Origin of the sequence: Reinekea marinisedimentorum (genome assembly GCF_004341165.1) — a bacterium.
Taxonomy (GTDB): domain Bacteria; phylum Pseudomonadota; class Gammaproteobacteria; order Pseudomonadales; family Natronospirillaceae; genus Reinekea; species Reinekea marinisedimentorum.
Map to the genome: position 1 here is coordinate 1 of NZ_SLZR01000004.1, position 57671 is coordinate 57671.

49 protein-coding genes and 1 tRNA gene (1 of these 50 running past the window's edge) are annotated in these 57671 nt (G+C 43.6%); 9 read left to right on the top strand and 41 right to left on the bottom strand.

All coding sequences use genetic code 11. From position 1 onward, the window contains the following. Positions 1–467 precede the first annotated feature (467 nt). The gene (locus BCF53_RS06125; RefSeq protein ID WP_132700638.1) at positions 468–671 is read left to right on the top strand and encodes a hypothetical protein; all 204 of its coding nucleotides are present in this window, start codon (positions 468–470) and stop codon (positions 669–671) included. 426 nt (positions 672–1097) lie between these two features. On the opposite strand, the gene BCF53_RS06130 is transcribed toward BCF53_RS06125, so the two are convergent. From BCF53_RS06130 to BCF53_RS06195, 14 genes are all read right to left on the bottom strand, one after another. Continuing rightward, positions 1098–1610, bottom strand: a complete 513-nt coding sequence (locus BCF53_RS06130; RefSeq protein ID WP_132700639.1) for a hypothetical protein — start codon at positions 1608–1610, stop codon at positions 1098–1100. A gap of 15 nt (positions 1611–1625) precedes the next feature. Then, on the bottom strand, positions 1626–2105 hold the full coding sequence (locus tag BCF53_RS06135) for a hypothetical protein (protein WP_132700640.1): 480 nt from the start codon (positions 2103–2105) through the stop codon (positions 1626–1628). Next, entirely contained in the window at positions 2102–4639 is a 2538-nt protein-coding gene (locus tag BCF53_RS06140) for a hypothetical protein (RefSeq protein WP_132700641.1), read from the bottom strand. Before BCF53_RS06140 ends, BCF53_RS06135 begins: the two co-directional genes overlap by 4 nt. Then, positions 4632–7181, bottom strand: coding sequence for a contractile injection system protein, VgrG/Pvc8 family (locus tag BCF53_RS06145; protein WP_132700642.1), 2550 nt, complete (start codon positions 7179–7181; stop codon positions 4632–4634). The genes BCF53_RS06140 and BCF53_RS06145 overlap by 8 nt, the downstream gene beginning before the upstream one ends. A gap of 701 nt (positions 7182–7882) precedes the next feature. Then, positions 7883–7959 (bottom strand) — tRNA-Arg (locus BCF53_RS06150). Positions 7960–8074: 115 nt separating this feature from the next. Then, a complete protein-coding gene (locus BCF53_RS06155; RefSeq protein ID WP_132700643.1) occupies positions 8075–11521 on the bottom strand; it encodes a PAS domain-containing hybrid sensor histidine kinase/response regulator in 3447 nt (1148 codons plus the stop codon). A gap of 38 nt (positions 11522–11559) precedes the next feature. Then, positions 11560–13209, bottom strand: a complete 1650-nt coding sequence (locus tag BCF53_RS06160; protein WP_243645784.1) for an AMP-binding protein — start codon at positions 13207–13209, stop codon at positions 11560–11562. Positions 13210–13290: 81 nt separating this feature from the next. After that, positions 13291–13737 carry a thioredoxin TrxC gene (gene trxC / locus BCF53_RS06165; RefSeq protein WP_132700644.1) on the bottom strand — a complete coding sequence of 149 codons (447 nt, stop codon included), beginning with the start codon at positions 13735–13737 and terminating at the stop codon, positions 13291–13293. A gap of 41 nt (positions 13738–13778) precedes the next feature. Further along, a complete protein-coding gene (locus BCF53_RS06170; RefSeq protein WP_132700645.1) occupies positions 13779–14807 on the bottom strand; it encodes an enoyl-CoA hydratase/isomerase family protein in 1029 nt (342 codons plus the stop codon). Positions 14808–14894: 87 nt separating this feature from the next. Next, positions 14895–16118 carry a quaternary amine ABC transporter ATP-binding protein gene (locus BCF53_RS06175; protein ID WP_132700646.1) on the bottom strand — a complete coding sequence of 408 codons (1224 nt, stop codon included), beginning with the start codon at positions 16116–16118 and terminating at the stop codon, positions 14895–14897. Further along, complete coding sequence (locus BCF53_RS06180) at positions 16111–16998, bottom strand: ABC transporter permease (protein WP_132700647.1); 888 nt, start codon at positions 16996–16998, stop codon at positions 16111–16113. Before BCF53_RS06180 ends, BCF53_RS06175 begins: the two co-directional genes overlap by 8 nt. A 178-nt stretch (positions 16999–17176) precedes the next feature. After that, entirely contained in the window at positions 17177–18229 is a 1053-nt protein-coding gene (locus BCF53_RS06185; RefSeq protein ID WP_243645785.1) for an ABC transporter substrate-binding protein, read from the bottom strand. Between the two features lie 422 nt (positions 18230–18651). Then, on the bottom strand, positions 18652–19407 hold the full coding sequence (locus tag BCF53_RS06190) for a pseudouridine synthase (protein WP_132700648.1): 756 nt from the start codon (positions 19405–19407) through the stop codon (positions 18652–18654). Further along, entirely contained in the window at positions 19404–19634 is a 231-nt protein-coding gene (locus BCF53_RS06195) for a hypothetical protein (protein WP_132700649.1), read from the bottom strand. The genes BCF53_RS06190 and BCF53_RS06195 overlap by 4 nt, the downstream gene beginning before the upstream one ends. 143 nt (positions 19635–19777) lie before the next feature. Between BCF53_RS06195 and BCF53_RS06200 the strand changes: the two genes are divergently transcribed. Next, positions 19778–20290: a hypothetical protein gene (locus BCF53_RS06200; RefSeq protein ID WP_132700650.1), complete on the top strand. Its 513-nt coding sequence runs from the start codon at positions 19778–19780 to the stop codon at positions 20288–20290. Between the two features lie 66 nt (positions 20291–20356). Here the strand turns inward: BCF53_RS06200 and BCF53_RS06205 are convergent, their stop codons facing one another. Both BCF53_RS06205 and BCF53_RS06210 read right to left on the bottom strand, forming a co-directional pair. Then, positions 20357–21721, bottom strand: coding sequence for a phosphohexomutase domain-containing protein (locus tag BCF53_RS06205; RefSeq protein WP_132700651.1), 1365 nt, complete (start codon positions 21719–21721; stop codon positions 20357–20359). Positions 21722–21847: 126 nt separating this feature from the next. Then, a complete protein-coding gene (locus BCF53_RS06210) occupies positions 21848–22786 on the bottom strand; it encodes a hypothetical protein (protein ID WP_132700652.1) in 939 nt (312 codons plus the stop codon). 76 nt (positions 22787–22862) lie between these two features. Between BCF53_RS06210 and BCF53_RS06215 the strand changes: the two genes are divergently transcribed. The 3 genes from BCF53_RS06215 to BCF53_RS06225 are packed head-to-tail and all read left to right on the top strand — an operon-like array spanning position 22863 to position 25772. Next, positions 22863–23636 (top strand): hypothetical protein, encoded by a 774-nt coding sequence (locus BCF53_RS06215; protein WP_132700653.1) that lies wholly within the window; start codon positions 22863–22865, stop codon positions 23634–23636. A gap of 22 nt (positions 23637–23658) precedes the next feature. Further along, positions 23659–24714, top strand: a complete 1056-nt coding sequence (locus BCF53_RS06220; protein WP_132700654.1) for an LptF/LptG family permease — start codon at positions 23659–23661, stop codon at positions 24712–24714. Beyond that, complete coding sequence (locus BCF53_RS06225) at positions 24711–25772, top strand: LptF/LptG family permease (RefSeq protein ID WP_132700655.1); 1062 nt, start codon at positions 24711–24713, stop codon at positions 25770–25772. Before BCF53_RS06220 ends, BCF53_RS06225 begins: the two co-directional genes overlap by 4 nt. Here the strand turns inward: BCF53_RS06225 and BCF53_RS06230 are convergent. The 9 genes from BCF53_RS06230 to BCF53_RS06270 form a co-directional block, all read right to left on the bottom strand. Then, positions 25747–26355 (bottom strand): hypothetical protein, encoded by a 609-nt coding sequence (locus tag BCF53_RS06230; protein ID WP_132700656.1) that lies wholly within the window; start codon positions 26353–26355, stop codon positions 25747–25749. The two genes, BCF53_RS06225 and BCF53_RS06230, sit on opposite strands and share 26 nt — an antisense overlap. A gap of 42 nt (positions 26356–26397) precedes the next feature. Next, entirely contained in the window at positions 26398–27243 is an 846-nt protein-coding gene (locus BCF53_RS06235) for a glycosyltransferase family A protein (RefSeq protein WP_132700657.1), read from the bottom strand. A gap of 92 nt (positions 27244–27335) precedes the next feature. Next, a complete protein-coding gene (locus BCF53_RS06240; RefSeq protein ID WP_132700658.1) occupies positions 27336–28661 on the bottom strand; it encodes an O-antigen ligase family protein in 1326 nt (441 codons plus the stop codon). Positions 28662–28834: 173 nt separating this feature from the next. Beyond that, complete coding sequence (locus BCF53_RS06245; protein ID WP_132700659.1) at positions 28835–29926, bottom strand: glycosyltransferase; 1092 nt, start codon at positions 29924–29926, stop codon at positions 28835–28837. A gap of 13 nt (positions 29927–29939) precedes the next feature. After that, positions 29940–31016 (bottom strand): glycosyltransferase, encoded by a 1077-nt coding sequence (locus BCF53_RS06250; protein ID WP_132700660.1) that lies wholly within the window; start codon positions 31014–31016, stop codon positions 29940–29942. Continuing rightward, the gene (locus tag BCF53_RS06255) at positions 30991–32076 is read right to left on the bottom strand and encodes an O-antigen ligase family protein (RefSeq protein ID WP_132700661.1); all 1086 of its coding nucleotides are present in this window, start codon (positions 32074–32076) and stop codon (positions 30991–30993) included. The genes BCF53_RS06250 and BCF53_RS06255 overlap by 26 nt, the downstream gene beginning before the upstream one ends. Then, positions 32073–32987, bottom strand: a complete 915-nt coding sequence (locus BCF53_RS06260; protein ID WP_132700662.1) for a sulfotransferase — start codon at positions 32985–32987, stop codon at positions 32073–32075. The genes BCF53_RS06255 and BCF53_RS06260 overlap by 4 nt, the downstream gene beginning before the upstream one ends. A gap of 44 nt (positions 32988–33031) precedes the next feature. Then, entirely contained in the window at positions 33032–34312 is a 1281-nt protein-coding gene (locus BCF53_RS06265) for an oligosaccharide flippase family protein (protein WP_165901825.1), read from the bottom strand. A gap of 62 nt (positions 34313–34374) precedes the next feature. Continuing rightward, the gene (locus tag BCF53_RS06270; protein ID WP_132700664.1) at positions 34375–35733 is read right to left on the bottom strand and encodes an undecaprenyl-phosphate glucose phosphotransferase; all 1359 of its coding nucleotides are present in this window, start codon (positions 35731–35733) and stop codon (positions 34375–34377) included. A 245-nt stretch (positions 35734–35978) separates the two neighbouring features. Between BCF53_RS06270 and BCF53_RS06275 the strand changes: the two genes are divergently transcribed. Genes BCF53_RS06275 through BCF53_RS06285 form a run of 3 tightly spaced genes read left to right on the top strand, consistent with a single transcriptional unit; the run spans position 35979 to position 38768 of the window. Then, complete coding sequence (locus BCF53_RS06275; RefSeq protein ID WP_132700665.1) at positions 35979–37046, top strand: undecaprenyl-phosphate alpha-N-acetylglucosaminyl 1-phosphate transferase; 1068 nt, start codon at positions 35979–35981, stop codon at positions 37044–37046. After that, positions 37033–37962: a glycosyltransferase family 2 protein gene (locus BCF53_RS06280; RefSeq protein WP_165901826.1), complete on the top strand. Its 930-nt coding sequence runs from the start codon at positions 37033–37035 to the stop codon at positions 37960–37962. Before BCF53_RS06275 ends, BCF53_RS06280 begins: the two co-directional genes overlap by 14 nt. A 17-nt stretch (positions 37963–37979) precedes the next feature. After that, positions 37980–38768, top strand: coding sequence for a glycosyltransferase family protein (locus BCF53_RS06285; RefSeq protein ID WP_132700667.1), 789 nt, complete (start codon positions 37980–37982; stop codon positions 38766–38768). A gap of 115 nt (positions 38769–38883) precedes the next feature. On the opposite strand, the gene BCF53_RS06290 is transcribed toward BCF53_RS06285, so the two are convergent. The 8 genes from BCF53_RS06290 to fcl all read right to left on the bottom strand — a co-directional run bounded on the left by BCF53_RS06290 (position 38884) and on the right by fcl (position 49036). Beyond that, a complete protein-coding gene (locus tag BCF53_RS06290; RefSeq protein WP_165901827.1) occupies positions 38884–41115 on the bottom strand; it encodes a glycosyltransferase family 2 protein in 2232 nt (743 codons plus the stop codon). Beyond that, the gene (locus tag BCF53_RS06295) at positions 41105–41986 is read right to left on the bottom strand and encodes a hypothetical protein (RefSeq protein ID WP_132700671.1); all 882 of its coding nucleotides are present in this window, start codon (positions 41984–41986) and stop codon (positions 41105–41107) included. Before BCF53_RS06295 ends, BCF53_RS06290 begins: the two co-directional genes overlap by 11 nt. Before the next feature lie 2 nt (positions 41987–41988). Further along, positions 41989–44028, bottom strand: coding sequence for a rhamnan synthesis F family protein (locus tag BCF53_RS06300; RefSeq protein WP_132700672.1), 2040 nt, complete (start codon positions 44026–44028; stop codon positions 41989–41991). Next, positions 44025–44876, bottom strand: coding sequence for a hypothetical protein (locus tag BCF53_RS06305; RefSeq protein ID WP_207902665.1), 852 nt, complete (start codon positions 44874–44876; stop codon positions 44025–44027). The genes BCF53_RS06300 and BCF53_RS06305 overlap by 4 nt, the downstream gene beginning before the upstream one ends. A 251-nt stretch (positions 44877–45127) precedes the next feature. Further along, complete coding sequence (locus BCF53_RS06310) at positions 45128–46579, bottom strand: glycosyltransferase (RefSeq protein ID WP_132700674.1); 1452 nt, start codon at positions 46577–46579, stop codon at positions 45128–45130. A 24-nt stretch (positions 46580–46603) separates the two neighbouring features. Next, on the bottom strand, positions 46604–47530 hold the full coding sequence (locus BCF53_RS06315) for a hypothetical protein (protein ID WP_132700676.1): 927 nt from the start codon (positions 47528–47530) through the stop codon (positions 46604–46606). A gap of 65 nt (positions 47531–47595) precedes the next feature. Next, on the bottom strand, positions 47596–48045 hold the full coding sequence (locus BCF53_RS06320) for a GDP-mannose mannosyl hydrolase (RefSeq protein ID WP_132700677.1): 450 nt from the start codon (positions 48043–48045) through the stop codon (positions 47596–47598). A 31-nt stretch (positions 48046–48076) separates the two neighbouring features. Beyond that, entirely contained in the window at positions 48077–49036 is a 960-nt protein-coding gene (gene fcl / locus BCF53_RS06325) for a GDP-L-fucose synthase (protein WP_132700679.1), read from the bottom strand. A gap of 211 nt (positions 49037–49247) precedes the next feature. On the opposite strand from fcl, the gene BCF53_RS06330 reads away from it, so the two are divergent. Continuing rightward, a complete protein-coding gene (locus BCF53_RS06330; RefSeq protein ID WP_132700680.1) occupies positions 49248–51275 on the top strand; it encodes a hypothetical protein in 2028 nt (675 codons plus the stop codon). A 111-nt stretch (positions 51276–51386) separates the two neighbouring features. On the opposite strand, the gene BCF53_RS06335 is transcribed toward BCF53_RS06330, so the two are convergent. From BCF53_RS06335 to BCF53_RS06370, 8 genes are all read right to left on the bottom strand, one after another. Next, positions 51387–52127 carry a sulfotransferase domain-containing protein gene (locus BCF53_RS06335; RefSeq protein WP_132700681.1) on the bottom strand — a complete coding sequence of 247 codons (741 nt, stop codon included), beginning with the start codon at positions 52125–52127 and terminating at the stop codon, positions 51387–51389. A 127-nt stretch (positions 52128–52254) separates the two neighbouring features. Continuing rightward, positions 52255–52515: an acyl carrier protein gene (locus BCF53_RS06340; RefSeq protein WP_132700682.1), complete on the bottom strand. Its 261-nt coding sequence runs from the start codon at positions 52513–52515 to the stop codon at positions 52255–52257. A 13-nt stretch (positions 52516–52528) separates the two neighbouring features. Next, the gene (locus tag BCF53_RS06345; protein WP_132700684.1) at positions 52529–53539 is read right to left on the bottom strand and encodes a radical SAM protein; all 1011 of its coding nucleotides are present in this window, start codon (positions 53537–53539) and stop codon (positions 52529–52531) included. Between the two features lie 145 nt (positions 53540–53684). Further along, on the bottom strand, positions 53685–54368 hold the full coding sequence (locus tag BCF53_RS06350) for a hypothetical protein (protein WP_132700686.1): 684 nt from the start codon (positions 54366–54368) through the stop codon (positions 53685–53687). Between the two features lie 181 nt (positions 54369–54549). After that, positions 54550–55665: a GDP-mannose 4,6-dehydratase gene (gene gmd, locus BCF53_RS06355; RefSeq protein ID WP_132700688.1), complete on the bottom strand. Its 1116-nt coding sequence runs from the start codon at positions 55663–55665 to the stop codon at positions 54550–54552. A gap of 48 nt (positions 55666–55713) precedes the next feature. Continuing rightward, the gene (locus BCF53_RS06360) at positions 55714–56370 is read right to left on the bottom strand and encodes a sulfotransferase family protein (protein ID WP_132700690.1); all 657 of its coding nucleotides are present in this window, start codon (positions 56368–56370) and stop codon (positions 55714–55716) included. A gap of 68 nt (positions 56371–56438) precedes the next feature. Then, on the bottom strand, positions 56439–57404 hold the full coding sequence (locus BCF53_RS06365) for a glycosyltransferase (RefSeq protein WP_132700692.1): 966 nt from the start codon (positions 57402–57404) through the stop codon (positions 56439–56441). Between the two features lie 20 nt (positions 57405–57424). Further along, positions 57425–57671, bottom strand: partial view of a hypothetical protein gene (locus tag BCF53_RS06370; protein ID WP_132700693.1) — the 3' end only. 731 nt of this gene lie beyond the right edge of the window; only the last 247 of its 978 coding nucleotides appear in the window; the start codon falls outside the window, past its right edge; it ends in the stop codon at positions 57425–57427.

Genomic DNA, 57671 nt, shown 5'->3' on the forward strand with positions numbered 1-57671 from the left:
GGAAGGCAGCGCTCAACCGGTTCATGATTGAATTTGAAGAGCGCTTGGAAGATTATTTATAAACCTTGCAGTTACACAGAATTAATTACAGGGTCGGATCGGACGGAGATGCCTGCCTTGGCGGCTGCGGTTTCCTGGGTGGCACCCTGTTGTCGATGCTGCATGTACAGCTCCTCTTGTCGGTTGGTGATGTGATGACCTGGCACCTTGTACTCCGTAGTGGATAACAAGATGCCGATTGTCACACCAACCGGCCAAGATAGTTGTCGTCAACCGGTCACGCTAATTGTCGCCGAACACGATACACCGGATTTCAAGGTGACTATATCTTCCGAACTCCCGGCGGTACATCAATCCACTCATCAAACAGAAGCGTAAATATTGTTTGGAACCGAGCATTAAAAGCCTGCGGTACTCGAGCGCGTGACATGCGGCAAACAAGACACACAGCAGCAACACAATGGATCATGGCAGGTCTCAATATTAAATTTGTTGCTATGCAGCTTGATGACACAGTGGGTACCGTGCTGAAACACTATGCTAAGTGGATTGATGAGCAGGGCTCAAAAGCCGAGATGGATAAACTAAAGGCCAGACGAACAGGAAGCAAAATTCCAGAAACAAGGATCGTCAATAACGTAGTTGAGGTTAAAAATTATCCCTGCATGTAATTTAGATTTCTCTAATTTGCGGCCCTAGCGGGTCGAACTCTTACGTTCGTGCGGGCATAAATGCCCTGGTTTTGCTACGCAAAACAATCTCTCCGCTTCAGAGAAATAACTGTCTAACGAGTGAAATAGCACTATAAGGGCATAACAATGTGAAATGGCGCGCCCGAGAGATTAGATCAAAAATGAGGGAATTCCGAGGATTCGCTCTAATTTAACCTATTAATTTTATTGTATCTAAAATTCAATGGAGCAAAATTCTTCTGACCACCTTCGTTGTAAGCTTCATATAACCAAAAATACAATTCGACGATTAACAGGACTTCCATTGGTTGTATTACCTTCTAATGTTGATTCACCAAAAAATGCCTTTTTTTTGGGGGGGAGTAAAAGCGAACATTTTTTACCAACATTGTACCCTTGGACTTGTTAACCTAGCTTGCCATCATCATATAGCTTTTGAATATCTAAAAATGTTTCCAGCAAGCCACACTGATCAAAATAGATATCATAAATATCAATACTTTGCTCAATATCTGGTGCAATATAGGATGCTCTTTTTCGATTCTCTAAGCTAAACATCATAAGCCCTTGATTTGCGTAATTAGCACCTCTGAATACATAGACTTCATTATCTGGATCTAACTGAATAATGTCAGACATGGTTCCGGGCGGATAACCACCTTGATCCGGGCTCAATGCAAACCGAGCCTTAACGCCTAAAAACCATTTTAAATAAGGCAAGGGCATTTCCAATTGATCAACTAATAACTTACCTCTAGGATCTGGTACTATTGCGATATTGGTAATGCATAAATGGTCATTATAGGTTGAAACAACCATGTCATTGCTGGGAAAAACCACATCATTAAATCTGCTGTGAACGAGAAAGTCTGGATCAGTATCTGTATAAAGTTTTAATTGCTCTATTAGATTGACCATAAAATCATCAACCCACTATGCATAAACACCGTTATGATAATTCTTATTTATTTCAATCAGCTTATCGAATAAACCACCATCCATTGTTTCCTTAAATATCTCTTTAGATTGGTTTAACACTGGATTTATATGTGACTTCCGGTTGAAGTTAGTAATTGAATAGGTCTCTATGCCATAATGAGGGTGAACTACTCTGTCGAAAAATATCTTCTCACCATTAACAATAGTTTCATCTGAATTATCTAATCCGCCAAGCCCTCCAAGGCTTTTGGGCAGGTCATAACGTGGAATTGTTGTAAGTATGAAATCTAGTGATGCTAATGGTATTTCTAGTTGGTCACTTAAAAATAACCCACCTTTAGTTGTTTCATAACTAAAAAAAACAAGATATTCATCAATCACATACAGCGCTTCATAGTCATCAGGGAAGAATCTAACTTTAAATTCAAATATAGGAGACTGTGTTTTAAAATCGATCAGATTAATTTTTTTCATGGAGCCTCCACTGGCTGTATAACATCATAGACTTTTATTGCACCCGCAGCTTCCAACTGTTCGATAGTCATAAGCTTATTTTCTACAACAAAAATTTCTGCAATGCCTGGATCATTTGCTTTCGAATTGGGCAATAAGCTTTTTGTAAAGCCAGTTCCTAGAAAATGTTCATTTGCGCCTAACGTATTTTGAATTACAAATCGGTCATTCCACGCCATCTGGGCATCGACATCACCACCAAATACTTTATTAAGCACTAACACCCGTTGTTTTTCTTTCCAAAGATCCAAACCTAAACCTTCAGCTTTTTTAAATACAGAAGCGTAGGTATTGACGTAATCATCATTCATTACAGCCTTGATGCGTGCTAGACGTTCAGGCTCCGTACCTTCAATTTTCTTGGCAAATCTTGCTGAAAGATTAATCATATTCTCCCATGTAGGGCGGAACATTTCACTTTCAGTAAGTTCTATATACCTTTTACGATCAATAATAACCATTGTCTGATCAATGGGTTTACCATCGCTGCCGACTGATTGGTTTACCCCAGCCATTTCAGCTTGCTGTTTAGGACACTTATCCCCTCTTTCTGTCTGATCAAACCCAGATGACCACATTTTACCACGTGATGGGATGAACACTTCCTTCCCTTTTTCATCTAAAACATGCTTTCCATCGGCGTCAAAAACTTGCTTCCATTCTAATGGCGCGCCTAAATACCCACCTCTCTTTTTACCTGACTGATAGTTATCCAAATAGCTTGTATTCATTATCCGAGTAACATAGTTATCCCTAATTTCTGGGTCACTCACCAATTCAAGCATTTCATCAAGGTTATACTTATGGGTATATTCGCCTAGCTCAAGTAACTCCCTATTGGCTGTTAAAATTTCGTCCGCCTCATCAAACGTATCCGGATTCACAAATTTATTCTCAATACGTTTCGCGATCCGCATTGTAACTTTACTCGGACCTTCATCCAGCTGCCGAGTCTCGGGTTCAATTTTAGCCTTTGTTGTTACCTGCGTCTTACCTTCTGGTATCGGTACTGAATGTTCAATAGCTGCATCCAAGTCAATTTTTACACTGGGTGTTTCAACATCCACTGCACTCAATAGCGTTCTATTGTTATTCAGGTTATTAAGATCACCTGTGGAGCTCTTTATGGCGATATAGGTCATTGCACCCGATATGGCGGCGGACCGGAAAAGCTCCATCAGACGCTTTAAGCGCTCATCGGGTAAAAGATCTGGATTTTCCATTATTTGGTTGTAGCTATCCAGATGCTCATAGGCTAATAATGCGCCTTGTAATCCATCCGTGCTAATTTGGCCAATAAGCACTGCCTTGCTCATACCCGAGCCTAGCTTGCTTGCACTGGTTACAGTGGCACCAACTTTCCATGCCATTCCGGCACCTGCAAAGAGGTTGCCGACTATGCTTAAGCCATCGAACGCGTCGTCTTTTAAATTACCAAAGCCTTCCTCATGACGCTGAGCAATATTGATGGTGGCCGCGCCTGTACTGGTGAATATACTGGCCCAAATTGCAGCAGATGCCACTCGGGAGCCGGGCACCGGTGCAATAAAAGTCGCTACCCCGGCGACAACAGCGGCCCCCAAAGCGGCATAATCCAGCCATTTTGATATTTCATCCCAGGTAGACATCCCATCCGTATCGAACCCACCTTCCAGGTTCACGCCATATTGGGGCACTCTAAAACTGTAACGAATTCGACCGTCAGGATAACGATTATTGTCATCCCAACTTTCAATGAGCTCTTCAATGGCTTCTTTATGGCTAACTCCGGATTCTTCATAACTCCCGGTTGTAGAGCGATTAGCTGGATTGGTCCAATCAATTAACCGCCAGGTTGGCTCACCTGCTTCTTCGCCATCATCATTTTCTGGTGTGTTATTTATAAGCCAAAGCTTTAATACGGTGCGTGTAGAACGCTCTTCATCAAGGTGGATTGCGTCAACCTGAAACGCTTCTTTATGCTCTAGTCCCTTCAAATGATCATCGAGGTGAAAGATATAGGCATCCAGATTTTTTACCGTATTATCGTGCTTTTCCCGATCTTCCTCGGTTGCTGGTGGTTTTTCTTTAGCTATTGCTTTAAGAACTTCCAGATACTTCCTGGTGTTTATTAGCGTCTGAACTGGAGTAGGATCTTCATCATTTGCAGCAGGATCAAATTCAGACCTGAGAATATTCGTCGCATTATCAACTCGCTGATTTCGAAAATATTTTTGTCTGGAACCATCCGGAAAAGTAACCGTCAATACAATTGTATGTAGCCCGGTAAAGCTCCATCGAGCTTTATTCCAATGTCGACCTGTTGGCCCAAGCACATTACTTGGCTGGTACCACCTTGTTGTTGCAGGATCGTTATGACAGGCCCATTGAAACCGAGTACCTTCTGGAACAGTATCATCTTCATTCACCAATTCACTACGCATATTCACGAGTGCACCAGGTGCAACTGAATTAAAATTAGGGTATGTAACAATTTTAAATTGAGGCTTACTCACTATAGAACACCTCCGTGTTATCTAAGCTGTCTACCCAACCGCATTTAAGCAATAGCGTTTCAATAAAGTCTTGAGTATCAGGGTGTTTGAAATTGGCCTGAAAGTGTGAGTCGATGGATCCATATTTAGAATCAAAAATGCTTTTAAGCTCTTTGTAATCGACACAGCGCTGTAAACATCGGGCAACTTGCCGTTGCTGCTTTTTCTCGAAGGCTCGATTTAGATCAGCTGCCAGAGACTTCATAAGAAGATCTTCTTCATCAGAGTAAATCACTTTACCAGCTTCAAAATAAGGCACACCTTCGAATTCAATAAAGCCGTCATCATTCGAAATACCTTCTGCTTGAAAACCACTCTGACCTTCAAATCTGGCCTGAACATCCGGCACAGGCGCACCAGATTCGGATGTCACCTTAACTTTAACCGTTCTTACTTGATCTGGCTTATCTCGCTCATACTGTATTGCTTCACCTTCGTGCTGAATATTTTCCAGCTCAAGAATTTCAATCTGCCCAACCCCTATCGGCTCAACCGCCGCCCCACTCACCGGTGCATTCGCCCCCGGCATCACATAACTCACATTCCCGGCAAAGCTGACACCACTCGGCCCACCTAAGGTCACTTTGTTGCCAAAGGCTTTGATGTTGCCGGCGGTATCTATCTGGAAGCCACCGGTGCCATTACTGATGGTCATGGTGCCACTGCCGGTACCGGCAATGGTGATGTCGTTCGGTGCCTGTAACCTATAGTTACCACCGCTGGTTTTATTCAGCTGGCTACCCTGGCTTTTGATGGTGACAGCGCCTTCGGTACGTAGAGTAATGCCCTGGCTTTTGGTTTGCCAGTGCTGGTCGCCTTCGCTGCTGAAGGTCGTGTTGGCTTTACTGCGCGCAATCTGCTGCTTAGCGGATTGTAAGTGGCGGTTGCCATCGATAGCGACGTTGCTGTTGGTTTTTACTTTTTCCAGGAACGCGCCACCGTGTTTCTGGATCAGGTTTCCCTGAACGATCCAGCGCTGGTATTGCCCGGCGGTGAGCTTAATGAGGCCGTATTGGGCGGCCAGCATGATATATTGGCCACTGGTGGCAGCGTTGAGCTCCAGCTTGGTTTGGCCGTCGAACGTTTGCAGCAGTATGTTGGGCAGTTCGTCGTCTAAGGTCAGTTCGTTCTGGCTGGGGGTAACAATGCGGCCCTGATGTTTGTTGTGGCTGGTGACGGGGCCATCTTGCCCAAACTCACTGGCAAAGCCCATGATGCAGGGTCGGTTCGGGTCGTTATTTAATAGTGTGACGAGTACCGTACTGCTATCCAGCAGCGGGAAGTGCCAACCGGTGCTGAGCTCCTGATTAGCATTGGCAAACGGCACCATGCGTTCAACCGCCGGGCTGGCATTGGTGTGGTTCAGGTGCTCGGTATTGTTGTGGCTAAAGCCCATGCGCAGTTGGTATTGACCGCGATCATCCAGATAGGCGTAGCGGTCGGCGGATTCAATTTTCGCCGGAAAGGCCAGTGGCAGCTCGGGCATTGCCGGGAATGTGGGTGCAAAGCCGCTGGCGCGTTTTAGCAGCGAGGCACGGTTGCTGTACTTTAAACCCAGTTCGGGGTTTTGGGCGTCGTACACCTGCCCTTCGTGCTCAATGGCAACACAGGTTAGGTCATCACAGAAGCCATCGTTGCTCCAGTAAACCGGTATGGCACTGGAATGGCCTGTGGCGATAAGCGGGAAGCTGCCCTGAATAAAGAACTGTTCTGAGCTTGCCAGAGTGTGCTTTTGGTTTTGCCGCTCGGCCTGGGCTTTGGCGCCCTCATTCAACGCTAAGGGGCTTTGGTATGGGTCGTTTGAAGCCACCGCTTTTAAGGGTTGCGCTGGCCGGCCGTGGTTTTGGTACGAGGCTGCCGGCATTACCGTTTGCCAGGTGCGCGTGAGTGGGGAATCTTTACCGGCCATGGCTTCACGCTTGGTTTGCTCAATAGAAACGATGGCGGCAGTAAAAGGCGTATGGGCAAAATCGGCCGCGAAGTTAATTTGCTCTTCTTTGCCATCGCTATCGAACCAGAAGAAGCATCCCAACTCGGCGACTAAGCGCTTAAAAAATGCCAGCTGCGACTCATTAGCCTGCACAAACACCGCGGGTAAGACCGCTTCGCTAACATCGCTGTGCCAGTGGATTTGCCAGCGGCCATAGCCTAATTCGCTTAACAATTGTTCAATAATTTCGACACGGGAGCGATACATGAACACGCGGGATTGCTGTAAATCTTGACCTCGCGCCAGGCAAGGCCTTAACAACAATGAGACCTGAGCACCTTCCTGCTCGGCCTGCTGGATATCGCAGGTAAGAGAGCGCAGATTGCCGGTATTATCGTGAAAACTTAACTGGGCGCGCTCGCCAATAAGGTTTTGCGCATATATCAGCCGATTTTGATCTTTCAGTGTCACACTAAATTCATAACAATCGCTGAGTGCTTCTTTGCCTTGAATATGGATAACTGAAAAATGACCAGATGCCAACTGACAACGTACAGACGTTGCTTGGTACATAAAGTATCCTTACTTTACTCATGCAAATAGGTTTGATTTTTTAACGCGGGGATTAAACCTAACCTCTCCGCCTATGTTCAATTGGCAGCTGTTAGAAATGAGAAGCTGGTCGCGAAATATCGGTAGTCGCCTTACTAAAACAATAAGGAGTGGAATTACTCTTCCAGCCATTGAAAACGTTGAGTTTTTTAGAGTTTGGGGATTTAAAACACATTCACTTCCACACCCAAGGAGGCGCGGTTCGCGACCCTTCAGGTCGAATATCTACGTTCGTGCGGGCATGAATGCCCTGGTTTTGCTACGCAAAACAATCTCTCCGTTTCAGAGAAATAATAGTGTAACGAGTGAAATAGCATTATGCAGGTATAAAAATATGAAATGGCGCGCCCGGAGAGATGCGCTTCGCGGCCCTGGCGGGTCGAACTTTTACGTTCGTGCGGGCATGAATGCCCTGGTTTTGCTACGCAAAACAATCTCAGCTTCAGAGAAATAACTGTCTAACGAGTGAAATAGCATTATGCGGGTATGACAATGTGAAATGGCGCGCCCGGAGAGATGCGCTTCGCGGCCCTAGCGGGTCGAACTCTTACGTTCGTGCGGGCATGAATGCCCTGGTTTTGCTACGCAAAACAATCTCTCCGTTTCAGAGAAATAGCAGTGTAACGAGTGAAATAGCATTATGCGGGTATGACAATATAAAATGGCGCGCCCGGAGAGATTCGAACTCCCGACCAAGTGGTTCGAAGCCACCTACTCTATCCAGCTGAGCTACGGGCGCGTAAGGCCGTTCAGATAAGAACGCGGCCATTGTAATAGCGAGCTTCGCTTTAGTCTAGCTTAAGCCCGCAATATTTACTGCAAATTACTGATTTTTCTACAGTTTTTAACACCCGCTAGCTGATCGCCTTGCTAATCAAAGCTTTCAACTGCAGCGGCCGTACCGGTTTCTTCAACAGGAAGAAGCCTTTTTCTTTGGTTGCATGGCGGACATCATCGGTGTAATCGGCGGTGATAACGATGACCGGTGTATCACCCAGCCAGCTTTGCTGCCAGTTGCCGACGACATCGAGCCCGGTGATGTCGTTATCGAGATGATAATCAATAATGACCAGATCCGGCTTCTGCTGCTCGATGAGCTCATTGGCACCTTCTTCGTTCAGGGCCGTTACCACGGAGTAACCCCACTCCCCGATCAGGCTTTGCATGCCGTCGATAATTTGCTGCTCATTATCGACACACAATACGCGATAGTCTGTTTTTTCTTCTTCCAGCTGTTGCTTTTCAGCCTTAACTTTCGCCACCAGTTTGCCAGCGGGCACAGTGACACTGAACCGGCTGCCTTTACCGACCTTAGAGTTAATCGTGACGGGGTGATCCAGCAGCCGTGACATGCGCTGCACAATGGCCAACCCCAGCCCTAATCCTCGTTCGTTGGTTGAGTATTCCGGCACCCGGTAAAACTCATCAAAAATGGCCTTAGCCTGAAACTCATTGAGGCCCGGCCCGGTATCAATAACATCGATGCGAATATGATCTTTACCCCGCCGCACACCAACCAACACCCGCCCCATGGCACTGTACTTGATGGCGTTACTGATCAGATTTTGCAATATTCGGCGCAGCAGGCGCGCATCTGAAACGACGGCAGCGGAGCTGGGCAGCAGTTTAAAATCGACAGCGCGTTCTTCAGCAATAATGCTGAATTCATCCCGCAGGGATTGCATCATATCTTTTAACGAGAACGTCGCCAGTGAAGGCTTGATGATGTCGGAATCCAGTTTGGAAATTTCCAGCAGTTCATTCAGCAGGTTTTCAGCTGAATGCAATGAGCGCTCAATTTGATCACTCAGTTTAATCAGGTCTTCATCCGCGCCCTGACGCTTCAGGCGAGATTGAATACTGGCGGTAAACAGTGCAGCCGAATTTAGCGGCTGAACCAGATCATGCCCGGCGGCAGCCAGGAAGCGGGTTTTATTCTTGTTGGCTTTTTCCAGCTCCAGGTTGGAAAGCTGCAAGGCCTCGGTGCGCTTGTTGACCGTCTCCTCCAAATCTTCATTACTACGTCTTAACTGCTCTTCAATCAGTCGGTGTTCAGTAATGTCTTTATAGACGGTGATATAGCCGCCTTCAGCCATAGGCCGGCCCTGTATTTCCAGGTAGGTACCGTCTGTGCGCAGGCGTTCAAACTTATAAAACACCCCACGGTTCAGATGGTTGATACGCCGCTTAACCAGCTCTTCCAGGTCGCCGTCGCCGCACTCGCCACGGCTGGCGTTGTAGCGTATCAGGTCATCCACCGGCCTGCCGATTGAAAGCAGTTCATCCGGGTAATCAAACATCTCTTGATAGGTACGGTTCCAAGCCACCAGATTCAGGTTCTGATCGATAATGCTGATGCCCTGGTTAATCGATTGCAGCGCTGAATTTAACAGCTCACGGTTAAATTTAAGTACCTGCGAGGCTTCATTGACGATATTGCTGACATTGCGCCAATCCTGCCCGCTGGTTTTTTCAATCTGCTCAAACAGCAGCCGTGCAGCGGGGGCACCCAACACCGAGGCGAGCATACGCTCGGCTTTATGCACCAGCTCGTCATCTGCGGTGTCGTCTTTCAGCAGCCGGCCGTTCAGCGGGTTAACGTGCTCATCGAGCAACGACAGCAACTTTTCCTGAGTCAGGAACTTGCTGATCAGGGTATGTAAATCACCCACCGTGACACCGCGGGATTGAGCGCCATGATTGTTCTGGCCATCGTGCACAAAACGCGAAGCCTGAATACGGTCTTTCAAGGAATCCTGATTGTAGGCAGAGCCCAGCAACAGGCCCAACACGTTCAATGCCAGGCTCCAGGAAACCCCGTGCACGACTGGGTCCAAAGCATCGAGACCAAACAATGAATAGGGGTTCAGAACACTCAAGCTCATCAGCGTTTCGTAGAAGCCTTCCGGCAACAATCCTGAGCGGGCAATGAGCGGCAACAGCAATGTATAGAACCAAGCGAACAGCCCCAGCGAAAGCCCCCAGATAACACCCTTGCGATTGACGCCGGTCCAGAACAGACCCAAAAAGATTGCCGGCGCGAATTGCGCAACAGCAACAAATGAAATTAGGCCGATATCGATGAGCTGCTCAGCAGAGACCACCAGGCGATAATAGAAGAACGCCAATAGCACGATGAGCACAATACCAAAGCGGCGCAGATTCAGAATATTGCGCGTCATATTTTTGGAGTCTGCACGCCAGAGGTTCATGCGAATCAGCACCGGCAGCAGAATTTCATTAGAGAGCATGGTACTGAGAGCAACCGTTGCCACAATTACCATGGAAGTTGCCGCGGAAAGGCCACCAATGAATGCCATCGTGGCTAAATCGACCCGCCCTGCGGCCATTGGTAGCTTCAGAACCAGATACTCCAGCTGCGCGGCATCGGAATTGAAATACAGCAAACCGACGATGGCCAGTGGAGCAATCAGCAGGTTGAACAGAATCAGGTAGATCGGAAATACCCAGCGGGCTTTGCGTAAATCCTGATCAGACTGGTACTCCACGACCGAAACATGAAACTGCCTTGGTAGCGTGAAGATACCAACAATGCCCAGCAGCATTTGCGTGGTATAGATGTAGGTATCGTCAAAACCACTGACCATCATCGCAGTGGAAGGCGAAGACACCGTTTCGCGCAGTACAGGCAGAAACCCGCCGCCAATGCTTTCAACGGCCCAGTAGCCAACCACCAGAAACACCACCAGTTTAACGATGGCTTCAAAGGCAATGGCCAACACCATTCCGGGGTGATGCTCCGAGGTATCGATATGGCGGGTGCCAAACAGAATGGCAAATACCGCCATCGCTATCGCGATGTACAAGGCGGTATCGTGATACCAGTGATCCGTTAAAACATTGGCATGGGAAACGATACTAAAACTGACCGACACCGCCTTCAGCTGCAAAGCAACATAAGGGATCACACCAATCAGACAGATTAACGCGGCAATCACCGATACTTCACGGCTGTGCCCATAGCGCGAAGCGATGAAATCAGAAATGGTGGTGACATTTTCCTGCTTGGCAACACGGATCATCTTCTGCCAGAAGGCAAAGCCGATGATAAACAGCAGAATGGTGCCTAAGTGAACGGGTGAGAAAAACCAGCCGTTTTGCGCAAATTGCGCGGTAGAGCCGTAGAAGGTCCAGCTGGTGCAAAAAATAGTTAATGAAAGGCTATAGACCCATGGGTGCATGCGCCCCTTTACCGGCTTTTTGTCACCCCACAGAGCAATGGCAAATAGAATGGCAATGTAAATTAGGGATATGGCGATATAAAAAGAAAGGTTCAGCATCCGTTACCGTCGACGATTCACAACATAAATTGCAGATTTTATTTATGCAGTAGATAGTGTCGGTATTCGTTACGGACTTCAATTTTTTTTAGCTTCCCGGTACCGGAAACCGGCAATTCATCAACCACCAGAATGGCGTCTGGCATCCACCAGGAGTTCACCTGCTGCTGCAACACTTTGCGCAGCCGGTATTCACTGAACGCCATATTCGGCCGCAAAGTGAGCAACATAATGGGCCGTTCGTGCCATTTCTCATGCAGTGCACCGACAACACAGACTCGGTCGATCGCTTCGTATTGCATGGCTGCCTGCTCCAGCTCAACCGAAACGATCCACTCGCCCCCGGAGCGGATGACATCTTTGCTTCTGTCGAGCAAGGTAATGTACCCATGATCATCGATCATGCCGACATCGCCGCTTTCAAACCAGCCATCGACAAAATTCTCGGAAGGCTCTTCACTGAAATAGCCTTCTGCTACCCAGGGGCCACGAATACGGATATTGCCCATGGTTTTGCCGTCATGCGGTAACGCACGGCCCAAGGCATCAAATATCTCGATCTCAATACCGAGCACAGCGCGCCCGGCCGAGGCCTGCTTTTGAAATCGCTCGTCTTCCGGTAACTGCTCAATATAAGGGCAACGGGATGCGGCACTGACCAGTGGCGAGGTTTCCACCATCCCCCATAACCCCATCCAGTAGACGCCATACTTCTGAGCGTATGCCTTCACCAGCTCCAGCGGCGAAGGGTCGCCACCGGCACCAATGGTTTGCAGTGAATCAATTGGCAAGTCACTCTTTTGAAGGTACTGATGCAACCGACGCCAAACATCCGGTACGGCATAGGCATGCGTCACCTCTTCTGTTTCGATCAACCCCTGAACATTTTCCGGCACAATCGCGCAACCGGGCAGAACCAGCTTGGCACCATAAAATACGGCGGCGTATGGCACGCCCCAGGCATTGATAAAGTAAAACGGCACCACCGGCATTACTACAGACCACTCGTCAAAGCCATGAAACTGCGAGCTGCCGGTAACCGAAGCATGCTGCGCCGTTGAGCCGTTTTCATAGATCACCCCTTTCGGGTCACCGGTCGTGCCACTGGAATAACACAGACCACTGGGCGAATCCTGCGACAAGCTGGGCCATTCAAAGCACAGAGGCTCATAGGCAATCAGGGTTTCATAACAAAGCAAATCAAAAGCCGATTCAGCCGGCATTTGCTCCGCAGTACATAAAACGACGATGTGCTTCACCGATGGGATATTATCCGCCAGCAGCTCCAGTTGCGGCAGGTAGGCCAGATCTACAAACAGGCACACATTCTCTGCGTGATTAATGATGAACTGCAGTTGAGCTCTAACCAGGTGAGCATTGATGGGGTGATACACCGCCCCTACCCCACTGACTGCAAACATCACTTCCAGGTGGCGGTAGTGGTTGGCGGCTAAGGTACCGACATTGGCTTGCTTGCCAATGCCCAGCTTTTTCAGCGCGATCGCCAGCTTGTTACAACGGGTGAAGGCATCTTTGTAGCGGTATCGATGAACAGACTCATCAGCAAGCGCGGAGACAATCTCCTGATCAGGGTAACGCTGGGCAGCAGATTTAAGAATTTCAATTGTCGTTAACGAGGTGTTCTTCATGTTGTTATTAGCCGGCTCCCAACGCTTTTCGATAAGCATTAGCAGTCTAGCCAGCAAGCACAACGCTCACATCAGACGATAGAATGAGACTAGACTATCGTCTGATCACCCAGGTATTCGTTATACACCCAGATCGTTAGTCTGTTTTTCCAACCATTGGTCGAACAAACCACCCGGCATACTGCCCTGGCGCTGTTCAATAACCTTACCTTTATAGAAAAACAACAGGCTCGGAATACTGCGAATGCCAAACCTTTTGGAGAGTGCCGGCGTGGAATCGGCATCAACCTTCACAAAGCGCACACGGGGCTCCCATCCGGTGGCGGCCTGTTCAAATATGGGCGAGAAGGCAACACAGGGGGCACACCAGCTGGCCCAAAAATCGACCACAACGGGCAGGTCGGTCTTCAAAACATAGTTATCGAAATTGGATTCATTCACCGTTACCGCGCGATAGGCAATCACCGGGTTCTTACAACTACCGCAAATGGCTTTATCCATCAGCCGTTCACGGGGCACACGGTTTACCGTGCCACAGGTGGCACAGGTCACATTCAATGTCGTCATAGCTTTACTCTTCTTACTTAGAAAATTTGTTGCGCTGAAATTTAACTGAGTTGATAGATCTTCTGTATTTCAGCTAAAGGAACTGATTCCACCTGCGGGTACTGCCATTCAGGCGCACGCGATTTATCAATCAGTTTTGCATCAATGCCTTCCATAAAATCGGGCTGACAAGCCAGGTTAGAGGCCGCGACCTTATCTATTTGCAGGATGTCGTCGCGCGACTTGCCGCGCATGTCTTTCATGTATTCCCAGATAAAGGCGACGGACCAGGCAGAGCCGGCATCCCAGACTTTTTTAGCGCGACTGAAGGGTGAAATCTGCTGGTTGTCTTCAACCACATTAATCCAATCGGTCAGCGAGGCATCATCCGGAAGCAGCTCCATGGCGGACATCCACGCCTTGTGAGTCTCATTAACGCTTTCCGCTGAGCTTTCGATATCCAATTCAGTAACATCAATTCCTTCCATCAGCTGCCGTTTGAGTATCTGGGCATATTCTTCGGTGATGATGTCATCGACATAACTTAATGCCATGGCCTCGGTTGCGCTCAGCGTAATACTGCTCATACCCACAAAGGTACCAGCCTTCCAGTAGTCTGCCTGAAGATAGGCGGCTGCGCCGACATCCGGATAATACCCGATTAACACTTCTGGCATGGCGAAGCTTGCCTGCTGACTACAGAGTTTAAGATTAGCGCCGGCAAAAAGGCCCCAGCCCCCACCAAAGGTAAACCCCTGCGAAAAAGCGACCACCGGCTTCGGGCTTTGCTCTATCAGCAGGTCGAGATCAAACTCATGCTCAAAATATGTATAGGCTTGCTCCTGACGATCAGCCTGAGGTGTATTCTGCAGTTCAATGGCCAGTGCTTTTACATCGCCTCCGGCGCAGAAGGCTTTTTCAGAGGTGCTTTCCAGCCAAATATGCTTAATGGCGGAATCCTCGAAGGCGTTCTCAAGGGCTAATTTCAACTGAGTGATAAGGTCGTAACTGAGGGCGTTTAGGGCTTTCGGGCGGTCTATTTGAATCGTGCACAAATGACCGTTTTTCTGAACCTGGACGAGAGATTCCATGGGCAACAGCCTTATATTCAACTTCTGAAATATTCCGCTCAGGTTGGTTCACCCTGAGCGAAATTTCAAGGCTACAACGGGTAAATATTACCCGGTCTTCTCTGTTTCCTCGCCTTCACCGGCTTCAGGTTGCGGGCTTAGCACCTCGGCAATGGTATCCCGTGACAGCTCACCCTGAAGTTTACCCTCTTCATCAACCACTGGAATCGGGTACTCCTGATCCAGTGTTTCCGGGATCACCTCTTCAATAACCGCATCCGGCTCAACGTTTACGTCAGAATCATAGTAGTGCTCGTCGGTAAGCAGCTCACCGTACTCTGATTTATCAAGTTCTTCTAACTGATCAAGAGCAAGCGCGCCCTGGTAACCATCGCCGGTAACGTTGTAAGCATATTCATGCTTAGACGTACGCATTTCTTTCAAAGCCTCACCCACTGTTTCGGCCGAAATACGGAATTTGGCGGGCTTCATGACGGTATCGACAGACAAAGCCCGCGCGCGGTTTACATCACGCACAAACTTCTCGACATAGTCATCTGCCGGGTGCAGCAGAATATCTGCCGGAGCACCAACCTGTATCAGCTCACCATCACGCAGAATGGCAATGCGATCACCAATGCGCAGTGCTTCGTCTAAATCGTGGGTAATGAAGATAATGGTCTTGTGCAGCTTTTCCTGCAGCTCAATAAGCTGATCCTGCATTTCTGAGCGAATCAACGGGTCAAGTGCAGAGAAGGCTTCGTCCATCAGCAGAATTTCAGCATCGGTACACAGTGCACGCGCCAAACCTACCCGCTGTTGCTGACCACCGGAAAGCTGGCTCGGGTACTGATCTTCGTAACCCTTCAAACCAACATCTGCCAACCATTGTGTCGCCTTTTGCTGACGCTCTTCTTTGCCAATACCGCGCACTTTCAGACCGAAAGCGACGTTCTCAACCACAGTTTTATGTGGCAACAGGCCAAAGCGCTGAAACACCATCGACATTTTTTTACGGCGGAACTCACGCAGCTCGGCATCGTTCAGGGTCATAATGTCCTGACCTTCAACAACCACCTTGCCTTCAGTCGGATCAATCAGGCGGTTAAAGTGACGGATCAATGTGGATTTACCGGAGCCAGAAAGGCCCATAATCACATAGATTTCGCTGCGCTTAATATCAAGGTTAATATCTTTTAGGCCGAGCGTATGCCCGGTCTTTTTAAGAATTTCATCTTTTGAAAGCCCTTGTTTAACCAGGCCCATATGCTTGGCTGGCGTACGGCCGAAAAGCTTATACAGCCCTTCGATCTTAATAAGAGAATCAGTCATGTCGGCCTCCCATATGACGTTGCGAACGCTTCGCATAAGCTTGTGAGACGCGATCAAAAATAATTGCCAATACGACAATGGCCGAACCGTTCAATAAACCCTGAGTAAAGTACTGGTTGGTAATGGACTGCAATACCGGCTGCCCCAGCCCTTTCACCCCGATCATGGACGCAATAACCACCATGGCCAGCGCCATCATAATCGTCTGGTTGACACCTGCCATAATGTTTGGCATCGCAAGCGGTAACTGTACGTTCCACAACCGTTGCCAGGAAGTAACGCCATAGGCATCTGCTGCTTCGAGAACTTCTTTATCGACTAAACGAATGCCCAAATTAGTTAAACGGATCACCGGCGGAATGGCATAAATAACAACAGCAATGACGCCGGGAATTTTACCGATGCCAAGCAACATAACGACCGGAATAAGGTATACGAAGGCCGGCATGGTCTGCATAACATCGAGAATAGGCGTAACAATGGCTTGTATACGGTTAGACTTAGCCATCGCAATACCAATCGGCACACCCAGTACAATTGAGAGAATGGTGCAAACCGTAATGATAGAAAGCGTACTCATGGTGTCTTCCCACATACCGAAGAAACCAATCAGAAACAGGGAGATACCCACACCGATCGTTAATTTAAGAGAGCGCGCTGCAAAGTGGGTAATGGCTAAGATAATTGCAATCACCAACCACCAGGGTGTCGATATTAATAGATTTTCTATCCAAACCAGAAAAGCTAACAGGGGATCAAAAAAGTTTTCAATGGCTTCCCCATGGGAACGCGAAAACTCACGGTAAGCCTCATCCAGAGTTTTGCGCACTGTCAGCAGCTCGCTTCGACTCAACTGAGGAAATTCTGTTATCCAGGACATATTTTATACTTTCAAAAGTTATTGAAATTGTTCGATCAACTTACGTTCCAACCCCTGACAGCTATCTGGAAATGGAAAGTGATATTGCCGGAAGGCTAAAAAAGGTTGGAATGTAAATCGTCTAAACACCTAAAAAGGAGCAATGGCCTTCGCCATTACTCCTGATTAATAGAGCTAATTATAATGCGCTTTTAATTTTTGAAGCTACATCATCAGAAACCCATGCAGTCCATACATCCTCGTAGTTCTCAAGGAAGTGATAAGCTGCAAATTCACCGTCAGCCTGATTGTCTTCCATCCAGGCCAGTAGTTCGTTCATTTGAGCATTCGGGAAAGAACGGCTGCTGATATAGCCGTATGCTTCAGGCACTTCATTGGCGAACGCTTCAGTAGTAACGGTCCAAACCGGCGAAGGCGGATACATGGTTGGCTGAGGGTTCTCACATTCCAACTGAGTGATGCAGCTTTGGAAGTGCTCCAGATCAACCCCGCTACCGAAATCGACCTTCACCATTTTGTATTTACCCAATACTGCGGTTGGCGCCCAGTAATAGCCAAACCAGCCTTCCTGACGCTCGTAAGCTTTAGCGATAGAACCAGACAGACCGGCACCGGAACCCGGATCTACCAGCTCGAATCCAGCCTCTTCCATACCCAGTGCCTGGTGCAGATTACTGGTCGAAATCTGGCAGTTCCAACCCGCCGGGCAACCCATGAACATGGCTACATCTGAATTTTCAGGGTGTGGGAACAGCTGCGGATTTGCCAAAATACCTTCAATCGTTGCCAGCGCAGGGTTTTCGTCAACCATGTATTGTGGAACCCAGAAACCCTCTTCACCACCATCGGAAAGCGACTTACCCGCATAGCGCAAACGACCTTCTTCCACACCACGGTCTAACGCATCCTTCATAGAGTTAGACCACAGTTCAGGGGCAATATCAGGCTCGCCCTTCTCAATCATGGATGTACCTGTCGGCATAGTATCGCCCGGCACCAGTTCAGCATTACAGCCGTAACCTTCAGTCAGAATTACCTTATCGATATTGGCGATCAGGCTGGCAGAACTCCAGTTCATATCAGCAATGGAGATATCGCCACAGGTTGCTGCAGCAACAGCTGCTGGTTCCGCAGCGGCAGAGGCTTGTTGAGCAGGTTCTTCATTTTGGGAGCAGGCAGTAATTGCCAGCATGGCTGAAAGGCCACACATAAGACCTAATTGAGTTTTCATGAAATTATCCTTGTTTCGTTTATTCTAAGAGGCTGGCCAACGCACCAAAAGGCACCAACGCCCAGCTCAATAAATGAAAAGATTGGAAATGAATTGAGACATACCTGGAAAGGTAAGTAACGCAGACAAAAACGCATAACAGATGCATTCTCATCTTGAAGCAGAATGAATTCTTCGGTTATTTCGAAAGAATCAGAGGAAGAGTACATAACAAGGTTAGTTGCATTAAGGCCTATTCAAATAAAGATGAACAACACCGATTGTCGCTGATTTTAGCTAACAAAATGCAATAATAACGCTTAACCCTCTTCCAGAATTCTGAAACACCATAGCAAACGAATTTACAAAGCTCAAATCAGGACTTTACTGATTCATGAATAAAAGTAGGAAATTACGCACTGTTCACGCGCTTTTGAAGCGTTTTAAGCAATACTGGAAAGCCCCTGCCAACCCAGCCGTTCAAGAATACTCAGCCAATCTAAAGGCAAGTCTGCGGAAACCTTCAACCTCCTGTTTTCTACCGGGTGAAAAAACTCAATAGAAACAGCTCGCAGCGCCAGTGAGCTTAGAGCCAAACCTGCTTTGGCCAATTTATTATGGTGCCGGCAACCGTACCGGGTATCACCCAAAATGGGGTGCCGAATGTGCTTTAAATGCCGACGGATCTGATGTTTACGACCGGTTTCCGGAGTGCATTCAACCAGCGAGAAACGGCTTTTTGAATAGCGACTAACAGCAAGGCCAAGCTCAGCAATCGCCAAACGCCTGACACGGGTAACCGCCTTTTGCGGCTCGCGCTCTTTACTGGCGTGTTTATCAGCTATTTTATCCAGCTCTTCAGTCAACTCGTAATCTATTAACTGACTTTCCGGACAAAATCCACGACATATCGCCCAATAGGTTTTTCTTACCTGCTCAGTGCGGAACTGCGTTGCAAGATTGCGCGCCACCTCATCATCCTTAGCGATGAGAACCACCCCACTGGTGGGTCTGTCGAGCCGGTGAACCGTGTGCACCTTTCCGGCATGACCCTGGGCCAGGAAATAGGACTTAACCCTTGAAGCCAACGTATCGGTTTCATGCTTATCTAACCAGGACGGATGCAACAGCAACCCTGCCGGCTTATCTACAGCTAACAGGTACTCATCTTCATACAGAATGTTAAGAGGCGCGCTCAATCGGTGCCTTCCTCGTCTTCGACTACCTCAGTAATAGATGGCTCACCACAGACATTGCATTTACCCTCGATAAATATACGGCCCATAAACTCATATTCGATCGGGTCTTGCATGCCCAAATCCACCTGCTGACATTTGTTACACCAAGTGTTCTCCAGAAAGGCCTGCTGCTCTTCTGGGTCTCTTTGATAAAAATCTCTTGGAATACGTTCGTTTGTGTCTGACATAGATCCTCCGTTTGGGTGCGGAGTTTACCGAAAACGACAGGATTTGGCTCTAAAAGCAACCACGCTTTAGATAACGGTATAAACAATAGCAACAGCAATTACTCTGGATTACCGGCAACCTGCCGTGCGAAAATCTGCCCCACATGAAACACCGGCCATTAGTAGAGATGAACATCCCAACCTTTATTGCATTTGAAATGACGGATATTGAATCCGGTTACCCATACGCCATCGCCTGGTCGCTGCCAGACGGTCAATTCAAGTCTGTACTGGTGAGGCCAGAAGAAGAATGGCTGATAGACTTCGAAACCGGTCAGTTCAGCTCAGATATGCCCTCCCTGCAGGATTTACACGACAAAGGTGAATCTGTCCTGGATATCCTGAAAGAATGGGATTTGGACTTTGAAGATGGCGAGCTCTACTGCCAGGACCCTATCGCAGCCCAGTACTGTCTCGATTTGATGTTTGAGGCTTACAACAAAGAGTGTGAGTACGACGTTATTTCTGAATACGATTGCTATGACAATGTAGACAATCTGGATTTAGACGATCAACGCAGATGGATTATGGATACCGAGGGGTTGGATGCCACCAACTGCGAAGATATTGTGAAAGGTATGATTTTTTTGTTTGCGCGGGCAAATGAGGAAGTTTAACCACACTACTTCTGCAAAACATAAAAAAAGCTGGCATGGCCAGCTTTTTTGCTTTAGAACAGTTTATTACTGCCGAATTAACGCAAGCAGATCCTGAGTTTTCTCGTCCATCAACGCCTTATCACCACGTGTTTCAACATTCAAACGGATAACCGGCTCGGTATTCGACTTACGCAGATTAAAGCGCCAGTTATCAAACTCAACAGAAAGACCGTCCACACGGTCAATATTCTTCGCTTCTGCCTGATAGGCCTCCAGCACTCGCGCCATGGTTTCATCCGCATCGGCAACCTTGCTGTTGATTTCACCTGGGCTTGGGAACTTCGCCATACGGTCTTCTACCAAAGCTTTAAGTGTGGTGCCCTTACGGCTCAACAGGTCGACAACCAGCAGCCATGGGATCATACCCGAATCGGCATAGGCAAAATCTTTAAAATAATGGTGAGCAGACATTTCGCCACCGTAAACAGCATCTTCTGCACGCATTTTTTCTTTAATAAAGGCATGACCTGAAACCGACTGAATGGCCTGACCACCGGAAGCCTCAACGATTTCCAGCGTGTTCCACGTTAAACGCGGGTCATAAACAATTTTGGAGCCCGGGCGCTGCACCAGGAATGCTTCAGCCAGCAAGCCTACAATGTAGTAGCCTTCGATAAAGTTAGCGTCTTCATCCCACAGGAAACAGCGGTCAAAATCGCCATCCCACGCTATCCCAAGGTCTGCACTATTTTCTTTTACGGCCTTTCCGGTAACCGGCTGCTGATCATGCAGCAGAGGGTTAGGAATACCGTTCGGGAAGGTGCCATCCGGCTCGTGGTTGATTTTCACAAATTCAATTGGCGCGCCGCGTTTTTTCAGCTCGGCTTCGATAGCATCCAGCGTTGGGCCAGCAGCACCGTTACCGGCATTCACAACAACCTTCATTGGCTTCAGGTTTGGAATATCAACGTAAGACATCAGGTGGTCAACATAGGCTGAGCGGTTGTCCAGCTGGGTCAGAGTGCCCGGAACCTCTGCCTTTGGATCATAATTTTCATCTTCAGCCATTTTGCGAATGTCAGCCAGACCGGTATCGGCTGAAATAGGCTTCGCATCTTCACGAACCATCTTCATACCGTTGTAATTAATGGGGTTATGGCTGGCTGTCACCATGCAACCGCCATCGGCTTCCAGGTACTTGGTACCGAAATAGACTTCTTCCGTGCCGCACAGCCCTAAATCGACGACATCTGCGCCAAAATCCAGAACACCCTTAGTAAACGCATCTTTCAGCTCTGGCGAGGTTTCGCGTACATCCCAACCAACGACAACCTTCTTCGGCTTTAAGAATGTCGCAAAAGCGCGACCAATTCGGTAGGCGATATCAACATTCAGCTCCGTACCGAGTTCGCCACGGATGTCGTAAGCTTTAAAACAGGTCAACTTCATTGTATTTCCTTAAAATTGTATTTGTTACGCTGGCTCAGCTATTAAGGTATAGCTTGATTCTACATTTTTGCCTCTCTAAAAAAAGGCGGATTTATCTTTGGTCTGGTTGGAATTGCTATAAATCATTTAATCTCCACTGCTGCCTGCAGATTTAGCTGCGTCTGCAAGCAATGGGCAGTATGGAAAGATATCGCGCGGAATAATCGAATCGTCGCTGCAATTGAAGATAGTCATTCCCTCTTGTTTGGCAACCTCAGATGCCAGAGTAAAAGCCGGCAAAATTCTAGATTGGTAGCTTCGTGCCAGCCCTGTCCAGGCGGCATTGGTGTCATTTTCATTGAAACGCGGCAAATTAAAGTTGGTCATATCAACACCTACCAGGTACACCTGCTTTGTGCGCCTGAGAAACCCAAGCTGAATACCTGCATAAGCCACGGTACCGCAACCAAAGTGGCCTAGTTCCAGATTTTTACTCAAACAAGCGTCATCTGTAACTACAAGCTCACTAATGCCTGCCATTTCAGACCTGGAATAGCGCCCGGTATCGAAAGGCGATGCTGCTCCATCCATAAACCAAATTCTAAAACGACTAGCGTTCTCTGCATCGATAAAACATAGCGCATATAAGGCCGAAAGAGACAAGATCAGACGGGTATCATTAGGCAGGTCACGCAAAATATCATATTTTTTTAAGAGGAAGCGATCATCTTCAATGATAACTATGGCTTCTTCAGCGGGAACATCTGAGCCAATAAGAGCCGCAGCATCGTTCACTAGTGCATAGGTAACATTTGGCCCAAATAGCTTCAAGTGCTCTCGATGCCGCTTCAAAGAAGGCCCAGAGCCGACAACCACAAGTTTTTCGCTACTTATATATAAAGCATCCCAGCTTTCCAAGCCCAACACATCCTTGCCTTTCCAACGAACCTTACAAGACGATTTATCGAGCTTAAAAAAGGGTACGGACTTACGCAGGTGATCCCACTCTTTCGAGAGAAACAGGCGGTACAAAATACGGTACAATCGAATGTATAGGTTAAAACTTCTGTAACGTTTTCTTTTCATTAGAAATACACAGCACTTTTCAGCATTAATCGGTTATCATTTTCGCATAATCTATCACTTAACCCGAAAGGCCGATATGCGCTCTGCTAACACCATTAAATTATTGACACTGATGTTTTGTTTAACAACCAATGTCTTCGCTGACAACCTGCTAACCGATACCTTCCTACAACCCTCACAGGTGAAAACCGAAAAGACGGGCGTCAAGGTCATATTTAAGCTTGGCATAAATGAAGGCTCTGGTGAAATCAGCAACGAAGATGGCTACCGGGTAGATCTACCACGAATTACACTGCAAAAAAATGTAGCAGATGAAATTCTGTTTCGCGCTTCGGTACCTTGGGTCTACCTGAATAGCGATAATGACGAAGACGACCGCTACACTTTGGGCGACCCATCATTCCTGACTACCGTACAAATAAAAGAGCACAATACGTTTACTGTAGGTGTAACCGAACCGGCCGCCAACCGTCCACTAGAACCCGATGTTGTTCGTTTTTATGCATTCTATACCCATGGAATACCTACCCGGTTAGGCTATATTACCGGCCAATTTGGACCGGAAATACCCGATGTTTACGGAGGTGAAGGCCAAAACGACCTACTAAGCGCGGGTTTGTCTTTACGGCTCAACAACCAACCTATTGACTTCACTTTAATTAGAAAATTCGAAGTCACCAGTAAATGGTGGAATTTCACTAAAACTACGGAGTCTGAGCTAAACCGGACAAATTTTACTATGGGTGTGACCCAGGATATTCAAACGAAGTGGTTCAATCAGCTCAAGTGGTTTGCAGGCGTTCAGGAAAATGACGGCATGCAGTATATTTTTGGCCTCCAGTTAGACTAAGACGCTAAGCAGAGCGCTCCAAATGAAAATAAATCAATACCTTTACAAAGAAATTGCCCTCCCATTTATTTTTATTACAGGGGTACTTCTAGCTCTATTAATCTCCACTGAACTGAGCGAAACGCTCACGAAAGTTCTCACCGGACAATATAGCAGCAATGCAATTCTGGTCATTATTGGTTATCAATCTGTCCTATTACTGCCAGAGGTGATTCCCGCAGCCTATTTTTTAGCCTGCCTGACCACACTCAACCGATTCAGTCAGGATTCGGAGCGAGCTATCTATAACTCCATTGGAATCAGTGACGCTCAAATTTTAAAGGGACTGCTAATTGCGACAGCAACACCCATATTCCTAATAGTTATTCTATTGCAGAATATAATCTGCCCCATAGCGAACAATGAGCTCAACAGCTTCGTAGACCAGCAAAGAAACCGGCCTATCACAGACATAGTGCAGCCCAAAACCTTTGCTAGTATAGGCAAAATGAATAGCACCCTTTTTGCTGGCTCAGCAGAAACAAACACTGGATTACTTAAAGACATTTTTACAGTCAATAAGGCTGGCGACAAACTGACGGTTATTATTGGTGAGAATGCTTCCACACAAAATACTGATAACGGACAAATTCTTATCATTGAAAACGGCCAGCAAACAGCCTTTTCATTCAGCCCAAACTCCTCTACCCGACAAGAGTCATTTGGTAGCCTTAGCTACCTAATTGAACCTTCAACCTCAAACAGTGCTTCACAAAAAGCACATTCAAAAACAAGTATCGAATTGGCACAAGAAAACAGCCGGGTAAACAATATTGAAATAGCAGATCGCATAAATTCTGCATTACTCATCCCTCTTTTTTGCCTCTGGGCAGTGGCGCTTACACGCTTTAAACCAAGATCCGCCAAAGCTGGCGCCATGGCCACAGGTATCTTCTTTTATATATTAACCAACTTCAGCTATCGAACTATTGAGAGTGGCTTTTCCAAAACAAATTGGTCTATCTACCTATCTCCCTGGTGGTTCTTTTTAGCTCTTGCGTTTTTTGGCCTATTACTGATTCAAAGGAAAACCCGATGAGTTTAATTAATAGATACTTGCTCATCGAATCATTAAAGACTACAGGCATCGTAATCCTATCAATTTGCGGCTTGCTATTGATAACTGGCTTTGCCGATGACGCTGCCAGAAGACTTGATGATTCTTATACCATCACTAAATCTATCGCGTATAACTTTAAAGTACTGCCTTCAATGCTGTATGAATACATTGATGTTGTAGTGATGCTTGGGACCCTGATAACAGTAGCCTCCTTGAATAAAAATCAGGAACTCACCACGATCCAGCTGGTGTCTTCCTCTTCCCGTCAACTTACACTCAGGTTACTGACACCTGCATTACTGCTTTTTCCGCTCATTTACTATATGGGTGAGTGGGTTGGGCCAAAACTAACCCAAGAAGCAAAGCTTGAGCGCTCACTGCTAACCGGTCGTAACGCACCAAGCCTTTCAGGCCAATGGTACCGTTCAGGCAATGAATTTATCAGCATTGACCTGATAACAACCGATAACAGGCTGGTAGGCATTACCACCTTCACGGTTTCCGATGACAAGACTTTGGAGAAGGTTCAATACAGTCAATCTGGCAGCTTTATAAACGGTGGTTGGCGATTGCGCCATACAAAAATTATTGATTTTACAGGTGATAACCTTGAGTTCTCAGAGCTAAAATTAACCAAGTGGGTGACCAATTTTTTCACACCAAGCATTGCCAACGATCTAAAGCAATATTCCGAACGATTAACAATACTTCAGCTGTACAATCGACTAGAGTTTAATAAACAGGCAAACACTCTGACACCAGACATAGAACGCGATTTCTGGAACAGGGTTTGGTTTCCTCTTCGTTATTTAGCAGTATTATTCATGGCACTCAGCTTTTCATTTGGCTCTTTTAGACAAAAGACCATAGGAGATGCAGCGTTTAAGGCTATTGTGATAGGAATCGCCGCTGGCTTGTTATTAGATACTATTGGTGCAGCGATCATGATACTAGGCAGTAACGCCATGCTTGCAACATTGATGGCAAACACTGCCTATGCAGGGCTAGCTTTTAATTTCTTTCGTAAGCGGCATTGATCTTCTTACTGAAATTAATTGCTGAAAGCGTAATAAATATATAACCAGTCAGCTCTGCCATTTCTTCAAAAAACTGGTACCTACTTACATGTAGCAGGTTGTTTTCGAATACATCACCAACAAGTACAAAAACAAAAGAACAAACAGCATAAAAGAATGATAACGAGCTCATGTAATTAATCAGACACTTCAGTCGGTTACTTACGCGAACAATCCAAAAAAACAAAAAGCCAATCAACAGAACTAAGGCGATTATTATGGATGCCAGTTCTATTAAATCTGCCACGCCAGAGTTGACACCAATCACTTTCAGCCATGTTAACTCACGACCAAGCACTATATAAACAACCAATGCAAAAAACGCGGCAAATACGGGGCTATGTGGGGCATCAGCTAGCTTATTAGCTTTAATAGCTTCGCCCACCCAACATACAAAAGCCGCTAAAAGCACACCAATTTGCACATTTTCAACGAAGCCGTTTTCTTCAGCTTTTATACCCAAGACATAAAAAGCAACCGTTACAGCAGCCATAATGGCTATAGTTAGAACGGTTTTTTTTGCATGAAAATATATAGCCATCATCTTTTATTTAGCCTTTAATGAGACTCGCCAGTTAGAGCATAGTTACTTGGTTAAAGACTCTGGACACGGCGTTTTAAAATTATAGTAGGCTCTCAGTGCATTCCATTGTTCGCGATTTTTATCTTGATTTACATTTGCACGGGAGAGAGTAACCTTTCTGGACCCAGCCACGGGTATAGCACGCTCACTAACAACTGCTGAACGTCTACATACAGTACCATTTAAAAACGACATTGCCTTAAACCACAAATCATCGGCCTTAGGCGAAAGTTTCAAGTAGATGTCTGAAGAGTAAACCTCGGGTGTCAATAATGAACCCGGTGGATACAATACCCCACCATAACCAGCAGGCATAATAGCCAAAGAAGATGTTCCATAAGGGATATTATTACTCCATTGCACATAAGGGAGCGTATTGCCCTGTTCATCATACATTACGTAACGGCAGGTATTCGCAATAATTTGGTCTGGAAAAGCTTTATGCTCATTATAGAGTAACTCCAGCCAATCATTCGGGTATATTAGATCATCATCACAGGTAACAATATTAGATTGCTGGAATTCAGCCAGAGTCTCTACTAATTTAAGGTGCGGACAATCGAGCTTAGAAAACCGAATTTCGAATATATCGCCTTCTAACTCTTTGAGCCTCTTGGGTATTTCATTACGCAAAGACTCATTAAGCCATAACAACATTTTTTCCGGACGGTAACTTTGGGTTAGTACACTGCGAATAGTATAGTGAATGATCGGCAATCTGCTGGGTATTGATGTTAAAGAAATGACCACCGGCAATGCAGGCTTGGATACATCATTAAGAGATTCAAGGCTAACAGAGCGCAACTTAATTGCTGCCGGAATAAACTGAAAAAACTCTTTAAGCTTCATTATTGGTTTTAACCGTACTTGTTTTCAGTGCGTTAAAATATCACAGGTAACTAGATCGTGACTAATTAAACGCCTAGTTAACATTTCACGAACTAGTTCTTGAAATCCCGAAAGTAGATAGAGCTAAAATAGGTGCCTAGTATAATTGTAAGTAAATAAGGCCCAACCCAAAAAAACATATAAGATTCAAAGCAAGACATCACCAGAAACAACGTTGAACTATATATAAATATCTTCTGCATGGGTGGTTCCGCGCGCTTCAGATTTGAAAAGCCTATAATAAATGGAGCAAACGCCAATAGAGTACCAAGCACTCCATAGCCCAGAGTCATTTCAATAAAGCTGTTATGGAGGTGCCCGAACCGCTCCTTCACCCACTCAGGATGATTAGGTGACTGACTTATAACGTCTTTACGAACTTTCCCACCATAGCCAATTATTGGCTTTTCTTTTATCCACTCGATGGCTTCGATCCAGGTATTAATACGTATGCCAATACTGCTATAAGGTACATCGTCCCATTGCTGATGGACAATTGCATTTAAAGTTTCACTTTCAGGTGCAAAGCGCACCACTAACCTGTTGGCTGCTAATACTCCAAGTCCAATAACCGCGCACACAACCAGTGTAACAAAAGTTTTATTCCAGGTTTGTTTACTAACTCCTTTGCTTTTACCCAAACCACATTTAAAAAGCCAACGGATAAACAACACCATGCCGGAGACCAACAAACCTAAAATTGCAGCCCTGGTTTGCGAACCCCAAATACTTATAAGGCTAATTATTACTAGAACACCCAAACTACCACTAAGCCATAAACGGGAGCGGATGCCCCAATAACTAAAGTAGCTCAAGCAGCCAATAAGAACCAACGAAAATAACAAACCAACATGCTGAGCATTTAATGGTTCCAAAGCATAGTCAACTCTTTTCCCTTGAGTTAACGTATGCAACTGATCGATAAATTCCGGCTTTGTCACAATGGCAAATAGCAATCCTAATACAGCCACTAAAAATAAAAGACCAATAGAACGCTTATTTCCAGCTAGCCACCAAGCCATAGGGAAAAACAGATAAATTCTTGCTAGCTTCTCGAAATCAGCATATTTAACGGCCTGCTCGGGATTTAAAAGATAATTAATCCCAAAAAAGACAAACGGCGCAACTATTGCCAACGCCCATAATTTCAGCAATATATTTTTCTTTAACTGTTGCCAATTAGTGACCAACGGGTATATAAATAACAGTGTAGAAATAGCCTCTGGCCAACGATTAAGCGAGGTTGGTGTCCATAATTTAATAAAGACAGCAACGAAACTAGCAATTAAGGCCACCCAAACCAATAGATTAGGGCCCCGGTTATAATTAGATGGAAACCAATGATTTACATTTGGCATTGTTAAAGCATAAATATTCACAAAATAAATTCTCTACAAGCAACTAGTAGCCATATTTATTCACATGGGTAAATAATTAGGACTAGCTATTAATCAATTTCTAAGGGTGGCATCCAATAAATACCCCTCCCCTAAAATCTACATACTGCTGGCCAGTTTTCAAACAAAGCCTAAAAAAACAATCACTAATAAGCCTACTGCTCTGAACTTACTACCTGTGCAACCAACTCGCGAACACCATCTTTAAAGTGCTCTACCCCAAAAACCTCTGCATGAGAGCGAATCCCCTGGCTACTAAACACTCTACCTTCAAAACAATTAACAGCATCATTCAGTGATTCTACAGTTTGATCCCTAAAAAACACACCCGTCACACCTTCCACCACAGTTTCAAGAGCCCCGCCTTTAGCAAAGGCTATCACTGGCTTGCCACAAGCCATTGCCTCCAAAGGAACAATGCCAAAGTCTTCTACACCGGGAAAAACTAAAGCTTTACAGCCTGAAAGGAGCCGATTCAATTCGGCAAAAGAGCAACGACCCAGCAACTGAACATTTTTATTAGCAATCTTGTTAAGCTCATTAAACTGTTCACCCTCTCCCGCAATCTTTAATTCCTTGCCACTTTCATTAAATGCTTCGACAGCAAGATCGACTCTCTTATATCCAACCAACTGCCCTATCATTAAGTAATAGCCTTCATTACTCTCTACGACAGAAAAGTCCTGAGTAGACACAGGTGGATTTATAACTGTAGATTCTCTGCCATAATAAGACTTTATGCGCTTGGCAACAAAACGACTATTTGCAATAAAATGAGTAACTTGTTGTGCAGATAGCTGATCCCACCGCCTCATATAATGCATCAAAAATGGCATTACCATTCGTTTTACTGCGCCGGCACTAGATTTATACTCCCCGTACATATCCCATGCATATCGCATAGGTGAATGACAATAGCAAATATGAGGAACACCAGGTGGTGGAATAACACCCTTAGCAGGCCCGGATTCACTTGAAATAATCAGGTCATACCCAGAAAGATCCAGCTCTTCTAATGCCAACGGCATTAACGGCAAGTACATCTGATACTTTTTTTTAGCAAAGGGCAAACGGGCTATAAAGGTCTCCACTACCTTGTGTTTACTTATTACACTATCTACAAACGGCCGAGCATCATAAACATGCGTATAAATATCGGCATCTGGGAATAAATCACATAAAGCCTCAAGTACTCTTTCGCCACCTCTGAGGTTTACTAACCAATAATGAATAATTGCTACTTTCACAGTGTCTCTCTAATCACAACAACCGATATGTATTTAAAGTTTCTTTTACCATTAGGCCTTTAGAGTAGTTGCCTTCAACAACTACTTTTGCGTCATCAGACATTTTCTGCCAAGCCACACCTTCTAACTTCAAGGATGCCTTAATGAGACTTGATAATTCTCTAACATTACCCGATTCATACAGCCAACCACCCTCTCCAGAACGAATGAGTTCTCTATTTCCGGTAACATTAGAGAGAATGCAAGGTACCCCTTCAGCCATAGCTTCCAAGGGCGCGAAGGGCAACCCTTCCCAGCGAGACGTATTTATAAAGACTTTAGCATCAGAATAGTTACTTCTTGGCGACTTAACATTACCTGCTAACCTAACATTATCTAGACTATATTTTCGACATAAACCCTGAATTTCACATTTCCCTTCACCATCACCATAGATTACAACTTTAGGTGAAATGTGCTCTTCCTTAAGGATATACAATGCTTCAATTAACTCTTTAGTATTCTTCTGATAGTCATACCTTGAAACGACATATATAGCATGCCGCTCACAATCGACTTCGTTAGAAACGACCGTACTATCAACACCGTTTACAACTACCGATGTTTTCTTATCAATCTTAATTGGCAAGTAGTCAGATATTTGCTGTAGCTCAGTATTTGATACACATATAAATCGATCAGTAAGCAGAGAAAGCAGCGATTCGTAACACGCATACACTGCTTTTTTAAATTTTCCATACTCACCAACATGAAACCCATGGAAAGTATGCACAATCTTCGATTTACAAAACAACCTTAACAACCGGGAATATACACCTGCCCCCTTCCCATGAGAGTGAACAATAGTAATGTTATTTTTTCTAACAAAACTCACCAAACCCAATAGAGCTCTAACTTCAAACTTTCGATGGGGGATCTCAATAACATTAATTTTCCCAACCAAATCAGAAAACACCTGATAATAAGGTTTGTCAGGAGGGCATGCGATATAACAATCCACCCCATTGCTGATCAACCCTTCTACAAGATTCTTGACATGCTCCGGCCCGCCGCCCTGATCGGCCCTAGATGTTATATGTATTACGGCCATCAGATTCCCTAATAAACATACTCAATCCAATCCAAACACACCATTCACTTAACCCGTTTAAAGTAAGAAAACATACAGCCAAAAATAAAAGCAGAATTAAGCCGGATGCACTTAAGCACTTTATCAACTTCAGAATCGCAAAATAGCAATATACAAAAGCGACAAATCCAAACTCAGATAATATCTGCAAATAGATTGAATGTTGTTGATGAGTTATCCATGGCCGCATAGGTGTATACGTCATGTAATCACGAACGACGTTTGTTCCGTTAAAGTAGCCCACACCAAGTAGCCAATTGTCAGCCCCCATTAAGCTATAAGCGACATGGTAAACATATCTATCAGATAGCAAAGTATTTATCACTTCCCAATAACTTGAACCAAAAAAATAATCAAAAGCAATGAGTACAGCCGGATATAAAAAACAACCTGTAATAAGTATCGACACGAGCAAGCGGTATAATGTTTTTGGTACAAAATACCAAACATATACGACAACAACCAATACCAGCAAAACAGCCCGACTAACAAACAAGAACTGAGTTAACACACATAAAAGACACAGCACATACCACTTTCTAAATAAAGCGATCAGAGAAAAGGATGCAAACAGCAAAGCGGAAAAATTGGCGTCTCCACCAATGCCTACATAACGCCTAAAGCCCAATCCAAAAATCCTACGTACAGAATCTCCAAGGTTCAGAGGTGCTGAATAGATAAGCTCAAATAAGACAGAAAGAACATTAATTAAGACTAAAAAAAGAATGATATGACGTAAGGACTCAAAAGATAGTGTTTTTCGCACCCAAAATGATAGAGAAAACAACAAAAACAATTGCATTAATCGAAGGGTGGTAACTATATCTAATTGCACAAACCAATAAGAAATTTGAACGACAAAAAGAAACAAAGCAAATAGTACGTATCTATTAACCTTAGCTTTCTCAACCATAGTTGGCAGCCCAAAACTTCCTACTATAGGTAAAACACCATTCGTGTATGTTAATAGTGATGAAAATGACTTAACTGCACCAATGGCATACAGCCATGAAAACCTCATAACTTGTACCCGTGTGACTTCAATAACGGGTACAATAAAACTCCAAAAATCACTCTCTTAAATTTGGAAGTGTTTTTTAACCAACGATCATCTCTTGAGACCTTTAAAATTTTATTGAACCTTATTGGATTCCCTGATAAAGCATGACTAGGACTATTATGTTGCTCGTCTAAGTCTAAAGACATATCTGGCACACCTGTCATGAACTCAGACAAGCCTGAATATGAGCCAACAGGATCTACACAGAAGTCTTCATACCTTATGGTTATCTTTTGATCACGAGAATAGAACAACTTAACAAATTTGCAGGACACATCTATTAATGCCCACAACAAAGAACTGTACACAAAAGAATGCCTATCCATATAGACTTCTTCGTCTTTTATTTCAGGCCTCTTTTTTACGGTTGTCCAAGAGTACGCAACAGCCCTTGGATCTCTAACCAAGTGAACTAGTCGAACATCCACATTACGAGCTAATAAAATTTTCGCTGCAAGCGCCCTGAAAGGAAATTTAGACGAGTCTACAATTACTGATTTTCCAGCCTTGGAAAAAATATAATCCAATAACATCATATTTACTGCCGTATATTCTTGAGATTCCTTTCTATAACATCCAAAATACCTACTCAAAAGCAAACGATAAAAATTTCGAAGTCTCTCGAAGAAGTTAAAATACCCATAATCACTAGTTAGCTCTAACCGGGCAGTTTTTTTTGCTAACTCTGACCAAAACAAACAATCAAATACAGTATCGCCACAACTACACAGCTGATTTTTCCCTATAGATCGAGAGAAAAAATACCTCAACTCGCCAACAGCAAAACAAAATTTGTTTCTTTCAAGCAACAAGTCAATCAATGTTGAGCCACTTCTACCTGCACCAACAAACACAACCAGCGTCTTCTTCATATATATCTCATGTACTATTATTTAATAAAAAACCAGCTTCATCGTTAGGCCTTTACAATCCATTGCAAACCAGGAACAGTCACAAAACCAAGCCTTTTATAAACAAAATATGCTGCAAGGGAGTTGTTAATAACAACACCTAAAGAAAGCCCAACCGCAGCACCTTTAACACCGAAAAACAACACACCAAAAACAGTGAAAAGTAAATTTAAAACACACCCCACAAGTACAATATTATGCATCACCTTTTCATTGTTAGTCATATTCAATATATACCCTACAGACCCCGTCATAACATTCACTATTTGCCCTGCCATAATAATAAGAAGCAATGGATATGCAGAGACATATTGAGGACCAAAAAAACCTAATAACAACGGACCATACACAATCAAAACAATAATCAATGGCACTGTAACCACAGCCAACAGGTTTGCGGAAAATTTAGCCAAATATTGAAAATCAGATAGCTTATTCTGGGCGTATAGCTTCGCAAATCTAGGACCAACAACACCATTAAATGACATCAAGAAAAACACGATAACCTGAGCAACCCTTTGAGCCACATTAATCTCTGCAACAGACTCTGGTTGCAAAAATAAACCAACTATAGGTATTGCAGCCCAAGAAGTAAGGTAAAATGCCAATTGCATTATTAAGAATTTATTAGCTAATCGAAGAACATCAGCTTTAGCAACCTTAAGCTCTTCTGCCCTATGGACAATTACCTCTTTAACGGCAAAAAACATAGAAAAAGACATAACTGCTAACGTTGATAATGAATAAATACCCGCAACCGTCAGCAAATTTAGATCATTCCCCGCTGCACCCCACAAAAAACATAGCGCCACAGCGACACCAGAAAAACTCCCCTGTTCCAACAAGGATGATACATAAGCCTTATCTACCGAACAGTACCATCCTAAAAGAAGAAACATGAACGTCTGAGCAATAAGATAAACAATGAAAAAGCATATAGCTGCGACGCTTTGCACCTTTCCCATGTAGAGAAGTAATAGGGCGATCGCACAAAATAAAATAATAGCAAAGAGAAGCCTTGGTATAATTATTCGAATACAGGCAGACCAGATCTGAAACGCACCGACCATATCCGTACGTTCTGAAATCAATTTGATCAGTGCATTCTGCATTCCCGACTGGCCGTATATAGCCAGTCCCATTGCAATAACTTGAAGCAATACAAACTGACCATAATCACCAGAGTTAAGCCAAAGAGCAAACATAACATGCATGGCTAAAACCATGCAGACAGAAACGCCTTTTGCACCAATGTTCAAAATTACTTTGGAAACTAAATCTCTCACAATCTGCTCAACTTCTTAAGCTGACTAAATTAAAGCAAGCAGCAGACTCGTAACTTGAAAACTTATTTAGCAGAGGAGTCATGAAACACCTTGATCGCCGTTAACAATAAAATTTTAATATCCAGCCAAATACTCCAGCTCTCAATATAATATAGATCTGCCTCTATCCGGGCGTGAAGATCGGTATCGCCACGCAAGCCTATTACCTGTGCCCAGCCTGTAATGCCTCCCTTCACCATATGTTTTTGCATATAGCGCGGAATCTCAGACTTAAACTGCTCTACAAACTCAGTACGCTCAGGTCTTGGACCAACAATAGACATATCGCCCTTCAGTACATTAATGAATTGAGGAAGCTCATCCAAACTTGTTTTACGTATAAACGAACCAAAACGTGTGGTTGTTTTAGAACCTGCATCACCCCATTTAACACCGTTTTCTTCTATATCTACCGGCATACTACGAAACTTAAGCATATTAAAGCGCTTTCCATTCCACGAAACCCGCTCTTGCTTGTAAAAAACCGGCCCTGGCGAGGTTAACTTGACACCAATAGCCAGCACCAATAAAACAGGAGAAGACAAAATCAGAAATACTAGTGAAAGAACCTTGTCTTCGAGCCACTTAAGAACCTCTCCCCAGCCAAAAATAGGCGAAACAGATAGATTCACAACCGGCAAGCTGCCTACTTCAGCAACAGAATGATTTATTAAGTCGAAGCCAAAAAAGTCTGGGATATAACGGATAGGACAAGGGGCAATAGAAAGTGTGTCTAAAAGGTTTTTAAGCGATTCAGCCTCAGAAATAGGTAAAGCGAGCCATATTTCGTCTAGCTCTCCACTCACGACTTGCTGAACTAGCCACTCAGCGGCTTCTGGGTTAATACCATGTGTCTTCTTTTTATCTGTATCTGTGACATCAGTCACATAATAAAAGCTGGGCTTTAACCCAAGCCATGGAGACAACTCCAGCTCTTTTATGGCGCGGTACAATGAGCTACCGTCTCCCAATAGAGCAATCTTTTTAACGTTGTACCCACGCTTTCTTAGCCTATCGAGTGTCTTCCGGACTAAATATCTATATATACAGATGAAAGCCAGAGAGCACAGATACCAAAGACCCAACCACATCCGGCTATAGTCGGCACTCACCTTCAAAGCAACAGAAATAAGGGCCAGCAAACCAAAAATAGTGGTTACGGCGCCCAATGCCCTACCCACTTCACGCGTTTTAGTTGCACCACGCCATGCCCTGTACATTCCTGCAGATTGGAATATAAGAACTAGCAATAACGTAGCAACAAACAGCGCTACTACAAACTTCATTTGAAGCACGACAAAACCATAAACCCAGATATAACCAATCCAGAAAGCTGCAAATAACAGCGCGACATCTGCCACTCTCATAAACAGAGACAGCAAGACATTCCTCTCCCTTTGAACAAACCTCAAAAAAGGCCCCCTAACTAAATACTGATCACTCTGAATTTACGCAGATTATAAGCAAATCAAAGACTTATAGCACTTAAAAAAACGGACCGCATGGTAAACAAACAATACTTATTCAGACTTTTGTAAGGTAATCTTTCACGTTTATGATTACCTTACCTATCACATGGGTGATAAACTGCCGGAAAATTTAGAGCGCATAATAGCTAATTATTAAAATGATAGAGTTTCTTAGCGCTTTTATCGGCGTCTTCCTAATCACCACCTTACTCACGCCAATCTGCTCTAGAATCGGCCTGGTGGATAAGCCAGATAAGCGCAAAAGTCACAACGACGATGTGCCGCTTATTGGCGGCTTAGCGATGTTTGCCAGCTGCTCTCTGGCAGCGTTATTCTTTGTACCTCACAGCAGCGAAATGACTTACCTGCTTGCGGCTTGCGGCTTGCTGGTAATGACCGGCAGTATTGATGACCGCTTCAACCTCCACTATTACATTCGCCTAGTAATACAGGCATTAGCTGCCATCATGCTTATTTGGGGAGCACAAAATAAACTAGTCTCTTTCGGCTATGTATACGGCATTGGAGAGCTAACTCTTGGTTGGCTGGCCATACCAATAACAATTATCGGCATCATAGGCATAATTAATGCTTACAATATGATCGATGGGATTGATGGCCTAAGTGGTGGAATCACACTAATTTCAGTAATCGGGCTCTACTTATTGATAACCGACAGCATCGCTGACGGCGCTAACAGCATTTTACTGCTGCTCATTGGCGCTTTAGCTGCCTACCTGATCATGAACCTGCACTTCCTACCCAAATGGACACCAAAGATATTCATGGGCGATGCCGGCAGCATGGTTTTGGGCTTTATTATGGCATCATTCTTAATTCGCTATAGCCAAGGAACAAAGCAAATTATCATGCCAGTAACGGCACTGTGGCTTACCGCCGTTCCATTAATGGATATATTTGTTACCACTATAAGAAGAATTCGTCATAAACGAAACCCTCTACACCCAGACAGAACCCATGTTCACTACATATTTATGCGAGCTGGTTTCAAACAAGAAACGACCCTGTTGATTATCTTAACTTTTCAGACAATAGCGGTGGCTTGCGGCTTAGCACTAGAGGTTTATGGCTCCAGCACCCTTTCTTTCTTTGCGTTTGGCTTACTCTTTTTGGTGTATCTACAATTTATAAGCCACGCTTTTAAGGTTGCCAGGTTCATTCGAAGATACAAAAAACGTAAAGCGACTACTCGTGAAGACTCCTAACCCTGATCAGGCAGAAAGCAACCTCGGCATAGAAGTATTGGTACTCACCTACAACGGCGAGGCCTATATAGAGCAACAATTAAGCAGCATCTTAAATCTGCTATCTATAAAGGATAAAGTCCTCATCAGTGATGACGGCTCAACTGACCGTACCCTCGATTTAATAACAAGGATCGGCCAAACTACCGATGTAGAAATTAAAATAACCCAAGGCCCTGGCCAGGGCGTTATAAACAACTTCTTTTCAGCCATTGCGCACACCACAGCCAACTATGTGCTGGTTTCTGACCAGGATGACATCTGGCTGTCAAACAAGGTTGAATTGTTCCGCCAGAAGATGAGAACCACCTCACAACCCCATCTAATTTTTTCGGATGCCTACACCTGGAACCCGGAAGCAGACAAACGGACTTCTTTTTGGAAAGAGCAAGCGATAGACCCAAAGCACAGCCGCGAGCTGAAAAGGCTTCTCTTCAGGAACTGTGTTCAGGGCGCTTCCATGGCCATTAACAGACCACTGATAAAGAAACTAGCCCCCGCCCCCAAACAAGCTATGATGCACGACTGGTGGTGCGCGTTAATCGCCTGCGGCATAGGCTTTATCGATTACATTGATCAACCAACCCTTCTATACCGGCAGCATGAACATAATCAGATAGGTTCCAACCTCAAACGGACACTCAGCCAAAGAAAAAAAGCATCCAGTCAGATGTTTCAGCAGGCGCTGGAGTTTAAAAGAATTTTTCATCCAGAATTATCAAAAGCAAATAAAGAGCTGCTCTTAGTGTTTTCGACAGCCGTTACAGGAACCGCCATACAAAAATTAACATTCTTGCTTTACTTTAAGCCTTTACGTTCTAATCTCTTAAAGACGCTTGCCCTCTGGGCCGCCATAATTGCCAACCAGCAAATTTAATACTTAAAAGGATCTTTGTGTCAGTTTTTATTGCGGTAATTTCCCATAACCACACTCGTGATATCATCGATGGATTAAAGCCAGAACTAATAAACAGTGAACGCGGCGTAACGGTTGTGATAAAAGGAAACAAATATTGCGCCGAACTAGAACAACATTGCTTAAAACACAATATTGATTATCTGGTAAACAACGAACAGCAAGGATTTGGTCATAACAACAACGATATATTTCTATATTGCCGACTTAAGCACAATATGAAAAATGATGACTTGTTTGTTGTTCTTAACCCAGACGTCATTGTAGAGCCGAAGGTTTTTCATCAGCTCAACCAAATAATGTGTAAGCGTAATGTCCGCTTGGCCGCACCTAATTTATTTAAAGATGAGCAACTTAAAATCTTGGAAGGCTCTATACGACGATTCCCAATGCCATGGGATTTTATTGGTAGCTTTATCCTAAAGTCTCAAAAAACGACAGTTAATCGCCGCAACATTCAAAAACCGGTAACTGTAGATTGGGCATCAGGTGCATTTCTGGCGTTTCGCGTGGCGCTATATAAAAAACTCAGTGGTTTTAGCCCGAAGTACTACTTATATTGTGAAGATATAGATATTTGCTGGCGCGCCAAAATCTTATTTAATGAGCCAACATGGTACATACCGAATATTAAAGCGGTACATAAAGGCCATAGACACAGCCATTCTTTATTCAGTAAATACATCCGTTGGCACATTAGCAGTGCTTTTCAGTTTTCTAAACGCTATATTTCCTGGACTGTTTTTGGAATAAAACCCAAGCACTAGTGGAATATGTGTAAATCCCGGTAACTTAGCCAGAAGTGGCGAACTGTAAGTCATTTTACACATACTCCGCAGGCTTTTCGACTGCGCCCCTGAGTGTAGAGCCTTATTAGCCAGCCTAATGAAGCCAGCTGCCTAACTTGCCTTCTATCCTTTTTCGTATATAAATACTCTTACACAGCACCGAGCACAGCCAACGGGGAGCCCTGTTAACTGCAGTGATAAGCTTTATCGCCTGAGTATAGGCTCTATTCTTATTTCTTAGGCCTTTAACATTACACTGACGCTTCTCTTCTAAAAACCGGGCGGCATCTTCCCGCAAATACAATGGCAAGTCGACCACTGCCCAACTAAATAGCTTTATGTTTTTAGCTGTCCAGGATACGCCTTGCTTACCAACCGAATCCTGAGATGAATAACGCATCCCATGATTACAATTCAAATAGTTGATATCTGATTGTGATTTGTCTTCGATCTTCCTTTTAATTTCTTCAGGTAAAGAAAAAGGTTTTAACCCGGCAATATTAAACAGCGGTCTGGCATCATGAAACAGCTGCTGTTTTTTTTCAGATGAGGCATACCGAGCATTTATAAAGTTCAGGAATTCAAAGGTTTCACTAGACATGGACTGATTACCTACACGCGAATAATTTTTCAAATAATTAAAATTCGCATCGGAGAAACGACCAGAGACCTCCTTAAGAAAACAATATGGCAACGAATATTCTTCTTTTACTAAGGTATCAAAATCTAGAACTTTGATTTCATTCTTAAAAGTGACGGCAAGCTTTTGGATTGTATTTTTAAATATTGACTCCTCAGGAAACCCACTGCTGAATATATGTTCAAGCGAGTCTCGTTTTAAACGCTCCTGCAGAGTGCTTCTAAAGTAATCACAAGGATTTCTAACGACAAATACGCATTCAATTAAAGTCTCGTTAGAAAAGGCCCTCTTTACTGAACTGAAAAACCGTGAAAGCATTTCCTGTGTTAATGTAGAAATGCTTTCGCCAGATATAATCAATGTATGCCAGCTATCATCTTTTGCAATTGTATTAAGATAGCCAATAACCTTACATTCAAGATTATCAATATCGCTTTGACTCAGCGCCCTCACATTCCTTGGACTTGCAGCACTACCCAAGAACGCATCATGCATTAATATAGATTGGTTGGATTTGCGATCATCAAACGTCGCGTAAACAACGCCTTCTGCCTTTAGTTTATTCCTAGACTTAAACAGGCCGTGCTGAATTGATGTTGTTCCAGTCTTATGTGCGCCTGCGTGAACAACCACCTTTCTTTTATATTCGTTACCGCCTATAGATACTACTTTAACCGGACAGCCGAGTACTGCCGATATATCTTTATCTTTTACGTACTTTAATACACGACGAACCGCCTCAGGCTTTTGCTGTATCAACTCTCCAATAGAGTACTTAAGATTTTCGGCATTCTTCAGCACTACCTGTTCTGCAGATTCTATAGAACTTTTAAGATCACATTTAGCAACGAAACTATCATAGCTTTTACCCAGCTTCTGGTAATTTTCACGGTCAAACTCAATAGACTCTATAGATGGATCATTTGGGGCATAGCCAAAACCCAATCTATTTAGCTTTATGGGAAACTGCTGCTCTGGATTACCCCTGAATAAAGAGGAAAGATATTCCGGTTCCGACCTATGCATTCTATGTAAAACAAACGCCTTCTTTAAAGAGTTGATATCCTTGCTAACATGTTGAGGTAGTTTCTTTTCATCCTCGCACTTAAACTTAGTGCCATCGGCCAAAACAATTACAGAGTCAGGATTCATTTCTGATACATGTAACCGAATATCTTTAATCTTTGAAGGCATTTTAATCAGGCTTTTACCTAATTGATGAAGCTTACCATATACAATTTTCTCAAATGCCTGAAACTCATCATTTACACCGCCTTCATTAAACCATTCAAAAACCATGGCATCAAAATGCGATTGCTCCTCTATGAAATCAGATATTGACTGATCCAAACCAGGAGTCACCCAATACTCATCAATATCCAGAAACATCACATAGTCTGAACCCCGACCACTCTTAAGCGCGTGCAAATAGGATTCATGCTGAAGTCGATTACTGTTAAATTCTGGCAAGCAATCGAACCGATCAGCATCTATGGCTTTTACCGCAGGGTAATTATTTGAAATCTTCTTGACGATTTCATGCGAATTATCGGAAGTCCTGTTGATATAGATTTCTATTTCATTAAAACCAAAATAAAGGTGATGATGAATCCATCTAGCCAGATAGGCCCCTTCGTCTTTTGCAACACCAACAAGCTTTACTTTAATTGTGTGACTAGTAGACATATACATCTTTATAATTCTTTTTAGAGAACAACACGTTTCGGTCCGTAAACCGATTAGCCAGAACGTTATTAGGGTACTCAAAAAAGTTATCTATTTCTCGTAGCTCCCCACTGGTTATATGAAGCTCACTTGGCTTTTCTGCACTATTTTTATAAGTATTAATAACCTGATCTCGATTATTCCTGTATAGCCCAGCATCAATCACATTTCGGTTTTGTAATTGAACCTGGCGCAATACGCTGTTAGGAAGTGATTCATTTACAACAACTTCACTGGCATTAGAATCAACTGTCAAATCAAAATAGCTTAAAAACGAGTCAACAACACCATCCTCATAATTCACTATAACTATATTGTCATCGCCAACTTTATCCGCCCACCTTTGAAGGTGCGGGAAGAAATTAACCTTTGCGATATTAGAAAAGCATAATTGCAAGAAGGTCCCTTGAAAACGCACCTGGGGATCTTTAATTAACTGATTATACAACGATAAAAGAAGCTCTGACTGACGCCGCACAGTGGCTATAACTTTAACCCGATCAAACTGACTCACCCAATCACAAAACAGTTTATTGTTATAATAAAAAGGCGACAGCTCACTAGATATTAAAGCACTGTTACAAGAGCTTCTTGCCATTTCGGCATCAACTTCTTTTAATGCCTCTGCCACTGAATACTTAGACTTATAGCCAACAATACCGCCAAACGCCAACGCAAAATTATGGTGAGCATTATCATTCATCTGCATAGATTTAGAATACAGAATCCCTTTTGACCTTAGGGTTTCATATTGGCTATCTAACTGCTTTTGGATTGCCGATGTACCAGTTTTAGACCAGCCAATATGGAGATACAACGTTCTATTTTTCATTACTACTCACCTAAATAAGGGTACCTGCCAAACTGACTGATCAACGGCCCCCACTTTAAAATTAAATCTTCATCTAACTGGTCACTGCCCGCGAGCGGGTTGCTCCAACCAGCAGCCTGCCATTTATCAGCTGGGTTTAGAATGTGCAAATTAGCCAGGCCAAAATCACCCGGTATTTGCGCATCGGCGACTACGTTATCACCCACATGAACAAAAGCCCCCTTGCCAGAAACCTTGTCTTTAATGTACGACCACATAGTGCCGTTATCTTTACGCATGCCAAGTTCTGAAGAAACAAATAGCTTATAGCCGTTAGTGACACCCGCTTTTCGCAACATCAGTACAATTTGGTGCTCAGTGTAGTAGGTGTCAGAGATGATATAGATATCTTTGCCCTGCAATATCAGATTATTCAGGATATCTACCATCTCATCTTTGCTTTCTATCATTTCAAGATCGTAAGCAAACTCCAATTCGGAAAATTCCTTTGCCTCGGCATCGCTCAGGTTTAAATCGGTGGCAAGCTGCTGATACACCTCGGTGATAGACACGTCACCCTGGAATTTTTTGCTTTTTCGTATATTGAACTCGGCTTCATTGCGCGCCGTAACAAAAACTTGCGGGGTATCAACAACCCCCTGCTTTGCCAGATGCTGACCAAGCTTTAGCTTCGCATAATCTGGTACATGGTAGCTACGGCGAACCAAAGTATCGAAAACATCGAACGAAATAATGTTAAAAGGCAGTAGCTTATAGAATACTTCTTCAGCACTGTTCACATAGTTTGAAAATATAAAGCTTTTATCTGCGGTAAACCTGCCAAGCTCGGGGTAATAAAATAGCTGAGAATAGCCATTTGCTTCTGCTAGCAAGCCAATACAGCGCTCCAGGGCGTGGAGTTCGGAGCCATCGTTAGGCAATGGCTCTGAAGGAAAGTCTTCATAGCTGTACTTTTTTTGCAATAACTGATGAAGGGCTTTTGGCTTTGCCCAGAACATGCCGCCAACAGGATAGATATCGAAATCTTTATCGCTTTGAATACCCCACTCCTGAAAGTACCGCTCTCGGAACGGCTTATTCTTTAACCAGTGGTTCACCCAATCGGGCATCATGCAAAAAGAAGATGGATAATAAACACCGCAATCTGGTTGGCTGGCCATATAGCAAATAGCTTCTGCCACTACTTGCTTATCGTTAAGAAGGTATTCACCTAAATAATCCGCCCACTGTGTTTGTTGGCGGCCAGAGTATAGCGATTTTTTAGAATGAAGATGACAGAAGAGATCGTAGTTTAAAAGTTCCTGCCCAAACTCGACCAGCATTGGCCCAAAATTACGCCCTCTGTTAGGCACCTCTTTAACTACAACAGAATTAACGGTAGGCAATGCGGCTAGCTTGCTAGTTATGCCAGCATTAAAAGTGCCGTTACTGACACTTATAAACAGATCGACCGCAACCGGAAAAGATTCCAGACACGAAGCGTAATAATCTATGAAGTCTTCATAGAATATATGCAGGCATACCGCTATTTTCTGTTTACTTAGCAGGGCTTTATCGACCTGCGCCTGAATTTCATCGCTCGGGTGCCACTTACTGTTAAAGGACTGAACCACCCTGCCTTCATCCTTACCGGTAACCAAGTAATGTGCGAGCGGGCTTAAGCCCTGATGGTACACATCTAAATTTTGTTTCAGGTAATTTAGGTTATTAAATGCGGGGCTGGGGCTAACACCAGAAAATCGGCTTTTATTAAGATAATCCCTAAAGGCATGCTGCTCACCCTGAAACACCTTATTTTGATTTTGGCAGTACCAGTTGTAGTCAAAAAAGCCTGCTTCTTTGGCTTTCTTTAGCAACTCAGTTTCATGAATGTTAAGCGATGCACCAGTTTTATTTAAACCCAGCAATTTGTTTTGGCGTCGCATCTTTAATATAAGCAGTACTGACTCTGCTTTAAGAGCCAAACTCATTAATTTTGGGTGGCGTCGAAGCATACTACCTAGTGCAGGGAAGCGCCGCTTTATCATCACTCTATAGTTCATAAACTTAACCCAAAAAACTCAATGGCATTCACTGTACCTGTATTCGAAATATCATCATCAATTGAAAAAAGTGGCCAGGCATGCCGAGGGAACATTCCCTTTTTGCCAACGTAGGCCTGCAGAATGCTCTCTACCTCTTCAACAGTGAATTCTATGCCCTTCTTAGAATACTCTGTCATCTGTTCCAGGGCACCGTTACAGATTTGCTCTAGCATGTGGAAATTATGCTGCGAGGCCACCTTACGGCCAAAATAGAAATCGAATGTATGGTTATTAAGTGCGCTGTAGCGAATATCCTGAAACTGCCCTTGCGGGGCAGTCAATAAAGATTCTAAGAACATCGATCGATCTAAAGGCAGGTAGCCTTCTTCCAGTTTGACACCCTCTTTGAGGTAACCATGCATGGAAACAGTATTACCGGCCACGGCTGTTTCACCCGGCTTAGAGGCTATCAAATAGTGCCCTTTGGTACTTTTACCAAACAGAATAGTTAACAATTTTTGAATAGAACCGCTGTAACCAACATCTACAACGTTTACTGAAGACTCGAAATAACCCAAAGACTCCAAATAACTGCGATAGGCATCGGCCGATTGACTAATAATAGGCGTGAGTTTATCCAGCTTACTTTCAAGCAACTGAGATACCGTTACCATATCATCTGGCAAGCAAACATTCTGTTTTTGCTCTTTTGCCGTGAATATCTGATTAATACTGACATCACTTAAAATAAAACGCGTGCGCAATAACTGGTAGATGGTGCCGGTAAAATTGAAGCCCAAGGAATAAGGGTATGAACTTGGCTTAAGCAGCCCAATTTTAAAAAGAAAGCCACGAGAAACCAGCATATAGCGGCTATCGGCAACCTGACCCTGAGCATTCATATAGGCATGGTACGATTTTTCCAGCCAGTAGCCCTCTCGGGCCAGAAAAAAAAGCCGGTCACCCTGTACAAGGTTTTTTTCCATTTGCTGATTAAAAAGCGTTAATACAGGTGATAAAAAAACGGCACCTAAGTGTTTTAACGATACCATTGTCATAATTCTGTTTATTCCCTAAGCCTAATCTGTGATCAATCCGATGAGTTCAGGCTGCTTGTTCATTTGTAATCGATACCAACAAAATTAAATACCGCACGCATTTGTTCCTGACCATGTTCAAATGAATAGTGTTCAGCGGCAAGAATCTGCGAATTGCCAGATAACCGATTCCATAGCGATTTATTGTGATACAGCTCCGATATAAAGTCTGCCCACTGGCTCGGGTTTTTGGCAACCATAGTACTAATACCGTGCGTTAAGCCAGTACCCTCTGCGGCAACCGGTGAGAGTACCGTTGGCAGGCCATAAGCCATAGATTCCAAAACCTTACCTTTTACACCCGCACCTGAAATGAGCGGTGCTACAAACACCCGATGATTTGCGTACACTTCATCGAGGCTTTCTACATAACCGACCGGCTCAATATTTTTGCTTCGCAGTGCGGCTATTTGCTCGGGCATGTGGCTACCATAGATATACAGCTTAAGGTTGGGCTGATTTTCTGTAAGTAGTGGCATAACCTGCTCTGCAAAAAAGATGAGCGCCTCTACATTCGGTAAATGCCGGAAGCCCGCCAAAAACGCAATCCCATTGCGCTGCTCAAACGGTGTTACTTCAGCTTTTATTTGCAGCACCCACGGGCATTTAAAAATTTTTTCCTGCTCATGTATGTGCGATGCAATGACAGCATGCTCTGCATCACTGTAGGAAAGAATGGCATCAACCTGCCTCATAACCTCTAACTCGGCAGTTTTCGCATACATCACGCTCTGCATAGTGCCCGCCCCACTGGAAAGCAGGCCACGCAACTCTCTTAAAAAATGCAGATCAGCATTATTGAAAATAACCGGCAAGCCAGGCATTGCTTTTCGAATTAACGGCAGTACCTGCTGGGCAACATGAAAGCGGGTGATGTACACGCCTGCGATATTTTCCAGACCATCGAGCACGGCATGATTAACAGAGGTATAAAACGGCTGGTAGCACACCTGCACGCCCATGGCTTGCATGCTGCGCGTATATTTGAGTGAAAAGGCTAAGTCTAACGGCAAAAACTTAACGTTAAACCCTAAAGATTGAATGAGCTTAATCTCATTAATAGCCGCGTAGGAACCTGCGTCTTTATCGGGAGTGGGCGTTTGATGATCAATCATCAAAATAGTCGGCCGGGCCTGCTCACCCACGCTTGCGGTATAACTGGCAGGGTTTTGATAAACCGCGCAGGCCTTAGCACCAGCCAGATATTGCGTTTTTACAAGCTGTACATCGCCCTGCCAAAGCCTTAACGGCTTTAGCCTACCCATATCTAAACAATAATGCTCACGGGCGTCTGTAACAAACAGCGGAGGGATAGTTAAAGTAAACCAGTTGTAGCCAGGCTGGTAGCGCACTTTTTTAGCGGCTACCTGGGCTGATGAGCTGTGCAGCACAAATTCTGCTTCACCTTCGCTGGTGCATTCCAAGCGAAAAAACAACTGCGCTTTACCGATGCGCTCTAATGAAACCAACATAAGGCCTTCCGTAGAGAACGCCGGTTATTCATTTTCAGAAAAATGCTTAACCAGTACTCGCTCCATTACGCTAACCCGGGCAGAAAGTTCTGCTATGCCCTGCAGGGCAACATTAACAGCAACATTAAGGTTGGCACCCTGAGTCTCTTTTGTTTCTGACTCTACAGCCTGGTGCAATCTGTTCAGCTCTGCGCTAATCAGAGCGTTAAAATCGCCCAATTCAGACGCAAAATTGTGCTTATACTGTTCAACTTCCAGCGTGTTCTGATCCAGTTCAATTCTGATAGGCTGAGGGTTAACTTTTTGGCCATCTACCTGAAGGTCGCACTCAAAACTGGCAGAAGGAAACTTATGCACCGGTAAATTTAAGCGGAAGCTATGGCAACCATCTTGCGCTTCGCCCTTGTGCAAATCGCCACGGTATTGGTCGGCTACGGTTGCGGCCAACTCTTCACCATTATGCACCAGCACTACCTTTGCACGGATATTAGGGTTAGCATTTGCCATTACCCACCCTACTATCAGGTTTTCGGTAATGGCATCTACATGCCCAGTGTAATGCTCGTGCGCCATAGCAAAGTGAGATGTTAAACAACCTTCATTCGGGCACTGCATAACCAGCGGATAAGGCTGCTCATTTACTTTATGGCCATCAATATGAATATCAACTTCGGTAATATCGCGCTTTAGCACGGCAGCAACTGGCTTCAGCTTAAACGCAAAGTCACCAATGCCGGCTTCGGTTAAATCTTCCCGGAAGCTTTCAGCCTTTACCTGCCATAAAACTTCACCATTGCTGCAAACATCTACAATGGGCTTATGTTGTGTATTCTTTGTATTAGCAGCCCAGCCAGCTATGAGCTCGGGAGACACTACATCAATAAAAAACTGATAACCTTCTAAACCAGAGCCCTCTCGCCCCAGCACTTTACGCGCAATCTTCTTTAGCATGTCATTCTCGCTGTAAGCTTAATTTGGCACTTACAAACTGTAATTATTAAAAAAGTACAAGCAGCCTAACGTACATACCACTTGGTATGTTTATGCACAGCATCACTGGCCAGCAGCTGGCCTGCACTAAACCATTGGTACTGGCCGTGCTGCTCGCGAGGTAGATGCATAATATCGAAGTCCACCTGTAATTCATAACCCAGAGCAACGTAATGAGTGGAGGTTTGCTCACCAAACACACAATCGGTGTAAAAATGGTCAAAAGCGCCCAGGGGCTTTGCCACATCTATAGTAAGCGTACGGCCTAGCTCTTGCTGCGTTAGCCTGCTAAATGCCTGTACAATGGGCTCGTTCTTTTGAATGCGGCCACCGGGCACAAACCAATAGCCCTGAGCCGGGCGATTTTGCCGCAAACCCAGCAGGTACTCACCCTGAGTGTTACGAACAATAAGATCAACTGAAACCAGCGGAACAGAACTGATCACTGATTCAAAGGCTTCATCCGATAAGTACATAAATTTAACTTGCACCTTTAAGTTAAGCACACTAACCGCGAAACTTATCCTGATTCTCAATAAACCACTGGTAAGCATCCTGCAGGCCTTCTTCCAGGCTATAGCTATACTGCCAGCCTAAGGCTTTTAAGCGGCTTACATCCATTAGCTTACGCGGGGTACCGTCTGGCTTGGTGGTATCCCATACAATATCGCCTTTAAAGCCAACTACTTTTGCGACGGTTTCGGTCAATTCTTTAATGGTACAATCGACCCCAGTGCCTACGTTAATGTGGCTAAGCATTGGTTGGGTATTCGCATCGTAAGCAGGCTTATCTAATTCCATAACATGCACCGAGGCTGCCGCCATATCGTCTACATGCAAAAACTCACGCATTGGGCTGCCTGTACCCCAAGCGGTTACGGTTGCATCGCCACGGAGTTTAGCCTCGTGAAAACGCCGTAACAGCGCAGGAATAACGTGTGAGTTTTCCGGGTGGAAGTTATCGTGCGGGCCATACAAATTTGTTGGCATAACAGACCGGTAATCGACCCCGTACTGACGATTATAGCTTTCGCACAACTTAATGCCGGCAATTTTTGCAATGGCGTAGGGCTCGTTTGTAGGCTCTAACGTACCGGTAAGCAACGCCGCTTCCTGCATGGGTTGCTCAGCCAATTTTGGGTAAATACAGGAAGACCCCAAAAACAGCAATTTTTTAACACCGGCAGTAAAGGCCGAATGAATAACATTGCTTTCTATCATCAGATTTTGATAGATGAATTCTGCAGGATAACTATTGTTGGCAACAATACCCCCTACTTTGGCCGCAGCCAGGTACACCTCATCAATTTGCTCAGACGCAAAAAAATCTGCAACGGCTTGCTGATTAACCAGATTTAACTCTGAAGATGTACGCAATACCAGCTCAACATCGCTGCGCTGCTGTAATTGACGACAGATTGCCGAGCCGACCATTCCGCGGTGGCCAGCTATGAATACTTTTTTCATACGATACTCCTAATTACGAGCGCCATACCTATTTGCCAAATAGTATCAAAACTTAACCCCACTTGGTTTAATAACTTATAGATGTTTTCCAAAAAAAATGGGTTAAAATCAAACTAAACCTTAATTCTGCAAAGTTCGATACACCATGCCTAACCTTCCTGTACTAATATTCACCGGCTTTCACAGAAGCGGCACCTCCGCTTGCGCAAACATGCTAAATAATGCTGGCCTTCCACTTGGCAAAGACCTGATCCAGCCACACATTGCAAACCCGAGAGGCTACTTTGAGGACATGCCGGCTGTCCAAATGCATGAAAAATGGCTAAATGACCACGGCTCTAACTGGCAATTCCATGGGGAAGTTGAAATTCACCCTAAAAATTCTTATGGACCAGCCATTAAAGAATACATTGCACAACGAGACAGAGCCGGTACAGCATGGGGCTTGAAAGACCCGCGACTCTGCCTATTTTTACAAGCATGGAACGAAGCACTTAACGGAAGAGGCCGCTTTCTATTTATCATCAGATCATGGCAAAGCTGCATTGAATCACTATACAACCGGCACAGCCGGGAAATTACGTATTTAACAAACCGCTCTAAATCTGACTTAAACCTTACTTTTTGGAAAGAACCCTACAGAGCGGCTTCAATGTGGATAGAGTACAACAACCGAGTAATTGCATTTGTACGAAATAATCCTCATAAGTGCCTATTAGTAACACAGAAAGCATTATTTGAAGGCGCACCTATAATTCAACTTGTAAACAGCCTTACCAACCTTGATTTGAATGAAGCCACTCCCCACCCATTTGAAACCAAGCTAATTAATGAGACCGCCAGCTTAAACATCTGCCTTTCTTTAAGTAATGAGCTGAAGACCAAACTCGATCAAACATGGAATGCATTACTATCTTTAACAGCGCACAAGTCGACCAACGAGAGCATTGAATGGCAATCAAACAACCCAACTTCAACCTCACTCTCTTTAATATCAAAAAACGGAACTAAGCAGAATATTAGCCATGAAAGCGAAGAAACAAAAACACATCAACTAAAAAGGCTCTATTTAAAAGGAGATGGTTCTGGAGAAAAAGAATACTACAAAATATACAGAGATAATCTTAACCGCCTCCCAACCAATAAGCTTTTATCTCACTACAGATTTATACTTAGCCAATGCGCCAGCACCCGCATGCGCTTAGATTTAGCCTCAAGAATCATCAGACATTTAGAAAAAATTAATGGCATCTTTATAGAGTCTGGTGTAGATGTAGAGCTTTCGTTTGTTCCGACTCTAGAAAGCCAACAGACACGACTATTCCCTAAGAATAAAGGTGCTGACAAATATCGAATTACAGGCATAGCAAGAAAATGCGATTGGGTTATCACCTCAGATACATTTGAGCCCAGAACATTCATAACTAAACTCAAACAAACCATCACTCCACAAACTATCTTTCTCTCTCTGAGAGATCCATTTATAGCCGTTAGTTTCTTTTATGAAGCAGTATTACCCCAACTAACATCACCTTTTATTCTAATAACAGGCTCAGAAGACGCAACCATACCCAATCAAGTCGACAAGCGCTGGCGGTGCTTTAATGACAATGAAAAGAAAATAATTCAGAAGATCCTCAGCTCACCCAACTTAATCCACTGGTTTGCGGAGAATCTAGACGATAACAATGAGCCCAAGCTTTCACCCCTTCCTCTCGGAATGGTGTACCCAAATTACAAAGATAATTGCTCGATACCCATACATTCAGTACCTGCATTAAGCAACAGATCACATATGGTACTATGCGCCCACAGGGAGCGAGACGGAGAGCAATGGATAACTCGCAAAAAAGTAACCCAGCTCGCTAAAAACCAATGGAATTCCTTTTGCACAATTTTAGAATCAGAAGTTTTGGAAGAAGTTTTTTTTAATTTATGCAAAACACACAAGTTTGTTTTATGTGTAGAAGGTGGTGGGCTAGATCCAGCCCCAAAAGCCTGGCACGCAATTATTAATGGGGCAATCCCCATTGTTAAATCAAGCGCTTTAGATTCTTGCTACAAAGAACTACCTATTGCTTTTATTGAAAACTGGAATGAAGATACATTATCTGAAAAACAATTAAATTTATGGATAGATAAATACACACCATTTTTCGAACACGCAGATAAGCGAATAAATATATTAAATAAACTAGGCTTAGAATATTGGTGGAATAAAATAATATCCAAGTTATAAATCGACACAGAAGTCCGCCTATATTCGGTCTACATACTACCGTAAGTATATCTTTAACTATTCAACAGCATAAACAGGTGTATCTAACTGAAAGATTGCAGATTAACCGCATTAAAGATTAAGCCATTGTTCACAGTCCCAGCCTAATAATTCTTCCAGCATTTTAATTTCATAATAAAAAATTTCTCGTAGTAAATTAAAGTCTTCCAGGCTAATTCCAGTCACATAATCAGTTGAATGCGTATCAATGTATTGGCTACTTTCAAATTCCCCTACATTCAGAAAACTTGCAATACCAGAGAGCGTGTTTTTTAAGTCGTATTTTAGATTTTCAAATTTCAAAATTAAAACCTGCTCTGCAGGAAAAAATTGCCACAGCCTACGTAGCTGAAACGAATAAAATCCTCGGTCACAGTATGAGAAAACTCGATTTTGGTTTGGCAAAGAAACTCGACACCGAAGAGACTCCGCTTTTATCGCATCAGAGAACGACATGTCTTCTACTCCCCGATATCGTGCCATATTCCAATGAGAAAACGCTCTTTCTATCGGATTCCTTAATACAACAATCAGCTTAATTTCAGGATTGTACTGCCAAATTCTTTTAGGCGCGTCATTCCAATACATATAAATGGGTGTAGACTCACCCCTGATAGAAACAGTCGTATCTCCCGGAAAAGATTTATGGTATTTACTATAATCTACCTTACCGCCATTAAAGAGCTCATCAGTATCGAAGAAGTGCACTTCTTTTCTGGTAGCCATTTCAATTTCTGAATGAGTTCTCATGTACTTATCCAGAGCCGAAGTACCACTCTTCTGCGCCCCAACTATCAGAAAATCAACTTGCACATCGAATCCTCAATCATACTAAGAACATCAATCACACCATTTCGCTTTCTGCAGGCTCACGAGCTAGCGAACACAGGCTTATGTTATATAAGTAAAGAAAAACCAATTCGAAGGCTAATCTAATTTATCACTTACCGCACGCATCGATATATGCCAGAATATCATTCAAAGACATCAGCTTTTCGTAATCATCCTCGTCAATTTCTACACCAAATTCATCTTGAATACGCAGAAAAACTTCAATCATATCCAGGCTGTCCAAATCAAATTTTTGAGCTAAATTATCATCTAACGTCACAGTATTAAGTAACACATCACCTTCTTTTGACTGATGAACAATCTCAAAAGTCGAGTTGAATATCGCAAGCAACTTTTTATGAGCATTCATTTATAACATCCTTTCATCTGTATAACTCAATATCTCTCTCATAATCATTAAGATACAAGCAAAGACACACATCTAAATAGTCCAGCCAGCCTCGAAAAAGATCTTCACTACTAACATGTAAATCCATCCGTGAAGGAACAATTAAACTACCGGCAGCATAAAGCCTACAATCAAAGCATTCTGTATTTGGTGCGCAACAATCGCTTGAACTATGGTGTGTATGGTCGGCCCGATAGCTGCGGTATCTTTGGCCAATGCCTAACCCTTTTTTCCCATTGTCAGCAACTCTAGGGCAAGGGCAGTCAAATTGCTTATATAAACTCTCACTTGCCGTGTGTACTTCAGCACTATAGCGAGAAAACAAAATGGAACTTCCATACTGTTCAATTAGGCTAACAACGGTATCGTACGCTCTTTTTCTAGAGCACTCGTCTAACTGAAGTGGTGAATGCTCACCGACAGGATTACTGAAAAAGTTGAATGTCATCCTATGACCGCTACTTACAATTCTATGCGCAACACTGGGTAATTGATCAATATTGTTTTTATTAATGGTATATACAAAAACAGCGCGATTATCATCCTGATAGTTTTTAAGCTGCTTTGGTAAACAGTTTACACCCCTGTACTCTTTATCCCCTTTTTCATCCCCCCAAACGGAAATATGAATACGATAGTTAATCTCGCGATCAATCAATTTCAAGCCGTTCGTAAATATCGTACCAAAGGGCAAAACATTCCAGGCGGCAAATAGAAGATCAGGCACAAGCGCCGGCTCTGCCCCTGCCAAGTTAAAATAATTAATCCCTCTTTCTTGCTCAGTTATAAAAAAATGCCTCCATTTTTTTACATCGGTAGAATCTTCAACATGGCTCGACTCACCCGAGAAAAAATAGCAACCTTCACACTTAAGCTGGCATCTGGTGGTAAGATCATACGCCGAAGAGCGCAACTTAAAATAGGGCTTTACTTTATTATACCGAGCATAGATTTCAGGATTTTCCAAGTACTTTGTAAAGCTCAATCTACCTCCCTAATCTGAAGCCACTTAGCTTACAAATAGTCCAATTCAACAAAACAATGATGTACTTCAGGTCTGTATTCACGAGAGTTAGTAATTGTAAGAAAAACAAAAACAGCACAGTCTATAAGTTTTACGCAAATTCTTATCAGCTTAGCCCCTCGAAATGATCATCCAAGGCACTCTCAAGCAAACCTTCATCTCGCATCGGCACAGTTATATCATGCCGGTCTGTCCCCGCCACAGGATGATTAATCACTTGAGGAACAAGTGTTATATTTTTTGCATAACGGGCATCAACAATATTTTTCTCCCCATACCATAAGCTTATCTTTGCAATTGAACAATCTGGAGAAATCAAATTTGCAAGATTCAGCTTATAAGGGGATTCTAAATTTATGATGCGATTAAGAAGTGCAACCCCTCTCTTTTCAGCCAACAAGCTTTCGTTAGTCAAGTCTGTAACCCCACCAAATAGAATTACACTTGTCGCACCTAGCTTTAACGCTGCATAAAGACCTGCAAAGCCTCCTCCAGAACTTCCTATACAATGAATCCTTTCAACCCCGGAAGGTATGAGCTCTTTAAGATACCCAACCAAATCACCAAGATTACTGATCTTCAAAGATGACAGTCCATTTAGGTAAAGAAGTTTACTCTTATCCCTTAAATAAACTACGTTAGCGCCGTACTTCCTTAGGTATTGGTGCAACTCCCCCAAAGGTATTCCCGCTCGCTCGGCTGCACCTGAAAATACAAATATAATATCTTTAGAGGCTGGCTCAACAAAGCTACATACTTCATCCTGCCTTCCTTCAAACACCTCTACCATACACTTTCAGTTCCTTTTTAAATAAAACCAGTTTCAATGCAACAAGGCGTGCCCTATACCTATATAAAGAACCTATAAATAGGAGGCACAACTAGTCTCGTCCAGCAACTGTTTCACTATATACATCATGTATTAGCAGGTTATAGGTATTGGTAAATAACTTCCTATACAAACAACCTAACTACTCTTTAGCTACGGTAACTTTATGACCATAGGCTTTAAGCAATGCATGTTGCTTTGCCTTATCCAAATCATTTGCAACCATCTCGGCACACATCTCTTCAACGGTAATCTCTGGTACCCAGCCAAGCTTTTCTTTTGCTTTAGTTGGGTCGCCCAGAAGCGTTTCGACTTCTGCAGGACGGAAGTAACGTGGGTCTACACGAACAATAACATCACCAACTTTAACACCCGGGGCATTATCACCCGTTACAGAAACAACCGTTGCAACCTCATCTACACCTTCACCAGAAAACTCCAGCTCAATGCCTGCTTCTTTCGCAGACATACGCACAAACTCACGTACTGAAATCTGTTTGCCGGTTGCAATAACGAAATCTTCTGCTTGCTCTTGTTGAAGCATCATCCATTGCATACGCACGTAATCTTTTGCATGGCCCCAATCGCGCAGAGCATCCATATTACCCAAGTACAAACATTGCTCTAACCCTTGAGCGATATTGGAAATTCCGCGGGTGATTTTACGGGTTACAAACGTTTCTCCACGGCGAGGGGATTCGTGGTTAAACAGTACGCCATTACAGGCATACATACCGTAAGATTCACGGTAATTAACAGTTATCCAATATGCGTACATTTTTGCAACAGCATAGGGGGAGCGCGGGTAGAATGGTGTTGATTCTTTTTGAGGAATCTCCTGGACTAATCCATACAGCTCTGATGTAGAGGCCTGGTAGAAGCGCGTTTTCTTTTCTAAACCTAAAAAGCGAATAGCTTCAAGAAGGCGAAGCGTACCAATTGCGTCGACATCAGCGGTGTATTCTGGCGCTTCGAAGGAAACAGCCACATGGGACTGAGCGCCTAAGTTATAAACCTCATCAGGGTCAACTTCTTTTAAGATGCGAGTTAAATTAGAAGTATCTGTTAGGTCACCATAGTGCAGAAAGAAATTGGGCTTATCTGCATGAGGGTCTTGGTATATATGGTCAACACGCTCAGTATTGAACGAAGATGCTCGTCGTTTAATACCATGGACTTCATAACCTTTTACTAACAGAAACTCTGCTAAGTAGGAGCCATCTTGACCTGTCACACCAGTAATAAGAGCCTTTTTCATAAAACAAAACCTATATCAAATAACAATAAAATAGAAATCAGCTATTGTTTATAAAGCACTTTCATATAAATCATAATCCACACTATACAATAGCTTAAGCTCCTGAACTTCATCACTACTCATATCACCTAATGAAAGCAACTCTAAATCACTCCCATTTTTTATTTTCTTCACTTCTGTAATATTTTTAATTTCAACATCTTCATTTAACGACGAGATAATTTCTAAATCAAATAATGCTTTTTTATAATTTTCAAGCTTGTAAAGCTTTACATTCTCCGCCCCCCTCCCTAAGAATTCATATTGAAACATTTTGGAAGTGCCCCTTAAATACTCAAACAAACTGCTCTTTGTTACTCTAGCAGCCATGCTATAGCCCCTATGATTAGGGTTAATCCTCATATAATTCAGGTTTGAAATCGCCCGATCTAAAGGATCTCTTACAACACTGAAGGCATTCCATTCATTTATATCAATAACTACCGCCAATTCATCATATGATATATGCCCAATAATTGCCGACACATCATTTGGAATCCCATCACGAAAATTATCTTTAAATGTTTCAACTGTATAATAGTCTTTTTCTGGATTATCGTTATACAGTTTTATCACTCTCCCACTACCCTTATAATTATTAATAATTTTATCCCGTATCGTACTACCACCGCATTTGGGAATATGAAGAAAAACCAATCCACGCATTGCATTACCTATAAATTAAAATTTAAACCTTAATCAACCTATTACTTAAGGCATATAAATAATTAAAATCAACAAAAGATAGACTCAAAATCTGGCCGTTGAGATCTTCTGAGCTTATGAATAAAATTGTCCTTAAAATACTGATCAGCATCCAACTCATAATCCCCATGCTTTTCGAATAATTCTGCCAACTTCAATATAAAACGTTGTCTAAATATTCTAGCTTTAGAAATGTAAGCCTTCCTAATTCTTGTAGGACACCTAGGATTATTCACAAAGAACTCAACAGCCTCAGCCACTTGACTCTCCACCGGCTCACATACAATCGAATTATAGGAATCATACCAAACTGATCTACCACCTCTTTCTTTTGTCGAAACCACAGGAATTCCACACAATAAATATTCGCTAGACGCAAAGCAGGCCCCCTCTTCTTCAGACAGTATCAAACCACAATGAGATTCATTGATTTTCATACAGACTTCTTCTGGAGCTAAAGGCGCTTGATTTAGGTAAGAATAATTTGGAATATTTTCTATAATTGCATTGCCATGATTATTCCCTGCGACCAAGGCCAAATTTCTAACCTTACCTGCCAGATAGTGGCGTTTAAAATTACTAAATCGACCGACATAAATTGCGTCGTAAATTTTCTGAACGTTATCAATAGGCTTCATAACTAAGTTTTCATCAAGCCAAGCATTTTGATTAATAACCTGACCATTAAATCCCTCTTTCTCAAAATTTTTCTTCTCAGACTCTTCATTAAACATAAAAAAGAAATTTTCTCGATTAAGACCTAAAACATCAAATATCTTAACCGCCTCCTTAGCAAACCACTCGCTATGATACCAGCCACAATAGACAAAGAAGTAGTCTGTATCTTTAAACTTATTATAATAACTACTTAGCCATTCCCAATTATGCTGGATATTTTCAATAATAAATATCCTCAAATTATCACTGGAGTAGTACACTCGAAAAGGGAATGCAGGGTTTGGCCAAACATAACTTGGCTCATACGCAAAGGCCATATCAGACTCCTTAAAGAAACTTAAGTTAACACAAAAAAACGATCTGCATTTATCGATATCTGTTCGATATACATTGCTCTATCTGCAGCATTCAACACAGCCCCTTCACCTACATCCCCTCTAAGCTGGATACCTTCAAGTGGGTCACCATCCAAATATGAAACCACTAAAGTATATTGGCCGCTAGACACTTGAAACTTCCATGGGGGCAGTACCATAACCCTAGAATAGTAACACCAAGGATCAGCAGGTCTTACATCTAACTCC

Coding starts and splice junctions, on each gene's coding strand:
- BCF53_RS06130 (WP_132700639.1), bottom strand. CDS start 1,610: ATGGTCAATCTAATAGAGCAATTAAAACTTTATACAGATACTGATCCA.
- BCF53_RS06125 (WP_132700638.1), top strand. CDS start 468: ATGGCAGGTCTCAATATTAAATTTGTTGCTATGCAGCTTGATGACACA.
- BCF53_RS06235 (WP_132700657.1), bottom strand. CDS start 27,243: ATGAAGCTTAAAGAGTTTTTTCAGTTTATTCCGGCAGCAATTAAGTTG.
- trxC (WP_132700644.1), bottom strand. CDS start 13,737: ATGACGACATTGAATGTGACCTGTGCCACCTGTGGCACGGTAAACCGT.
- BCF53_RS06260 (WP_132700662.1), bottom strand. CDS start 32,987: ATGAAGAAGACGCTGGTTGTGTTTGTTGGTGCAGGTAGAAGTGGCTCA.
- BCF53_RS06300 (WP_132700672.1), bottom strand. CDS start 44,028: ATGAACTATAGAGTGATGATAAAGCGGCGCTTCCCTGCACTAGGTAGT.
- BCF53_RS06225 (WP_132700655.1), top strand. CDS start 24,711: ATGAGTTTAATTAATAGATACTTGCTCATCGAATCATTAAAGACTACA.
- BCF53_RS06145 (WP_132700642.1), bottom strand. CDS start 7,181: ATGTACCAAGCAACGTCTGTACGTTGTCAGTTGGCATCTGGTCATTTT.
- BCF53_RS06360 (WP_132700690.1), bottom strand. CDS start 56,370: ATGCGTGGATTGGTTTTTCTTCATATTCCCAAATGCGGTGGTAGTACG.
- BCF53_RS06215 (WP_132700653.1), top strand. CDS start 22,863: ATGCGCTCTGCTAACACCATTAAATTATTGACACTGATGTTTTGTTTA.
- BCF53_RS06340 (WP_132700682.1), bottom strand. CDS start 52,515: ATGAATGCTCATAAAAAGTTGCTTGCGATATTCAACTCGACTTTTGAG.
- BCF53_RS06175 (WP_132700646.1), bottom strand. CDS start 16,118: ATGACTGATTCTCTTATTAAGATCGAAGGGCTGTATAAGCTTTTCGGC.
- BCF53_RS06200 (WP_132700650.1), top strand. CDS start 19,778: ATGAAACACCGGCCATTAGTAGAGATGAACATCCCAACCTTTATTGCA.
- BCF53_RS06160 (WP_243645784.1), bottom strand. CDS start 13,209: ATGCTTATCGAAAAGCGTTGGGAGCCGGCTAATAACAACATGAAGAAC.
- BCF53_RS06170 (WP_132700645.1), bottom strand. CDS start 14,807: ATGGAATCTCTCGTCCAGGTTCAGAAAAACGGTCATTTGTGCACGATT.
- BCF53_RS06205 (WP_132700651.1), bottom strand. CDS start 21,721: ATGAAGTTGACCTGTTTTAAAGCTTACGACATCCGTGGCGAACTCGGT.
- BCF53_RS06135 (WP_132700640.1), bottom strand. CDS start 2,105: ATGAAAAAAATTAATCTGATCGATTTTAAAACACAGTCTCCTATATTT.
- BCF53_RS06250 (WP_132700660.1), bottom strand. CDS start 31,016: ATGGCCGTAATACATATAACATCTAGGGCCGATCAGGGCGGCGGGCCG.
- BCF53_RS06310 (WP_132700674.1), bottom strand. CDS start 46,579: ATGTTGGTTTCATTAGAGCGCATCGGTAAAGCGCAGTTGTTTTTTCGC.
- BCF53_RS06210 (WP_132700652.1), bottom strand. CDS start 22,786: ATGAAAAGAAAACGTTACAGAAGTTTTAACCTATACATTCGATTGTAC.
- BCF53_RS06315 (WP_132700676.1), bottom strand. CDS start 47,530: ATGCTAAAGAAGATTGCGCGTAAAGTGCTGGGGCGAGAGGGCTCTGGT.
- BCF53_RS06290 (WP_165901827.1), bottom strand. CDS start 41,115: ATGTCTACTAGTCACACAATTAAAGTAAAGCTTGTTGGTGTTGCAAAA.
- fcl (WP_132700679.1), bottom strand. CDS start 49,036: ATGAAAAAAGTATTCATAGCTGGCCACCGCGGAATGGTCGGCTCGGCA.
- BCF53_RS06330 (WP_132700680.1), top strand. CDS start 49,248: ATGCTAAATAATGCTGGCCTTCCACTTGGCAAAGACCTGATCCAGCCA.
- BCF53_RS06255 (WP_132700661.1), bottom strand. CDS start 32,076: ATGAGGTTTTCATGGCTGTATGCCATTGGTGCAGTTAAGTCATTTTCA.
- BCF53_RS06230 (WP_132700656.1), bottom strand. CDS start 26,355: ATGATGGCTATATATTTTCATGCAAAAAAAACCGTTCTAACTATAGCC.
- BCF53_RS06275 (WP_132700665.1), top strand. CDS start 35,979: ATGATAGAGTTTCTTAGCGCTTTTATCGGCGTCTTCCTAATCACCACC.
- BCF53_RS06220 (WP_132700654.1), top strand. CDS start 23,659: ATGAAAATAAATCAATACCTTTACAAAGAAATTGCCCTCCCATTTATT.
- BCF53_RS06195 (WP_132700649.1), bottom strand. CDS start 19,634: ATGTCAGACACAAACGAACGTATTCCAAGAGATTTTTATCAAAGAGAC.
- BCF53_RS06305 (WP_207902665.1), bottom strand. CDS start 44,876: ATGCTGGTTTCTCGTGGCTTTCTTTTTAAAATTGGGCTGCTTAAGCCA.
- gmd (WP_132700688.1), bottom strand. CDS start 55,665: ATGAAAAAGGCTCTTATTACTGGTGTGACAGGTCAAGATGGCTCCTAC.
- BCF53_RS06155 (WP_132700643.1), bottom strand. CDS start 11,521: ATGCTGAACCTTTCTTTTTATATCGCCATATCCCTAATTTACATTGCC.
- BCF53_RS06350 (WP_132700686.1), bottom strand. CDS start 54,368: ATGGTAGAGGTGTTTGAAGGAAGGCAGGATGAAGTATGTAGCTTTGTT.
- BCF53_RS06365 (WP_132700692.1), bottom strand. CDS start 57,404: ATGGCCTTTGCGTATGAGCCAAGTTATGTTTGGCCAAACCCTGCATTC.
- BCF53_RS06295 (WP_132700671.1), bottom strand. CDS start 41,986: ATGAAAAATAGAACGTTGTATCTCCATATTGGCTGGTCTAAAACTGGT.
- BCF53_RS06320 (WP_132700677.1), bottom strand. CDS start 48,045: ATGTACTTATCGGATGAAGCCTTTGAATCAGTGATCAGTTCTGTTCCG.
- BCF53_RS06180 (WP_132700647.1), bottom strand. CDS start 16,998: ATGTCCTGGATAACAGAATTTCCTCAGTTGAGTCGAAGCGAGCTGCTG.
- BCF53_RS06185 (WP_243645785.1), bottom strand. CDS start 18,229: ATGAAAACTCAATTAGGTCTTATGTGTGGCCTTTCAGCCATGCTGGCA.